The following is a 54,804-nucleotide window of genomic DNA, read 5'->3' as shown; positions in this document are numbered from 1 at the left end:
AGGTTCTCGGCGGGATCTGCGCGGCCGCAAGCGCGCTGGCGGCGACCGGCGTTCTCAATGATGTCGCGCATACCGGCAACTCGCTCGCTTCGCACAAGAAGCATCCCGCCTATCGCGGCGAAGCGCGCTATGTCGACCAGCCGCAAGCGATGCGCGATGGCACAATCGTGACGGCCGCCGGCACTGCGCCGGATACGTTTACCGTCGAGGTGTTGAAAGCGCTTGGTCTTTACGGACCCGAAGCGGAAGCAGAGCTGGCAGCCTTTGCCGCCGAGCACCGCCGCTGAATGAGTCCCTTGAGGTCAATGGCGAACGGGCGGGTTTTCCGACCACTTCTGCAGCGTCGTCTTGATCAGAATGAGAGCCGCCTGCTGCGCGTGATCGCGCTCGCGGGGATCGACGATCGCTGAAAGACGCTTTTCGAAGGCGCGAACCGTCTCGTCCACCCAGCGATGCAAGGCCGGATCGGGATAGTTGTCGAGCAGGGATCGGAGCGCATACTCCATCCGCCGTCGTTCGATGCTCATATCCCCTCCGCAGTCAGTTCGACGACGGAAAGATGACAGGCAAGGCTTGCGCGATGCTGAACAGGCCTGACGCCCGTTATTGCACCGCCGGAATGGCCTTCAGGTAGGCGGCAATGGCCTCACGATCGGCAGCAGTCAGTTCTGCCATGTTCTTCTGCACTTCGACCATGGAGCCGCCGACGCTGTCGTAGTCGGGTGTGAAGCCGGTCTCCAGATAGTTGACGATGTCGCCCTCGCTCCAGGAGCCCATGCTTCTGGAACCCGGGGTAATATTGGGAATCGATCCCTCGCCTTCAGGGTTCGGACCGCCCGCGAGCCACTGGCCTGCCAGGAAACCGCCAAGCGCGTTGCGTGGTGTGTGGCATTCGCCGCAATGGCCGGGACCTTCGACGAGATATTGCCCGCGCTTCACCATGTCGGAGGCGTCAGCCAGTTCGACCCGAGGCGCATCGCTATAGTAGAGGAACTTCCAGCCGCCCAGCACGATACGCTGGTTGAAGGGGAAGCCCAGCTCATGCGCAGGTGCTACGGCATCACTCGCCGGCAGCGTCTTCATGAAACCGTAGAGGTCGTTGATATCCTTGGGCGTCATGCGCGCATAGGAGCCATAGGGGAAGGACGGGTAGAGGTGTTCGCCGTCGCGACCGACCCCACGGGTCATGGCATCGCCGAATTCTGCGAGTGTCCAGGCGCCGATCCCGGCTTCCGGGTCGCTGGAGATGTTTGGCGCATGGAAGGTGCCGAAATCACTCTTGAGCGGCGCGCCGCCTGACAGCACCAGCCGGGCATCCCCCGTGGCGCCTGCCGGTGCATGGCAACTGGCGCAGCCGCCGGCAAAGAAGACCTCACGACCATGGGCAAGATCCGGTTCGCCGAGATTGGCCCAGACCGCAGGGTCCTGGCGCTGAGGCGCGGTGATGAAAAGGAACGCGCCGAAGCCGGCTGCACCGAGCACGGCCAGCGTGCCGAGCCCCTTGATCCAAGTCGACGCCATCTAGGCCTCCAATGTCTGATAGTGCCCTGCGGGCAACTGTTCGGCGGGCGATCCGGCAATCCGGAAGGACGCCCGCCGGGAAGGCCTTATTTCTTCAGACGGTAGGTCTGGTGGCAATCGCCGCAGGTGGCGCCGACGGCCTGCATGGCGGCGGCAACGCCCGCCTGATCGGCCGGCAGGGTAGCAAGTTGCGCTTCTGCAGCGGAAGCGAGCTTTGCGGACTTGGCCTTGAAGTCGTCCATGTTCTGCCAGATCGCGGGGGCGGCTTCTGAATCCATGCCGGTTTCGCTGCCTGCCGGGAAGTGATCGGGGAAGGTCTTGCCAACTTCGGCAAGCGTGGTCAGCGCAGCCGTCACCGCTTCCGCGTCGTAGGGCTTCTCGCCCTTGGCGATTGCGCCGAGTGCGCCCATGGCGCCGCCGACCTTCTTCATCTCTTCCTGACGGACGACCTGCGGTTCGCCCGCAGCGATCGCTGCGGACACGCCAAGACAGATCGCCGCCGCGGCGGACAGAACGACTTTCAACTTCATCAGCTTTTCTCCAAAGGGTTCGGCCGGACATGCCGGCGATCGTTAGCGAGCGAGACATGTTTGCAGCCTCGCAACAGACGATTGAAGTCACAAAGGAGTGATAAGCATCGCGCCCGGCAAGTTTCAGATATTTATGACGAAATGACGTCAGCCGCCTGTCAGCATTTTGTCAGAAAGGGGAGCTGCATGGCTCCTTTTTGGACGAAGTTCAAGGCTGCGGTCAGGCTCGCGACCATGTCCCGCGATCTCGATCCGGTCGTCGAAGACGGAAAGGATCGCGAAGGCGTTCTGATGCTCCGTATCGACCATGCCGCGGAAGTTGACGAAGTGAACGCCGTTCTTCTCGCCATAATTGCCGGTGTGCTGATGGCCGCAGAGATAGGCCAGGGCCGCGGGGGAATCGGCGATGAGAGCGGAGAGAGCCTCGGCACTCCACAGCGCATGATCGGATGGCGGATAGATGGGGTAGTGTCCGAGAAGAATGACGTCTTCGCCGCTTTCCTCCGCGGCCGCCAGCTGATCGGCAATCCAGGTCATCTGGCGATCGGAGATGCCGGCATTCCACCTGTTTGCATTTGTTGCGCCCTTTGCCCGCATTGCTGCAAGACGCTGCTCGGCTTCTATCCGCCGAGGGTCGCCCTCCGGCGGCGCGAAAAGCGAGATCTCATTGCCATCGGTGACAAGTAGGCGAAGACCCTTGATCTGCACCGCATGGTAGGGAGCCGGCATGCCGAGCCTCGCGTAAACCTCTGGTAGATGCACCGGGTCGACCATGAAGTCGTGATTGCCCGGCAACAGGATGCGCGGCGCCTGCAGCGTCTCGAGGAGATCGAGAACAGGTGGAAAATTGTCCCAGCCGCGATCGATCAGGTCACCCAGCACCACCACGGCATCGAGGTTCTGGGCGTTGAAATGCTCCACGGCTTCCCCGAGCTTGTCGAGCGAGCGGCGGAAGTAGCGCCCTCGCTCGTGATCCGGATCGAGATCGGCATATTGGGGATCGGCAATGATGCCGAGCCGCAGGCGAGCGAGATTGTCAGTCATGGATGCACCGTTTGTCATTTTCGGCGGTGCATAGGCTTTGGCCATGACGGCTGAATGACAGTCGCTCAGTCAGGAAGGTTCGGCTGGATCCGGGTCGGCGGCACGATGCCACCATAAATCGTGATGCAGATCAGCGTCAGCGGGACCGCCAGCATGGCCCCCACCGCTCCCCATAGCCAGGTCCAGAAGACGATGGCGACGAACAGCATGAAAGCGTTCATTTGCAGGCGTTTGCCCATCACGGCGGGGATCAGCAGATTTTCCAGCAGGCCGTTGAGCATGAAAAAGACGATCGCCGGCAGCAGGCCCAGCAATATGCCTTCATGTGCCAGCAAACCGCCAAAGGCCATGGCAAGGGTTACGGTGGCGATGCCGATAAACGGAATGAAGCTCAGGAGGAAGGTCGCCACGCCCCACAGCGCTGGGGTTCCCAGACCACCGAACCAGGCCACCATGGCGGCAACAACTCCGAAGAGGCCATAAACGACGACGGCCGTGGCAAAATAGTAGCCCAGCGCTTCCTCGACCTCGTTGAACAGACGGATGGCCTTCAGCCGACGGGCACGGTCTGAAAAGGTGCGGATCAGTTCCCGACGCAGCGCCAGCCGGCAGGAGAGGAAAAGCAAGAGGCCGGCAATGAAGATGAACACCTGGATCAAGGCTGGCGTTACGCCGGCTGCAATAGTCGACAGAATGGAGCCCGAATTCTCCAGCATCGCTTCCATGGAATCCGGCCCCCGAGACAGGATCGCCATCGGGCGTTCCAACCATGGAATGCTCTGCAGGTATTCGATGACCCGGTTGACCATGTCGGGGCCGTTCTCGATCAACATATTGATCGGTGTCCAGACGATGCTGGTCAGAACGATGAGCAGCACGAGGAAGAGCCCGGAGAGAATGATCGCCGTCACAGTTGGCGGAACGCCGAGATTGCCTAGGCGGTCGGCCGCGATTCCGAGGATGAGGCCGACCACGATCGCCATGGTGAGCGGGATGAGGACGAAGGAGGCCAAATGCAGCGCAACGAGCGCAAAGATCAGAAAAAGACCGATCACCGACCAGGACACGACATAGTCGAGCCCGGTCTTCTTGAAGCGGACCTTGCGAGAAGGGCTTTTGCGATGGTTGACCTGGACGTTCACCGGACGCTCCCGGACAGGTCATTCTCTCGGCGGATAGATGGCGACATGATATTGTTCCCTCGCGACGTCTCTCAACGTGCGGGAACAATATCCGTTCCACCGGAAAGAACGAGGTCAGAGTTTCGGATCCGTGGGATCAACCCTGAGGTGGAACAAGAGTGAGGCCGATGCCCCAGGGATCTGCGAGACTGAAGCCGCGCGCGGTCCGATCGACCTTGATTTCCAGGCTCTCCAGGTTGGCGAGCACGCCGGTCAGGACAGAGTGATCGTTGAAGGCGAGCTCGTAGTCCTGGAGCCCGGTCATAGCCCCTGTGCGGGACGGCGCCTTTCGGCTGTTCCAGATGTTAGCGGCCACGTGATGATGATAGTTGCCGGAGGCATAGAAGCTTGCGCCCGGATAGCTCGCCATCTTTTTCAGTCCAAGCACGCCTTCATAGAATCGGTCCGCCTCCGGCACATCGCCGACCTGCAGATGAATATGCCCAAGCGCTGCGTCCGGAGAGATCCCCGCCCACGGCGTCTTCGGAGCACTGTCGTAGAGAGATTGGAGGTCCAGTCGGCGCGTATCCATCTCGACCGTGCCATCAGTATGGTAGGTCCACTCCTCGGGCTTACGGTCCCGATAGACTTCGATGCCGTTGCCTTCGGGGTCAGAGAGGTAGATCGCCTCGCTCACCAGATGGTCGCTGGCACCATCGAACTGCAGCCCGAGATGAGCGGCATGAGCCAACCAGTGGGCAAGCTCGGCGCGATCGGGCATCAGAAAGGCGTTATGAAAGAGACCGGCTGCATTGCGGGGTGCAGCGGCGGCATCGCCGCGCGTCGTCAGAGCCAAAAGGACACGGTCACCGGCGCCAAGTTCGACACCACTCGGTCCATGCGCCAAGCGCTTCAGTCCGAGCGCCTTCTCATAAAAGCTGGCGATCATATCCAGATCACGCACGACAAGATGGGCGCGCCCGACATAGACGGGGCGGCTCAGGGCGAAGGATGCGGTTTCTGCATGGGCGGATGTCATAACGTTTCTCCTGCGGCCGACAGCGACCTCTGAAACCAAATATGGCGCAAAGCCACCGTTCACAAAAGACAACACCTTTTTCGAAACATCGTTCGACAATCTTTGACGATGGGACGCGCCTCAAAGTTGATCCTGATCAATGCAGCCAAGCACTACCGGACGCATTCTGCCGCCATAAAGAGGAAACACCCGGCGGGTGACAAAGGAGAACAAAATGTACAAGAAGATCATCGTTCCGGTTGATCCGGCAGCCATTGCGGTCGGCGAGAAGATCTTGGCCAGGGCCAAGTCCTTGCTCGATGCGGGCGGCGAGATCGTGCTCCTGACGATCATCGAGGACATCCCCGGCTATCTCGCGATCGACGTGCCGGTTGACCTGATCGAAGGTGCGATCACCGACGCCAAGGCCAAGCTCGTTGCGATCAAGGAAAAGGCCGAGGTGAAGGCGCATATCGAGATCCGCTCCGGTGCTCCGGCCCGTGAAATCCTGGCGACCGCCGAGGAGCACAAGGCAGACCTGATCATCGTCGGTTCGCATGTGCCCGATTTCTCGAACTACTTCATCGGCGCCACCGCTGACCGGGTGGTGCGCCATTCGAAGATCTCCGTGCTGGTCGATCGGTGAGGTCATGATGGAGAACCCCGTGCAAACCATGGACACCGCGCATTTCGAACGCATCCTGCTTGCCCGCAAGGACGAGATCGAGCGGCGCCTGAAAAAGATCGACGCCGATCTTGGTACCCTGAAGAGTGCCGACAGCAGCGAACGGGCGACCGAGTCGGAGAACGACGAAGTGCTGGAGGAATTCGGCCAGGTCGGCGAGGAGGAGCTGAGGGCGATCGACGCCGCTCTGGACCGAATTGCCAAGGGACGGTATGGTCAATGCATGAAATGCGGTGAGCCGATTTCGATCGAGCGGCTGAAAGTCGTACCGCACACGCCATTCTGCCAGGACTGCGCAGCCTCTCATTGAGAGGTACTTTTCGAGGGGCGATGGGCAGGCCGGAGTGATGAGCTCCGGCCTGTTTCTTTTTGTTATTTCTTGCGCATGGCCTCGGCCAAGGCGGCGCCCAAGCCGCCCATCGAGGACTGCTCGGGCTTCGGCGGACGTGCATTGGCGTTCTTCATGGCATTGGCATTGCCGCGAGCATCGCCGCGCATCGAGGGCTGTTGCGCCTCGCCGCCGTCCTTGCGCATGGTGAGCGCGATGCGCTTGCGCTTCACATCGACCTCGACGACGCGGACCTTCACGACATCGCCGGCCTTCACAACCTCATGCGGATCCTTGACGAAACGATCGGCGAGCTGCGAGACGTGGACCAGGCCATCCTGATGCACGCCGATATCGACGAAGGCGCCGAAGGCAGCGACATTGGTGACCGTGCCTTCCAGCGTCATGCCGATCTTCAGATCAGTGATTTCGTCGATCCCTTCGGCAAAGGTTGCGGTCTTGAAGCTTGGGCGCGGGTCACGGCCGGGCTTTTCCAGTTCGGCGAGGATGTCCTTGACGGTCGGCAGACCGAACTGCTCGTCGATGAAGCGCTTCGGGTCCAAGCTCTTCAAGGTCGCGCTATCGCCCATCAGCGAGCGCAGATCACGGCCGCAGGCAGCGACGATCTTCTTCGCCACGCCATAGGCTTCCGGGTGGACCGAGGAGGCGTCGAGCGGCTCCTTGCCATTGGGGATGCGCAGGAAGCCGGCGCATTGCTCGAACGTGCGGGCGCCGAGGCGCGGCACTTTCAGGAGATCCTTTCGACTGGCGAAAGGTCCGGTTTCATCGCGATGGGCGACAATGGCTTCCGCCGTCGTCTTGCCGAGACCCGACACGCGGGCGAGCAGCGGGGCGGACGCCGTATTCACGTCGACGCCAACGGCATTCACCGCATCTTCGACGACGGCATCGAGCGAGCGGCCGAGGCGGCCCTGGTCGACGTCGTGCTGGTACTGGCCGACGCCGATCGACTTCGGCTCGATCTTGACGAGTTCGGCGAGCGGGTCCTGCAGGCGCCGGGCAATCGAGACGGCGCCACGCAGAGAGACGTCGAGATTGGGGAATTCCTTGGCCGCCGTTTCCGAGGCTGAATAGACGGAGGCGCCGGCTTCCGAGACGATGACCTTGGTGGGCTTCGGCGCGGTGGACGGGAATTGGGCGAGCATGTCGGCCACCAGCTTTTCCGTCTCGCGGCTGCCCGTGCCGTTACCGATCGAGATCAGCTCGACCTTGTGCTTGCGGATCAGCGAGGCGAGTTCGGCCTGGGTGCCGCGAATGTCGTTCTTCGGCGGGAAGGGATAGACGGTCGTCGTTTCCACCACCTTGCCGGTGCCATCGACGACGGCGACCTTGACGCCGGTGCGGATGCCCGGGTCGAGCCCCATGGTCGGACGGGAGCCTGCGGGCGCTGCGAGCAGCAGATCTTTCAGATTACGCGCAAAGACGTGGATGGCTTCTTCCTCGGCCCGCTCACGCAATTCACGCATCAGATCGAGCGAAAGGGAAACAGAGAGCTTGACGCGCCAGGTCCAGCCAGCAACGTCCATCAGCCACTGGTCGGCAGGGCCTTTGCCGGCGACCTGATAGGCAGCCGCGATCATGCGCTGGCTGGTTTTGACAGGGGACGTGTCGTCGCGGTCGACTTCGATCGACAGTGACAGAAATTCCTCGTTCCAGCCGCGCAGCATCGCAAGCGCACGGTGGCCGGGGACCGTTGCCCAGCGTTCGGAATGGTCGAAATAGTCGGCGAACTTGGCGCCGGCCTCGGCCTTGCCGTCGACGAGCTTGGAATAGAGGATCGCGCGATCCTTCATGTCATTGCGCAGACGGCCAATCAGATCGGCATTTTCCGAGATCTGCTCGGCGATGATGTCGCGAGCACCTTCGAGCGCTGCCTTCACGTCGAGGACTTCCGCGGTGATATAGGCTTCCGCCAGCTTCTGCGGATCGCTCGTGCGGTCGGCCATGATCGCGTCGGCAAGCGGCTGCAGACCCTTTTCGCGGGCGATCTCGGCGCGGGTGCGGCGCTTGGGCTTATAGGGCAGATAGAGGTCTTCGAGTTCGGCCTTCGTCGTGACCTGGGCGATCTTTCGGGCGAGCTCATCGGTCATCTTGCCCTGGCCATTGATGCTCTCGAAGATCGATTTGCGGCGGGCGGCAAGCTCGCGCAGATAGATCAGCCGTTCGGCGAGATTGCGCAGCTGGGTATCATCGAGACCGCCGGTCACCTCCTTGCGGTAACGGGCGATGAAGGGGACCGTGGCTCCCTCGTCCAGCAGGCCGACAGCCGCCGTGACCTGGTCGGGACGGGCGTTGATTTCGGTAGCGATGAGGGCGGCAATGCTCTTGATGTCGTCGGCCATGGGTCTTCCGTCTTGTCGTTTGGCTCGGGACCATAGCGAGCGAATGCGGCAAGGCAACGGGCCTGCGGCCCACTTCACAGGAAAGCAGGGCCATCCGAGGTCAATTCGGCTTGACCTTTTGCCTCCCTCCCCTTAACCGCCGGGCATTCCCTTATGGCACTGGAGGCTGGCGATGAAGGTTCTTTTGATCGGTTCGGGTGGACGCGAACATGCTCTGGCCTGGAAGATCGCCCAGTCGCCGCTTCTGACCAAGCTCTACGCCGCGCCCGGCAATCCCGGCATCGCGGAAGAGGCCGAGCTTGTTGCCCTCGACACGGATGATCATGCTGCTGTCGTCGCCTTCTGCAAGGACAAGGCGATCGACTTCGTCGTCGTTGGGCCGGAAGCACCGCTGGTCGCCGGCATTGCCGACAGGCTGCGCGAGTCCGGCATCGCGGTTTTCGGACCGTCGGCCGCCGCAGCACAGCTCGAGGGCTCCAAGGGCTTTACCAAGGACGTCTGCGCCCGCTTCAACATTCCGACCGGCGCCTATCAGCGCTTCAACAATGCACCAAAGGCCAAGGCCTATGTGCGCGAACAGGGCGCGCCGATCGTCATCAAGGCCGATGGGCTTGCCGCCGGCAAGGGTGTCACCGTTGCGATGACGCTGGATGAGGCACTGGCCGCCATCGACGACTGCTTTGAGGGCGCTTTTGGCGCGGCCGGTGCGGAAGTCGTGGTCGAAGCCTTCCTCGATGGCGAGGAAGCGAGCTTCTTCTGCCTGTCCGACGGCAAGTCGCTGCTGCCGCTTGCGACCGCCCAGGACCACAAGCGCGTCGGCGACGGCGATACCGGCCCCAATACCGGTGGCATGGGCGCCTATTCACCGGCACCGGTCATGACACCTGACATGGTCGAGCGGACGATGAAGGAGATCATCGAGCCGACCATGCGCGGCATGGCGGAGATGGGGCATCCCTTCCAGGGCGTGTTCTTCGCCGGGCTGATGATCACGCAGAAGGGTCCGGAACTCATCGAATACAATGTGCGCTTCGGCGATCCCGAATGCCAGGTGCTGATGATGCGACTGAAGAGCGATCTTTTGCCGATCCTCTACGCCTCTGCCACCGGCACGCTGGATCAGGTGACGGCCGAGTGGAGCGAGGACCCGGCGCTGACCGTGGTGCTGGCATCCAAGGGCTATCCGGGGGCCTATGACAAGGCGACCCCGATCGCCTCGCTTCCTGAGGCTGGGGACGGCGCGAAGGTCTTCCATGCAGGCACGGCGATGAAAGACGGGCAGCTGGTTGCCACCGGCGGGCGCGTGCTCAACGCCACGGCCCGCGGCACGAGCGTAGCGGAGGCTCAGGCTGCAGCCTATGGCCTGGTGGATGCCGTAAAATGGGAGAACGGCTTCTGCCGTCGCGATATCGGCTGGCGGGCGATTGAGCGCGAGAAGGCCTGAGACACAGGCGGTCTCGCACCACCTGAAGCACGAAATCGATCATTCGTTCAAATTTTACCAAAGCTCCTGACCGGATCGAAAGAAACACTCGCTAATGTTCATCCCAACAATCGGGGAATAACGTGATGCGTCTCATCGTTTCGACATTCATGATCCTTGCCGTCTCGGCGCTTGCCATGCCGGCTCAGGCCGGTTCGATCTCGACCGTGACGGGACTTTCCGCAAGCCAGCCGAGCATTCTGACGATCGATTGCGCCCACTGCCCGCCGCCGGCCGCACGGGTCGGACGGACGGCTTACCAGGTCCCCACGGTTCCAAGCGGCAGCCAGACCGCGGAAGTGGTCGATGTCGATGGCGAAAAGAAGCTAAAGCGGGTGGAAAGCTGGCTCGGCGGGTCGCCCGTCGTGGTCTACACCTCCGCAGCAGGGTGGGCCACTGACGGCTCCACCATCGTTGCGGGCGGGCTGCCCGCTGTCAACGAAATCGACCATGGCGCAACAACTGCTGCCGTCGATGCGCCTGTCGGTGCCGACAAGGCCCCCGCAATGGCAGGCTTCGACCTGCGCCTCAACTGATCCCCCATCCGCCCGCCTAACGATCCGGGCGCGGCGGTCTCTCGTGGTCGACACGGACATAACGCCCGGCCCAGTCCCGGGCGTTATGCCGTCAGGCACCCCTAAATATCACCAGTATATTCTCATAGCGCCATATGCGTGGCTGCTTAAAATCATTTCAATCTTTGAAAGCGAGACTGTCTGCACATCTTCGGGACATGACGTGCCGATCCGTTCGACTGATCCATCTCCCCCGGCGCCCGAACCGCACGACAGACGAAAGCTCCCTCGCCCATGAAAAACCTTCGGATTTCCTTCCAACTGATCTTGCTGATCGGTGGCCTGATGGCGGCCTTTGCCGCCGCCACCTACCTGCAGGTCCGCTCCTCCACCGAGACCATCTACCAGCAGCGCTATGAACTCCTGAGGACCCAGGTGGAATCGGCGCTCTCGGTCATGAAGGACTACAACGACCGCGCCGCAGCTGGCGAGTTCTCCGTCGAAGAGGCCCAGAAGCTCGCTTACGGGCAAGTCGGCAAGATGCGCTTCGAGCCGGACGGTTACTTCTTCGCCTATGACTACGACGTCGTGATGGTCTTCCATCCCAATGCCAAGCTGATCGGAAATCCTGGCAAGGGCAAGGGCGACACCAACGGCTTCCTCTACCGCGACGAACTCGTCAAGCTTGGTCGCGCTGGCGGCGGCTTTGTGGAGTTCATCGGTCCGAAACCCGGCGAAGATCCGAACGATTACAGCTTCCCGAAGGCCGCATACGGCAAGGCGTTCGAGCCTTGGAACCTCGTCGTCGTTACCGGCCTCTATACCGACGACCTGAAGGCCGAGATCCGCTCCAGCATCATCAAGACCGTCGGCATGTCCGCCGGCATCTTCGTGCTTGCGCTGATCGCCGCCTATTTCGTCATCCGCAATATCACCAAGCCGCTCAAGGCCATCCATGACGCGCTGGAGGCCGTGGCCGACGAGAATGTCGACATCGCGATCCCGCATACCGACCTCAGCAACGAGATCGGCATGATGGCAACGGCAACGAAGAGCCTGCAGGACAAGGTGCGCGAGCGCCATGCGCTTGCCGCCCGCCAGGAAGAGCAGCAGCGCGAACTTGACGGCGAGCGCAGCCAGAACGCCGAAGCCCAGCTCGCAGAAGCCCGCCAGCAGGCCCATGTCGTCTCGACCATTGGCCAGTCTCTGGAACAGCTCGCCCATGGCGATCTGACGGTGCGTTGCGCCGATCTCGGACCGAAATATGCGGCACTGCGCGACAACTTCAACGACGCTCTGGCACGCCTCGAAGAAGCCATGGCCCGCGTCAACCTGAAGGGCAACGACATTGCGGTCTCGAAGGAAGAGATCCGTCGCGCCTCGGGTGAACTTGCCACCCGGACAGAACGTCAGGCTGCCAATCTCGAAGAGACGTCTGCTGCCCTCGACGAACTCACCGTCGCGGTCCGCCAGACAGCGGATGGCGCCCGCGAAGCCGCCAATCGCGTCGGCACGGTCAGCGATGAGGCCCGTCAGAGCGACGAGATCGTCACCAAGGCGATCAACGCGATGAGCGGCATCGAGCAGTCTTCCGCCGAGATCACCAAGATCATCGGCGTGATCGATGAAATCGCCTTCCAGACCAACCTCCTTGCACTGAACGCCGGTGTCGAGGCGGCGCGTGCGGGCGAAAGCGGCAAGGGCTTTGCCGTCGTTGCACAGGAAGTTCGCGAGCTTGCCCAGCGTTCGGCGGCGGCTGCCAAGGAGATCAAGGATCAGATCGCCCGCTCGTCGGCTCAGGTCGAACAGGGCGTGCAGCTGGTCGGCCAGACCGGCGAAGCGCTGAAACGCATCTCCGACCAGATCGCCAGCGCCAACGACATTGTTTCGAAGATCTCGCACAGCGCCCAGGAACAAGACACGACGCTCCGGTCGATCTCGTCCGCGGTCAACCAGCTCGATACGGCAACCCAGCAGAATGCGGCGATGGCCGAGGAAACCACGGCGTCCGCCGAGGTTCTCGCCAATGACACCGGCGACCTGCTCGAGCTGATCCGCAGCTTCAAGACCAGCCAGGCCGGTGCCGGCCGAGAGCAGTACCGCCTGGCGAGCTGAGCGAACACCGCTTCCATGAACACAAGGCCGCCGGAGCAATCGGGCGGCCTTTCTCGTTTCAGCGGATGCTTTTGATGTGTGCTTCGAGCTTGTCGAGTTCCAGGTCGGAGAAGACTTCGATGCCGGCCTGACGCATCAGGGCTGCGGTGACGCCGAAACCGGGATGGCGCGTGCCGGAAAACGAGCCGTCATAGATGAAGCTGGAACCGCAGGAGGGGCTGCCGTCGATGAGGAGCGCAATCTCGCAGCCCTGCTCCTGGGCAAAGGCGACGGCCTTGCGGCCACCGGCGAGGAATTCCTCTGTCACGTCACCACCGGTGACTTCCAGCACGCGGGCCCGACCGGCAAGCACATCGTCACCGTTTCTGCCGCCTTCGATTTCCGCGGGTGGACGTGGCGTCGGCAGGCCGCCGGCCTGTTCGGGGCAGTAACCGACAAGGCGACCCTCGGCCTTCCAACGCTCGATCAGGGGATCAGCGAGCGGCTTGCCCTTGCCGTCGTAACGGACGGGGCGGCCGAGCAGGCAGGCGCTGATGAGGATTTTGGGGGGCATCAGAGATCGCCGAGGTGCCGCAGGAAGTCGCTCTTTTCGTGCAGAATTCGCACGACTTCGATCTCGTCGAGCTCCACTTTCCGATAAAAGATCAAGTGGTGATTGACACGCAGGCGCCGGTAGCCGCTCGCGACCATATAGGCCTGCGGCCCTAACTCCGGTGTCTGGACCAGGCGTTCAAATGCATCGAAGAGATCGTCGATATACCGATCCGCCCGCGCTGGGGATCGCGTGCGGCACGTATAATCCCAGATCGCATCCATGTCCTCCTCGGCAGAGGGACGCAAACGGTAGCCGCTCATCGCATGTATTTCTCGCGCATGCGGGCTTTGAATTCCTCGCGATCAACCGGACGCGCCGGCCCGCTGTTTTCACCCTCGATCAACGCATTGCGCAGCCATTCGATCCGCGCCTGCTCTTCCTTCAAAAGCTTGAGGCCGGCCTCGACCACGTCTTCGGCAGACTTGAACGCACCGCTTTCGAGCTGGGACTCGACGAAGCTGTCATAGGGCTCGGCAATGGTGACCTGAACGGGCTTGTTCATGGGGTGGCTTCCTCTGGACTGCTCGTTCAGTCTAGCACAGGATGCCAACTTCGGAAAACTCGCTGTGTGAAACGAAAGACCCCGCCGAAGCGGGGTCCCAAAGCGTCAGCCGGTGATCTTGGAGAAGTCGGCGACCGTAGCCGTCGCCTCGCGGATCGCCTTCAAGAGCGCCAGGCGGTTGGCGCGGATGGCGGCGTCCTCGTCGTTGACCAGAACGTCCTCGAAGAACGTGTCGACCGGGCCGCGCAGCGTCGAGAGTGCCTGCATGGCGGAGCGGAAGTCTTCGGCAGCGACCGCTTCGGCCGCTGACTTCGAGGCGGACTGGATGGCGGCGAACAGCGCTTTTTCGGCATCGAGTTTGAGCAGCGCTTCCGAGACGCCATCGGCGACGACGGTGCCCTTCTTTTCTTCTGCGGCCAGCAGCTGCGTGGCGCGCTTGGTGCCGGCGAGCAGGTTCAGGCCGTCTTCCGAGGTGATGAAGGCGGTCAAGGCTTCGGCCTTGCGGGCGACCATCAGGAGATCGTCGGCCTCGGGCGTCAGCACGGCATCGATGATGTCGTGGCGGGCGCCCTGGTCGCGCAGGTAGACTTTTAGGCGGTCGTGGAAGAAGGAGAGGAGGTCGGGCGCCTGACTTTTGAATTGAACATAGGCTGCCTCACGCCGCGCAGGGTCATTTAGCCGCTCTTTCAGTTCGGGCAGCAGTTCGTCTGCTAACCGGCTGAATCCGAGGTCACCCAGTTTCTTTGAAACATGAACCGTGTCCTTGATGAGCTCAAGCATGCCTAGTGTTGCCTGCGAGAAACCGAACGCTCGTGCGATAACGTTCTTCAATGGCAGGCTTAACTTCTTCTCCAACAAAATCCTTACGATACCCAGCGCTGAACGGCGCAAAGCGTAGGGATCCTTCGATCCTGTTGGCTTTTCATCAATGAGCCAGAAACCAACGAGGGTGTCGAGTTTGTCGGCAAGGGCAACGGTCAGGCCGACCTTGTCTTCCGGCAGACGATCCGAGGGGCCGTTCGGTTTCCAGTGATCCTCGATCGCGGCGGCCACGGAGGCGTCTTCGCCCTGCAGAACTGCGTATTTGCGGCCCATGGCGCCCTGGAGTTCGGGAAATTCGCCGACGGCTTCGGTGCGCAGGTCGGCCTTGGCCAGTACCACGGCGCGGTCGACGAGGGCGCCATCAGCGCCAACGATCGGCGCCAGCACCTTGGCCAGTTCGCGGATGCGGGCGACGCGCTCACCCTGCGTGCCGAGCTTGGCGTGGAAGGTGACGTTCAGCGCATCGAGCTTGGCCATGCGCTGGTCGAGCGGCTTCCTCAAGTCCAGATCGAACTTAGCAGCGGAGGCCTTGAGCGTGTCGAGGTCGGGCAGGTCGCCCTGGTCGCGCTTCCAGAAATGCAGGGCATCGGAGAGGCGGGCGCGCACAACCTTGCCATTGCCATGCATGATCTCACGGCCGCCATCGGTGGCCTGGATGTTGGAGATCAGGATGAAATGGTTGGAGAGCTTGTCGCTCTCGCCCTGCGGGCGCACGACGAAGCACTTCTGGTTGGTCTTGATCGTCAGGCGGATGATCTCGGCCGGGATCGAGAGGTAATCCTCTTCAAACGTGCCAAGCAGAACCTGCGGCCATTCGACGAGGCCGGAGACTTCCTCCAGCAGCCCGTCGTCCTCGACGAGTTCCAGGCCATTGGCAAAGGCGATGTCGCGGGCATCGTGCAGGATCATGTCCTTGCGGCGCTCGGCGTCGAGGATGACCTTGGCGCGCTCCAGGCTCGTCACGTAGTCGTCGAAGCGGCGGACGGTGATGGCGTCAGGCGCGTGGAATCGGTGACCATAGGTGATATTGGATGCGACGATGCCATCGATCTCGAAGGGGATGACCTGGACTTCGTCATGCTCGGGGCCGAAGGTGCAGACGATGGACTGCAGCGGGCGCACCCAGCGCAGGCTTTCCATGCCCTTGCCCTCAATGCCGCCATAGCCCGAGCCCTTGGGCATGGAGGCGAAACCGGAGCGCATCGATTTCGGCCAAGGGAATGTGCGGATGATGCCGGGCATGACATCGGCGATGATCTCTTCGGCCGCACGGCCGGGCTTTTCCATATAGGCGACGTAGAAATCGCCCTTCTTCGGATCGGTCTTGACGATGGCCTGGTCGATGGAGGTCAAGCCTGCGCCACGCAGGAAGCCGTCGATGGCTCCTTGAGGCGCCGAGACGCTCGGGCCCTTCTTCTCTTCCTTGATATCGGCCGAGCGGGCTGTGAGGCCACGGATGTCCAGTGTCAGACGTCGCGGCGTCCAGTATTCGCGCGCGCCTTCATAGGTCAGACCGGCATCGACAAGCGCATCGGTGACCATCTTCTTCAGATCGCCAGCCGCCTTGCGCTGCATACGGGCCGGGATTTCTTCGGAGCGGAGTTCGAGCAGGAGATCGGGCATAGGGACTGACTTTTTGAACTGTTGCGAAAGGCTGCGCGGGACTTAGCAAGCCGCGCGGCAAAAGTCATCCATGGATCGGCGTAATTTGGCGGGGGTTCAGGCTGCGGACAATGGATCATCAACATTCAGCCAGTGGTCGCCCCCACCCGCCGCTTTGCGGCGACCTCCCCCCTCAAGGGGGAGGTGGATGGCGCGGCGCCGGCGTCTCAACCACCCTCCCCTTGAGGGGGAGGGTCGGAGCGAAGCTCCGGGGTGGGGTGATCCGGCGCAGACTTTTTAACACCGTTGGACGCGTCAAACGATGGAGGACGATCCGCTCTGCCTGGGGACCCGACATTTGGGTGCAATTCAAGGAATATCTCGCGCTCACGGACCGCCGCGAAAACAGTATCGAGGACCGCATCGAGTTCTGTCAGGACCTCGGCGTTCCAGAAGCGGATCACTTTGTATCCCTGCGCTTCCAGAAAGGCGGTTCGCTCCTGGTCTCGTTCAAGCCCTTCATCCGTCACATGCTGGGAGCCGTCCAACTCAATGATCAGGCCGATCTGATGACACGCGAAGTCGGCGAAGTAGGGACCGATCGGGACCTGGCGGCGGAAGTGGCTGCCGTTGATTGGAATGCGCCAGAGATGGCGCCAGAGTTTTCGTTCGGCGTCCGTGCTGGTCGACCGCAGACGTCTGGCATTGGCGCGGCGAAAGCGATCCATGGAGGTGGGAGGTTTCGGCATGTTCTGCGTCCCAATCCGAACTTGTGCATGAGACGTCGAATTTCAACGGGTTTCAACTCCGGGGATTGAGGGGAAATGCGAGAGCTTGGCCAGGATCACCCCCACCCGCGCGTTCCGCGCGACCTCCCCCCTCAAGGGGGAGGTGGGTGGTTACCACCCTCCCCCGCCGCCGCCGCCACCGCCGCCGCCGGAAGAGCCGCCGGAGAAGCCTGACGACGACGAGGAGCTGGATGGAGGGGGTGTCGGGATGGTGGAGGCGATCGTCGAGGCCATGGAGGAGGAGAAGCCGCCGATCCGGTCGCCGAGATTGCCGCGATTGCTGCCGTGGTACCAGGCCGGATTGTAAGCTGTCACGGCTGCGGCTCCGGCAGCGGCTGTCGCGAGCCAGGTTTCGAAGGTACGCGACCATGGCTTTTCGACGCCGAGCGCCACGGCATAGGGCAGGAGCTTTTCGAAATGGCTGGGCGACATGGTCGGCGCGCCGGCCATGTTCATCCGGTCTTTCTCGGCGAGTGTCAGATAGATGCGCAGGCCCTCGATGCCGTCCATCAGCTTGCGCCCGAGCGGCGTCGGCGCGCCCATCAGGAAGAAAAAGAGGAGGTTGACCAGAAGGACGCCGCCGAAGGCGATGAGCACTGGGAACTGGTGGGTGGCTTCGAGATCAATCCACATGGAGATCAGCATCAGGCCCATGGTGGAGAGCGCGACAAAGCCGATCAGGGCCAGCGCCAGGATGGCGATGATCTTGCTGAACAGAGAGCGGCCCCGCCTGAACGAGTTGACCAACCCGATCGTGAAAGTACCGAAGAAGACCGAGAAGAAGGTGGGCACGAAGATCAGCGCATAGACATCCTCGTCGAGGTCGCCGAAGATGAAGAGCGAGGCGACGACGGCGATCGAGAGGCCGATGCCGAGCGACGTGTAGCCGGCATTGCCCTTGTAATACTTGTTGCGGTGTTCTTTTTCGATCGCCTGGCGAAAGCGATTGCCGACCGATTGCACCTTCTTGCCATTGGCCTTGTCGATGATGAGCGCGTCGCCGGCAGACGGGATTTCCGCAATCAGTGCGGCCTCACCGGACTGCAGCTTGCCGGTGACGGCCTTCTTCGTGCGGCGGATGGTAATGCTGTTGTCGAGATCATCGAGTTCGACATAGCCAGCCACGGCGAGATTGAGTGCCGCGGCCGAAAGTGCGGTCCAGCCGGCTCCGGAGAAACCCCTGTTGTCGATATAGTTGACGAGCGCCGGTGAAATTCCCTCCGGCGGATCCCAGCGCGGGACCACGACGCCCTTCGGCGGGTCGCGGCCGACGGCTGCCCAGGAACGCAGGTAGTAGAGGAAAATGACGGCCAGGCCGCCGAAGCCGATGATGGTGTTGAGGTTGTCGCGGATGAACCACCAGGTGCTGTCTTCCGACGAGGGTGCTGCGACCACGCCCTTGTCGAAGGCGAGCACGATGGTCAGTCCCTCGTTCGGGCCGAGCGGTCGTGTGGTCTCAAATTCGAGGCCATTCGATCCCGGAATTTCACGAGCATTCTGGGCGGTGGACCCCGAGGGACCGGTGTAGACGGTGGTCCTCGTCGGAAGCGCGCCTTCTGGCAGCGTGACGGTCGCGCCGGCGCGATCGATCGGGAAGAGCCAGCCATTGCCGGTCACGTTCCAGTAGAGTTCGTCATGATCGTCGAAATAGCGGATCTGACGGCCGGTGCGGTAGGCGATGGTGTAGGTGTATTCGCCCGGCTGGAGGAAGACGTCGGCCGAGCCAGTATAGATGCGGATGCCGCCGGAGACGGTTTCGGTGCGACTGGCTTCCGGCCGGCCATCTCGCGCCACCGAGATCAGTTCGAAATCGACTTTTTGGCGTAAGCCCCGCGCGTCCCGCCCATAAAGCGGGAAGTCGCGGAAGATGCCGCGCCTGATCTCGTTGCCCTCGGCATTGACGGTGATCGTCTCGGTCACCTCGATCGTGGCATCGGGCAGGACCGTGACATCCGCGTGGTAGTCGCGGATGACCTCTTCAGCCTGCGCGCCGCATGCCATCCAGAGCGTGAGAAGGAAAGCGGAGCAGAGGCGAAGAAGCGTAGTCATTCCGGGTCGTTCCTGACGAGATCGACGCCGAGCGAAGCGAGCGCATCCCAGTAGCCGGGGTAGGTCTTGGCGACGCAGCCGGGGTCGAGAATGGTGATGTCGCGGATCTTCAGGCCCGCGAGCGCAAAGCTCATGGCGATGCGGTGATCGGCAAAGGTGTCGATGTCAGCCGGCAGCGACTGGCCTGCGAGCGAGGGGTCAGAGAAGACGAGGAGATCGTCGCCCTCTTCCTTGGCCAGGCCCTCGCGGATGTTGTTCAGCCCCGTCGAGACGGCGCGGATGCGGTCGCATTCCTTGACGCGCAGGTTCTCGATGCCGACGAAGCGCACCGGCGTCTCGTTGAAGGCGGCGAGCACGGCAATCGTCGGGATCGCGTCCTGCATCTGGCTACCGTCAATCACGGCAGGCATGTTGGGGAACTGGGCGATTACGTCATAGGCCTTGGCGTCCGGCTGGGTGAAAGCGTCAGACGGCGTGCCGATGTCGATCTTGCCCTTGGTCAGAACTTCCGCGCCCCAGAGATAGGTGGCGGCAGAGGCATCGGGCTCGATGTGGAAATCGGTCGCGGTATAACCGGTCGGCTGGATGACCCAGGATGATGGCGTCGGCTGCTCGACCTTGGCGCCAAAGGCACGCATGGCCGACAACGTCAGATCGATGTAACCGCGGGCGCCGATATCGGCACCGGCAAGCTCGATGGTGAACGGCTCGGAACCGCAGGCAGCTGCCATCTGCAGGGCCGAGACATACTGGCTCGACAGGCCGGCATCGATGATGACGTGGTTTTTCTTGAAGGCGCCATTGGCGTCGATCGCGACCGGCGGGCAACCCGAGGGCGCGGCGATGGCAACGCCGAGTGATTGCAGCGCCTCGACCAGCGGCTTGATCGGGCGCTTGCGCATGTGTTCATCGCCGTCGACGACGTAGCGGCCCTTGCCCAAAGCGAGGGCCGCGGTGAGGAAGCGGGTGGCGGTGCCGGCATTGCCAAGAAAAAGCGCTTCGGCTGGCGACTTCAACTCGCCCGTGCTGGTGACGACGAAGGTGGTGGCGTCAGGCTCCTCGACGGTGACGCCCATCTGGCGGAGCGCTTCGGCCATGTAGCGGGTGTCGTCGCTCTTCAGCGCGCCGGTCAGGCGGCTGGTGCCCTTGGCGAGGCCTGCCAAGAGAAGCGCACGGTTGGTGATGGATTTCGAACCCGGTGGGCTCACCTTGCCGGTCAGGGCATGGGCGGGCGGGAGGATGGTCACGCTGTCAGTCGTCATGGATCCCAGTCTCAATGCATCGTCCTAAGCAGCCTTCAAAAGAAGCTTGCTTGGTTTATTGTTGTCTCGCGGGTTCTTGTCGGGAAACCGAGGAACACTTTTCCGGAACCCGCTGGAACGGACGTCAGAACTTGACCGTCGGTACCGCACGGTCGGCCTCGTTGGCAATCTCGAAATAGGGTTTCTTCGAGAAGCCGAACTGGCCGGCGACGAGGTTGTTGGGGAAGCTCTCGACCTTGACGTTCAGATCGCGGGCCGCGCCATTGTAATAGCGGCGCGACATCTGGAGCTCGCCTTCGACGGTTTCGAGCGAACGCTGCAGTTCAAGGAAGTTCTCGTTGGCCTTCAGATCCGGATAGGCTTCGGCCAGCGCGATGATCCGGCCCAGCGCTGCCCCGAGCAGACCTTCGGCCTGGGCGCGACCGGCGACATCGCCCGCCGGCACGGCCTGCGCCTTGTTGCGCAGTTCGACGACGTTCTCCAGCGTCTCCTTCTCATGGCCGGCATAACCCTTCACCGTCTCGATCAGGTTGGGGATGAGATCCGCGCGACGCTTCAGCTGCACGTCGATGCCCGACCAGGCTTCCTCGGCCATCTGCCGGGCCTTCACCAGGCCGTTGTAGATGAAGACGAGATAGGCGCCGATGGCGGCAAGAATGGCAAGTGTCGTGAACATAATGCGAGGGCTCCCCAGCTGAATTGGCCGCACGTTAGCGGGTCACCGAAAGAAAGTCATGACCGAAGTTCCGGGGATCCCGAGGTGCTTGACTGGAAAATGCCGGAGGAAATTGCATCAAATTCGACGCATGCGAAAACCGTTCCGTTAATCCGCGTCTTCTAATGTAACATTCCGAAAGGTTTTGCAGCGGAGCCACGCATGCAGACAATAAGCTGGAATTCTCTGCCCCCGTGGGCCCTGCTCGCCAGCCGCGATATCCTGAAAGCGGCGCTTCCGGAGCGACGGCTCAGCGATACGCTGAAGGATGTTCTTTCGATCATCACTGCGCTGCCGCAACTCGATCTTTCGGAGATGGCGGCGATCTATATCCGCGACGCAGGACAGGACCGGCAACGGCTGCTGCACCACAACACGGCGGACCAGTTGGAACTGCCGATTGACCTGCCGCTGGGCGCACGGATGCCCGAATGCATTGCGGATCGAGAAGACCTCCATCCCTACTGGATACCCATCAGTCTGCCCGGCAATCCGGATTTCGGCACCGGCGTCTTCTTCAGCCGCAGCGACAGACCGATCAACCTGGAGAGCCTGTCTGCACTGCGGCTGCTCACTCAGGACATCGGACCGATCATCCAGCAGCGCAATGGCTGCACGTCGTCCCTTCTCGACATGGTCGAGCTCTCGACCGACGAGATCTATATCTTCGAGCCGCAGCGCTTCACGATCAGCCGGACGAATGCGACGGCGAGTGTCCGGACGGGCTATGCGCGCGAAGCCCTGAACGGCATGACGCCCGCATCGCTCAAGGTGGGCATCTCCGAACTCGATTATCGCGCCAAGCTCATGCCGCTCGTCGAGGGCAGCACCCAGAGCGTGACCTTTGACGCGACCCAGCGGCGGCGAAACGGGACCGTCTATCCGGTCAAGGTGCATGTCTGGCGGATCCGCGGCCCCTCTTCCGACCTGTTTGCCGAGGTTGCAATCGCAACCGCCGACCAGCGCAAGGCCTTTGGGCTGCTGGAGCAGGTTTTCGATGCCATTCCCGGTGGGATCGGCGTCTTCGACAATCGCTCGCGGCTCTTGATGGCAAACCGGCGGCTCTATGACCTGATGAACATTCCGCCGGAGATGTTTCCACCTGGTTCCAAGTTCGAAGACATCCTCCGCTACAATGCCAGCCGCGGAGAATGGGGCGATGGCGACCCTGAAGCCATGGTCCGCGAGCGGGTGGATCAGGCAGCTCTCGGACTGCCCTACAGCTTCGAGCGAGAGCGCAAGAGCGGCAAGGTGCTCGCCGTGCGCTCGGAGCCGCTTTCGAATGGCGGCTATGTGTTGAGTTACTCCGACATCACGCTGCGCAAGCGGGCCGAAAAGGATCTCATCCGCCACCGTGACGCGCTCGAAAGAACGGTCCATCAGCGCACCGCCGAAATCGCCGCCCAGGCAGCAGCGCTGGAAGAGGCGTTACAGCAGGAGAAGAACATCAACGCGATGCAGCGGCAGTTCGTGGCGATGACCAGCCACGAATTCCGCACGCCGCTCGCGATCATCGACGGCGCTGCGCAGCGCATCCAGCGCAAGAAGGGCGAGATGGAAGCGCGCTTTCTCCCGGACAAGACGCAGCAGATCCGATCGGCCGTTGCCCGCATGGTGGTGCTGATGGAGAGCTTTCTGTCTGCAGGCCGCATGGACACCGGCAAGATCGAGCTGACACTGGTCGATTGCTCTTTGCACAAGTTGATCGAGCAGGCCATCAAGCGGCAGAAGCTCTCATCCCAGCATCACCGGTTCGACGCCGAGATCGAGGCACTGCCGCCGGTGATCCGCTGCGATGCGCTGGGGATTTCCCAGGTGCTGACCAACCTCCTGTCGAACGCCGTCAAATATGCGCCGCGCGCGCCTGACATCACCATTCGCGGCTGGGAGGAAGATGGCTTTGTGTTTCTCTCAGTCAAGGACGAAGGCGTCGGTATCGACGCAGAGGATGTGCCGAAACTCTTCCAGCCCTATTTCCGCGCCCGCACCTCGACCGGCATTGCCGGTACCGGGATCGGCCTGTCGCTCGTAAAGCAGATCGTCGTGCTGCATGACGGCGACATCTTCGTCGAGAGCGAGCGCGGCAAGGGCACCTGCTTTACCCTGGTTCTGCCGATCCTGGGGCCGACGATTCCAGAGAGCGCTCAACCTGCGCCATAGGTGAGCGCCGCCTGATCCTGCAATCTACAACGGGAGACTGACATGATCACAGTGCTTTGCGTCGAAGACGAAAGAGACGTCCGGGAGCTCATTGTCGAGGAGCTTGAAGATGCCGGGATCCGTGTGTTGCAAGCCGAGAACGGCAAGGAGGGGCTCGAGAAGATCCTGAGCCAGCGGCCGGATATCGTCATCTCCGACATCACCATGCCGGAGATGGACGGGATCTCGATGCTCGGCGAATTGCAGATCAACCACCCGCAATTTGCCAATATGCCCTTCCTTTTCTTGACCGCACTCGCCGACCGGGAAAAGATGATCGAGGGACTGGGCGCGGGCGCCGAAAGCTACCTCACCAAACCGATCGACTTCGATGTGCTGATGGCCAAGATCCACGGACTGGTGGTCCGGATCGAAAACCGGGTAGCGGCGGGGCTGGAGTTTTAGCCCTTACGCAGCCCGGCCGAAGTTCACCCCACCTGCATCGGTCAGCAGGAACGCCTCGCCGCAGCTTTTCGCCAGCGCGCGGACGCGGCCGATATAGGCCTGGCGTTCGGTGACCGAAATGACGCCGCGGGCATCGAGCAGGTTGAAGATGTGGGAGGCCTTTATGCACTGGTCATAGGCCGGGAAGACGCATTTGTGCAGGCGCTGGTTTTCCGAATCCGAGGGCGCGCCGGCGGCGAGCAGGGCCTGACATTCCTTCTCGGCATCGATGAAATGGCGATGCAGCATCTCGGTATTGGCGAATTCGAAGTTGTGGCGGGAATATTCCTGCTCGGCCTGCAGGAAGACGTCGCCATAGGAGATCTTCTCTTCGCCTTCGCGCCCGTTGTAATTGATGTCGTAGATGCTGTCGACGCCCTGAACATACATGGCGAGGCGCTCGAGACCATAGGTCAGTTCGCCCGCGACCGGCGAGCAGTCGATGCCGCAGACGGCCTGAAAATAGGTGAACTGCGAGACTTCCATGCCGTCACACCAGCATTCCCAGCCGAGACCCCAGGCGCCGAGCGTCGGGCTTTCCCAGTCGTCTTCAACGAAGCGGATATCATGCAGCAGTGGATCAAGGCCGATCGCCTTCAGCGAGCCGAGGTAAAGCTCCTGCAGGTTGGACGGGTTCGGCTTCAGGATCACCTGGTACTGGTAATAATGCTGCAACCGGTTCGGGTTTTCGCCGTAGCGGCCGTCGGACGGACGGCGCGAAGGCTGGACGTAAGCGGCGCGCCAGGGCTTCGGACCGAGTGCCCTGAGCGTGGTCGCAGGATGGAAGGTGCCGGCGCCGACTTCCATGTCGTAGGGCTGCAACACCGCGCAACCCTTATCCGCCCAATAGGCGTGCAACGTCAGGATCAGCGCCTGAAAGGAGCGCTTGGGGTCCATGTGCGGGGCAAGGGGCGTGGTCATCGGGCTATCCATCGGGTTGCTCAGGTTGCGGCCCGTCTGGTGCCATGAGCGGGCGGAAGGGTCAAGCGTCTCGGCAGGCGGACGGCGGTGACAAAAAGCGGCTCAGTGCTCAAGGTCGTCGGCGTTGTGCAGCTTGCCGACCAGAGAGAAGGTCACACCTTCCGGATCGAATCGGATCGCTGCCTGGCCCTGGAAGAGATCGGAGACGACACGTTCCGTCAGTCTCGATCCGAAGCCGCGTCGCGAGGGCTCTATTACGGGAGGTCCGCCGCTTTCGCGCCAGTCGAAGGTGAAGCCGTTCTCGGGCTGCTGGCCCCAGGCCATCACCACGCGGCCTTCCGGTCGGGAAAGTGCGCCGTATTTGGTAGCGTTGGTTGCAAGTTCGTGGATCGCCAGGGAGAGACCGAGCGCCTGCTGGGCAGACAGGTAGACCTGCGGGCCGGTGATCGTGATGCGGTCGTCGCCATCGACATGGGGCGCAACGGCCGTTTTCGCGATCGCGGTGATTTCGGCGGCCGTCACGCTCATGCCGGTCAGCACATCCTGTGCCTTGGCAAGCGTCTGAATCCTCGCACCAATCGTGGCCGCGGCATCCGAGATCGACGCTGCGCCCCGCAGGCTCTGGCTGACGATCGACTGGACCATGGCCAGCGTGTTCTTCATGCGATGGGCAAGCTCGCGGTTGAGAAGCTTCAGCTCCTCTTCATGCTGCTTCCTCTCATCCAAATGCCTCTGCGCCTCAAGGTAGGCCTCCTCCAAGGCCTTTCGGCCGACCATAGAGGCGGTGGTCTCCGTGACCACGTTCAAGAGACCGGCTATCTGCGCGTTGTCGTCGTAAAGGGGGCTGTAGGAAAAGGTCCAATAGCTTTCCGTCGGCGCACCATTGCGATGGACCTGCAGCGGCAGGTTCTCGATCCAGGTGCCTTCGCCGGCCTGCGCCCGCTTCACGAAGGGCTCCACACCTTCCCAGACATCGGCCCAATACTCCCGGAACGGCTGGCCCAGCGGGTTTGTGTCACGTCCACCTAGGATTGGCAGATAGCTGTCGTTGTGAAAGTGAAGAAGCTCTTCACCCCACCAGAAGCACATCGGCTGGCGCGTCGCGAGGACAAGTCGCAGGGTCGTCAGCAACGACAGGGGCCAGCCTGAAATAGGCCCAAGGGATGTCTTGCTCCAATCAAAAGAGCGGATCTCATCTGCCATCTGGCCAGTCACGCCGTCTAGCTGCGTCGTGTAGCTCATGGGTCTCCAACTTCGACTGCCCGCGAAAACAATATTGCGATAGCGCAATGACTTAGGCGATCTCACCCGCGGTTACAATGAAAACTGCTGAACCGTCGGCAGCTTGCATGGCCTGATCAATCATCATCCTCGCGACGGGGGCGGTATTCTCCGGTTTCGGGATCTTGAATGAGCGTCCCGATTGCCTGGTTCTCGCGCTCTTTTTCCTCGGCACGCGATTTCGCCACCAGTTTCTCCGCATCCGCAACGAAACGGCGATAGAGCAACCAGGCGCCACCCACCAGGATCGTCAGAAATATCAGCTGCGCCATGTCCCCTCGCCGTAAAGCCCTTCCTCGTCGCGCCGGTCAAAGACCGTAGCGACCCCATAGTGCCTTTTCTTCGAGCGTCTCGGCAAGTCCGGCAACTGCCTGTGCGGCGATCTGATCCGTCGACCCGAATGCGCCGATGCCTGGGGCGCGGCGGCCGAACAGGCCCTTCTGGGCACCGATCAGTTCGAGGCGGGCATCCTTGCCGTAGCGCGTCTTGATCTCCTCGCGCATCCCGCCGAGGCGATCAACGAGACCGAGTTCCAGGCCCTTGCGGCCCGTCCAGAACAGACCGGAGAACAGCGTCGGATCGTCTGCAAGCACCGTGCTGCGCCGCGCCTTGACCATGTCGATAAAGATTTCGTGGATCTCGAGCTGCAGTGTCTTCAGGTATTCGATGTCGCTTTCCTTTTCCGGCTGGAAAGGATCGAGGATCACCTTGTTCTCGCCCGCTGTATAGACACGGCGTTCGACGCCGATCTTCTTCAGGAGTTCGGGGAAGCCGAAACCGCCAGAGACGACGCCGATCGAGCCGACAATCGAGGTCGCATCGGCAATAATCTCATCGCCTGCGATCGCAATCATGTAGCCGCCGGAGGCTGCGACATCCTCAACGAAAACGAGGACACGCTTATTCTTCTCCTCGGCCAGCGCGCGGATACGGTCGTAGATCATCCGCGACTGGACGGGAGAACCGCCCGGCGAGTTGATCGACAGCGCCACGGCGGGGCTGTCCTTCATGCCGAATGCCTTTTCCAGCTGGCCGGCAATCGAGGAGAGATTGAGCGCGGGGCGGAAGCGCGAGCCGCCGCTCATGATCGGTCCGTGCAGCCTGACGACCGGAATGACGACGCCCTTTTTCTGGAAGCGCTTGGGAACCAGCCGTTTCAGAAAGTCTGCCATGGTCGCGTTTCAACTCCTCACGATCTTCACTCTGAGCGGAGATGTAAGACGCGCCGACGCAAACACAATGGTTTGCTCAAAAAATCAGTGTTTTCAACGCAGCCGCGGATAGCCGGCGCGGCCGTTGCTCAGATTGTCGACAAAGGTCGCGAAGGCGTGACTGTCGGGCTTGTCGTGCATCAGGAGCGGCGCGCGCAGCTGTAGCTTCGCCCGCGAGCCTTTGATCGCGGTGACCAGGATACGGGTGGCATTTTCGCTCTCGCGTGGATGGATCGCCGTGATCTCCAGGCCGCCGAACCGCCGGCCGCAGGCGGCGATGATCTCGCCAATCGACTGTGGTCTGGCGATAAGCGACAGCTGTCCGCCGGGAGTCGTGATGGCGCCGGCGGTTCGGATCCAGCGGTCGAACAGATTCTCCGTCATCGCATGGGCCTCGGCCTTCAGGACATCTGGCGTCTTGCGGTCGCCGGGATCGTTGAAAGGCGGGTTCATGATCACGTGGTGGAAGCTGTCGTCGGGGAGGCCGGCTGCGAAGCGCGCCTTGCCGGTCAAAGTGACATCGGCCTCGATCACCTCGGCGCGCTGCGCGAACTTCGCGTTTTCCGGCAGTGCGAGGCTCTTGCGGGCAAAGGTGGCCATATCGCTCGAGCGCTCGACCATGACGACAGACGCCTTGGGCAGACGCGAAGCTACGGCCAACGCTGCTGCCCCGGCTCCTGCGCCAAGATCGGCCACCCGGATCGCACGATCGTCCACAACGAGAGAGGCGAGCAGCATGGCATCCATGCCGGCGCGATGGCCGCGTCCAACCGGCTGCACGAGATGAAAGCGGCCACGATGAAAGGCGTCGACCGTCTCGGCCAAGGGCTTGTCTACAAGGGGCTCTAGTCTCGTGACCATCGCGCCCTCACGCTTCGCGGTCGCGCAGTTCTGCCCCAAGGCCGGCATCGGTCAGGATTCGGCGGGCCTGGTCGACACAGTCGGAATCGACCAGCAGGCGGCGCTGCAGCATGCCGAGCGACCCTTCAAGGATGCTCATGGACTGGTCTGCGATCATCGAGGCGATCCCGGCGTCGCGCATCAGGCTTTCGGCAAAGGAGAGCAGGACGACGTCGTTGCTGCGAATGATCTCATGCATCGATTTCAGAACTCACTGTTAACAGCTAAACCGGCTTTCAGGCCCGGACCGAGGCAATTCGCCCCTTGCCGTGGCCTTCCGGGCTTTTTATGGTCGGCAACCAAACTGAACAGGAGTCCGGTGCGTTGGGCGTAGTCATACCGCTTGAGGAAAGCAAAAACAAACAGGCGTCCGTCAAGCCTCTGGTGGACCTGACCAAAAGCGGCATGGAGCGCGTCAATCAGCTGATCCTGTCGAAGGCAGGCTCGGACGTTCAGATGATCCCGGAGGTGGCAAACCACCTGATCTCATCCGGCGGCAAGCGGCTTCGCCCGATGCTGACGCTCGCGACAGCCGCCATGTTCGGCTACGAGGGCGATCATCACATCAAGCTCGCGACCTCTGTCGAGTTCATGCACACGGCGACGCTGTTGCATGACGACGTGGTCGACGAGAGCGATCTTCGCCGTGGCAAGAACACCGCCCGTACGATCTGGGGCAACCAGGCGAGCGTGCTCGTCGGCGACTTCCTGCTCGGGCAGGCTTTCCGGATGATGGTCGAAGTCGGCTCGCTCGAGGCGCTCGACGTCCTCTCGACCGCAGCCTGCGTGATCGCCGAGGGTGAGGTGCTGCAACTCTCCGTCGCCAAGAACATGGAAACGACGGAGGACGACTATCTCGCCGTCATCCGCGCCAAGACCGCGGCGCTCTTTGCAGCGGCCGCCGAAGTCGGCCCGATCGTGGCTGGCACCGACAAGGCAACCCGCAGCGCGATGAAATCCTATGGCATGAATCTCGGCCTTGCCTTCCAACTGGTCGACGACGTGCTGGACTACGGCGGCAAGGCTGCCGAGACCGGCAAGAATGTCGGCGACGATTTCCGCGAGGGCAAGATCACGCTTCCGGTCATCCTCTCCTATCGCCGTGGCACGGCTGCCGAGCGGGATTTCTGGAAGGAATCCATCGAAGGTGGACAGAACGACGATGGAAGGCTCGAAAAGGCGCTCGGCCTGATCGGCAAATATGGCGCGCTCAACGACACGATCCAGCGGGCGCAGCATTACGGCACCATTGCACGCGATGCCTTGGCGCCCTTGCCCGAAACGCCGTGGAAAAGCGCCCTCAACGACGTGATCGACTTCTGCATCGCGCGCGTGAATTGACGCAGATCCAGCGATTGCCTTGCGAGGCTGCTTCAAAAAAGCCATTCTGTCCGTGAATCATCGCCAATCGCCCGCGCGCGGGCGACCCGCGCTTGCTCTCGGTTCTTGAAAGGCTCGTTCATGCGGCAAAGCTTTGCCCTTCGCACTCTCGCCGGCACCGCGGTTGCGCTGCTGCTCAGCGTCTCCCAGGCGCCGCAGGCACTGGCTGCTGCCAATACCCAGCCCACCGAGGCCGAGAGTTTCGATATCGGTAGCGTCGATTCCTTCGCGGGCGCCTTCCTGGCCGCCCGGACAGCGGAAGCGGATCGCGATTATCCGAGTGCTGTGAAGTTCTACAAGAAGGCCCTGGAATTCACGCCGAACGAGCTTGAGCTTCAGCAGCGGCTGATGATTGCGCTCATCATGAACGGCGAGTTCGACGAGGGCGTGGATCTCGCCAAGGTTCTGGAGAAAGATCCGGCCGTGGAGCGAGTCACCTCCGTGGCGCTCGGCTTTCGCGCCATCCGAGACGGCGACTACGCGCAAGCGCTCAAGCACTTCAAGTATCAGGGACCGAACGATCTCGACCGGCTGATGAACCAGCTGCTGATCGCCTGGACCAAGGTCGGCGAAGGCAAGGGCAAGGAAGCGCTGAAGCTCGTGCAGGATCTCGATGGTCCGAGCTGGTACGGGATTTTCCGCAACTACAATGTCGGCGTCATGGCCGCGATGATCGGCGATGTCGATGCCGCCCGAAAGGCACTCACCGATACGGTGACAGACCGCAATGGGGGGGCAACCGCGCCTGATACCTTCGCCCGTTCGGTGATCGCGCTTGCAACCCTGGAGGCCCAGGCCGGCAACAAGCAAAAGGCTCTCGACGCCCTCTCGGCCGGTGACGAACTGATCACCAACTTCGCCCCCTTCAAGGCGCTTCGCACCGAAATCGAGGCCGGCGGCCAGCCGAAGCCGGTCGTCGCAACGGCAGCACAGGGTGCGGCCGGCGTGCTCTTCTCGATCGGTGGCGCGCTGAACCGTGAAGGTGCCGAGGACACGGTGATGCTCTATCTCCAACTGTCCCATGCGCTGGACAAGGATGCCGCCGACACACTGATCCTGCTCGGCGGGATCGCCGAGAATGCAAAGCAGCCGGAAAAGGCGATCGCATTCTACCGTCAGGTGCCCGAGACTTCGCCGATGCGGCGCATCTCCGAGCTGCAGCTTGGTCTGACGCTTGCCGAGACCGGCAAGGTTCAGGAAGCGCGCGAACATCTGCTCGCCCTGATCGCCTCCGATCCGCAGGATATCAGAAGCTATCTCGCCTATGGCAGCGTGCTGTCCGATGCCAAGGACTATGCGGCCATGGCGGACAATTACGACAAGGCGATCGAGATCATCGGTCAGAACCCGGCGCGGAACCACTGGTCGGTCTTCTTCCAGCGCGGCATCGCCTATGAGCGGCTGAAGAAGTGGGACAAGGCGGAGCCCAACTTCCACAAGGCGCTGGAACTCAACCCCGATCAGCCGCAGGTGCTGAACTATCTCGGCTATTCCTGGGTCGACATGAATCGCAACCTCCAGGAAGGCCTGGAGATGATCAAGAAGGCTGTCGAGCTGCGGCCGGATGATGGATACATCGTCGATTCGCTCGGCTGGGCCTATTACCGCCTCGGCCGCTTCGAGGAAGCGGTGGTCGAGCTCGAACGGGCCGTCGAGCTGCGCGCCGGGGACGCGACGATCAACGACCATCTGGGCGATGCCTACTGGCGCGTCGGTCGCAAACTCGAAGCCAAGTATCAGTGGAAGCGGGCGCTCGCCTCCGAGCCGGAAGAGGCCGAGGTTCCGAAGATCCAGGCGAAGATCGAAAAGGGCTTGCCGGCGATCGAGGCGGATGCTGCCAAGGTCGAGACCAAGCCGGTCGAAGAGCCCAAGAAAGACGACAAGAAGACCTGAGCCGCATGACAGACACTGCAGAGCGCCGGCCGGAGCGGATCGTCGAGACGGCTCCGGCCAAGATCAATCTTGCTTTGCACGTCACAGGTCGGCGGGACGATGGCTATCATCTTCTCGACAGTCTCGTGACCTTTGCCGAGGACGGCGATGAACTCGCCTTCGAGACGGCTGACAGCGACAGCTTCCGTGTCGTCGGGCGTTTTGGGGCCGAGCTTTCAGCCGAGGACAATCTGGTTCTGAAGGCGCGCGATCTGCTTCGGGCCGCCCTCGACGAATGCAGCCAGCCACACGGCGCCGTTTCCATTCTCCTCGACAAGAGCCTGCCGATCGCGTCGGGGATTGGCGGTGGCTCGGCAGATGCGGCAGCGACACTGCGGGGGCTGCTCAGGCTCTGGAAGGCGGAACTGCCGGCCGAGACGTTGCAGCAGATCGCAATGAAGCTCGGCGCCGATGTGCCGATGTGCCTTGCCTCGACGCCGCTGCGCGCGCGCGGGATCGGTGAGGCAATCGAGAAGGTAGATATGCCATCCGTTCCGCTGGTGCTCGTCAATCCACTGAAGCCCGTGTCCACGCCGGAGATCTTTCGCAGCCTTCAGCGCCGCGACAATGAGCCGATCGGCGAGCTAGGCTTGCTCACCAACGCGGCTGACTGGATGCAATCGCTTTCCGCCCTGCGCAACGACCTGCAGCCGCCGGCGGAAGCGCTGGTGCCTGAGATTGCCGAGGCCTGCGAACTGCTGGGACAGAGCTTGGCAGGCTTCGTGCGGATGTCGGGGTCGGGTGCCACCTGTTTCGGGCTCTACGAGACGGAGGCTGCTGCGATGAAGGCGGCCTTGGCGCTATCAGCCTATAGGCCGAACTGGTATGTGCTCCTGACACGCACCGTTCCGGGAGAGAGCCCATGAGCCGCATCGACGAAAGCCGCCCCTTCATTCCCGTTGGCATTGCGGTGCTCACCGTTTCCGACACCCGCAGCCTTTCCGACGACAAATCCGGCGACACGCTGGTCGCGCGCATCGAAGAGGCCGGGCACCGGCTTGTTGCCCGGGCGATCGTGAGGGACGACAAGGCGGCGATCCGGGAACAGGTGGGAACCTGGACGAAGGATCCCAACATCGACGTGGTGATCACCACCGGTGGCACGGGCTTTACCGGGCGGGACGTGACGCCAGAGGCGCTGGAGCCGCTGTTCGAAAAGCGCATGGACGGTTTTTCGGAAGTCTTCCACCGCATCTCCTATGACAAGATCGGCACATCGACGATCCAGTCCCGCGCGACCGGTGGCGTCGCCAACGCAACCTTCATCTTCGTGCTGCCGGGCTCTCCCGGCGCCTGCAAGGATGCCTGGGACGGGATCATCAAGCTCCAGCTCGACTATCGCCACATGCCCTGCAATTTCGTAGAAATCATGCCCCGGCTCGACGAGCATCTGAGACGCAGCCAGGGCTGATTAGCGGCGCGCTTCGCGGGCCACCCAAGAGGGAATGATCTCGGAGGCAAGGCGGCGCAGCTTGTGGCCGCGGGCCAGCTGAAGCAGTTCCCTGCCCTCGCCTGCGAGCCCCTGTGCCTGACGCTTCGGGATCAGCAGGCCATTCTCAAGCAGCGGCGTCGAGCGCGTGAGCCGCCGATAGAAGGGCAGCCGGTATAACCGCGATTCGGAGAAACGGGCCGGCGCCTTGTTGAGCGCGACATACTCCGCAACCTCGTCCACCCAGCCCTGCCCCAGCCGCGCGCCCGGTTCGATCAGCAGCAGCCATTCGCCCCGCGCCGCCGCCAGCACATGCTTCATGTCCCATTGCTGATAAAAGCGGCATCCCGCAGCGTCGGCAACCACGGACGAGCCATCGGTCGAGCCGTGGTCAAGCACGATGACATCGCTGACCAGACCCTCGACAGCGCCGGCCACCAGCACGGACAAGGTCTGTGCGAGCTCGGGTTCCTGGTCGTGGCATTCCATGATCACTGTCAGCATTGCCTATATCTATCGCATTGCACAAAGTTTTGCCACAGACAGTTTTTTGAAGTTTGTTCTTGCATTGTTCCCTTTTTGGCGCTAGGAATAAAGTCATTGAGCGAGGCTGCAACGCCCGCGAGGAGCCAAACATGACCGAGCTGTCTCTTGTGAGCCAGGCTGCATTTCAGCCCGGCAATACGGCAGATATTGCCGATGCGCTGATGAACGCGTCCGGCATGCGGATCGAGATCGATCGGCGGCGCGGGCGTGCGGCCGGGATCAATCCGGCCGGCCGATTCGAGAGCCAGGAACGCGTCGCCTTCGATGACGGCTGGCATACACTTGAGGACATGCCGCCCTTCAGGACCGAAGTGCAGGTCGAGAAGCCGCGCACGGTCATCACGCGCAACGATTCACCCGACATTCCCTTCGACCGGTCGATCAACCCCTATCGGGGCTGCGAGCATGGCTGCATCTATTGCTTCGCCCGGCCGACGCACAGCTATATGGGCCTGTCGGCAGGCGTCGACTTCGAGGCGAAGCTGTTTGCCAAGCCGGATGCGCCGCGCCTACTGGAACGAGAACTGTCGAAGCCGGGCTACAAGGTAAAGCCGATCGCAATCGGCACCAATACCGATCCCTATCAGCCGATCGAACGGGAATGGCGCATCATGCGACAGATCCTCGAAGTGCTGGACAAGGCGAACCACCCCGTGGTGATCGTGACGAAGTCGGCGCTCATCCTGCGCGATATCGACATCCTGAAGGCGATGGCCGAGCGGGGGCTGGTCAAGGTCGGGATTTCCGTGACCACATTGGATCGCAAGCTCGCACGCACGATGGAGCCCCGCGCCTCGACGCCGGCCAAGCGGCTGGAGGCGATCAAGACCCTGTCGGAGGCCAGGATCCCCGTGGCCGTGATGGTGGCGCCGGTGATTCCTGCCCTGAACGACCACGAGATCGAACGGATCCTCGACAGCGGCAAGGCCGCAGGGGCGACGGAGGCGAGTTATGTGCTGTTGCGCCTGCCGCTCGAAGTGAGCCCGCTGTTTCGCGACTGGCTGCTGCAGAACTATCCGGACCGCTATCGCCACGTGATGTCGCTGGTGCGTTCGATGCGCGACGGCAAGGATTACGATGCCGAATTCGGCAAGCGGATGAAGGGGGCGGGTCCCTATGCCTGGCAGATCAGTCGTCGCTTCGAGATGGCGACCAAGCGGCTCGGCCTGATGCGCCGCAGCCTGCATCTCAGGGAAGACCTGTTCATCTCGCCCGACAGCGACGGAGTGCAGCTGTCGCTGCTCTGACTTGGGTTTGTTTTCGTATTCCGGTGCTGTTGTCCGCCGCCTCGCACCGGATGTAGTCCCTGGTAAGCCGCCCCCTTCGCCATGATCGCGATCGGGACCGGGGACTTGCAGGAGGTCGGGTGCGCGTGCGATTTCTGCCGCATGAAACGTCGCACGCCACCCGATTCTCCTGGCCTCTTTCCAGACATGCCGCTTGTCCCGGATTTCTCGCTGGAGAGCCGCGCCAAGCGTCAAGGCCTTTGGCCGGTGGCCGGGACGGACGAGGCCGGCCGCGGTCCTCTGGCGGGCCCTGTGGTCGCCGCAGCCGTGATCCTCGATCCGAAGCGGATCCCTGATGGGCTGAACGATTCCAAGAAGCTCTCCGCCGCCCAGCGCGACGTGCTCTATGAGCATATCTTGGCCGAGGCGACAGTTTCGATTGCGTCCTCTTCGCCTAAGCGCATCGATCTCATCGATATCCGCAAGGCGAGCCTCGATGCCATGCGCCGGGCCGTCGCCGGTCTCGACCACGAGGCCCGGCATGTGCTGGCCGATGGCCGAGATGTTCCCCCCGGCCTGGTTTGCGCCGGCGAGGCCGTCGTGAAGGGCGATGCGCGATCGGTCTCTATCGCCGCCGCCTCTATCATCGCCAAGGTGATGCGGGACCGCATGATGGTGAGGGCAGGTCTCGTCTATCCCGGCTATGGTTTCGAGGTCCATGCCGGATACGGCACGGATCGCCACCGCAGCGCCATCGTGACGCACGGCCCCTGCCCCTTGCATCGGATGAGCTTCCGGCCGTTGAAAATCGCAGCGCCAGCGGACGAAAATCTCTAAAATCCTTGTCCGCGCTTAGCCACGGTCTTGCCCGCGCATGTGCGTCGGCGAGGCACAGCCGATCAAAGGTCACGCTGCTTCAACTCGACGGCCCTCAGCCGAACAAGAAAACGCCCCGAGCGGAGACCGATCGGGGCGTCAGAATGAAGATGATGTCGGCAGTCGGCCGGCCTTAATTCAGGCGCGACTTCACTTCACCGACGGAGGCCTTGAACAGCGTCTGCTGTACGGCTTCGTCAGACTTCCTAGCCAGAACCTTCTCGGCAGCGGCAATCGCCAGGTCGACGGCTGCGGCGCGAACGGCGTTCACGGCTTCAGTCTCGGCCTGCTTGATCTTCTGCTCGGAAAGCGCGTTGCGGCGTGCAACGAACTCTTCGGTCTTCTGCTTGGCTTCCGCGGTCAGGGCAGCGGCTTCGCGCTCAGCGGCAGCCACAATGGCTGCAGCCTCGGCTTCGGCTTCCTTGCGCTTGCGCTGGTATTCGGCCAGCAGGTGCTGGGCCTCTTCGCGCAGACGCTTGGCCTCGGCCAGTTCGTCACGGATCTTGTCGGCGCGCTCGTCGAGAGCCTTGCCCATCATGCCCGGTACCTTCAGGTAGGCGAGCAGGACGAAGAAGAGAACGAGGGCAACGAGTGCGAAAAATGAAGCGTCCATGATGCTTACGCTCCCTGCTTGGCGACGCCGGAGACGGCGGCCTTGATGTCGGCTGCGGTCGACTTGGCGCCGATCAGTTCTTCAACGATCGTGCCAACGGTGTCGATGGCGATCGTGTCGACTTCCGCGAAAGCGCGCGCCTTGATATCGGCAATGCGGCTTTCGGCAGCGGCGATCTTGGCGGAGAGTTCCGTCTCGATCGCAGCACGCTCCGCATCGGCCTTGGCCTTGGAAGCGTCACGAGCGGCAGAAGCGATCTGGCCGGCTTTCGCCTTGGCCGCGGTCAGCTCGCGCTCGTAGGTTTCGATGGCGGCATCGGCTTCGGACTTCAGACGAGCTGCTTCGTCCAGATCCTGCGCGATGCGGTCATGACGGTTCTCGAGAATGCCGCCAAGGCGCGGAACGATAACCTTCTGCATGAGCATGTAGAACACGCTGAACGTGATCACCAGCCACAGAAGCTGCGACGGATAGGTCGAAAAATCGAACGGCGGGAACACGCCGCCGCCATGAGCCTCGTCGTGGGCCACGCCGGTCTCTGTGTGAAGCTGGCCTTCTGCCGGGGTTTCCTGGGCAAAGGCGGGGGTCACAAACATGCTCACCTCCAGGTGTATGCTCAAATGCGCGAGATCACGGCTGCCTTGTCGGCGCGCCGTGATCTCAAACTCCAGCCGTTATTAGACGGCGAACAGGAGAAGGAGAGCGATGAGCAGCGAGAAGATGCCCAGAGCTTCCGTAACGGCGAAGCCGAATACCAGACGGCCGAACTGGCTGTCAGCAGCAGACGGGTTGCGCAGTGCGCCGGTCAGGTAGTCACCGAAGATACGGCCGAGAGCGAGGGACGTACCAGCCATGCCGAGGCATGCGAGACCCGCGCCGATGTACTTTGCTGCTTCCGCTTCCATATGGATACTCCTTCGAATGGGTTGTTGCGGCTGTTTTTGACACCCGGGACACCGGGGCCAGCGACTTTATTCTCAGTGACCACCGTGCACGGCGTCGTTCAGGTACATGCAAGTCAGTACCGCGAAGACGTAAGCCTGCAGGAAGGCAACGAGAAATTCGAGAGCGGTCATGGCGACCGTCATGATGAGAGGCAGGATGGAGCCTGCGACGCCGACGGCACCGGCAGCACTCATCGACACGACGAAGCCTGCGAAGACCTTCAGCGTGATGTGACCGGCCAGCATGTTGGCGAAAAGACGGACGGAAAGGCTGATCGGACGCGACAGGAAGGACACGACCTCGATTGCAGACACCAGCGGCAACAGGGCCACCGGCACGCCAGACGGCGCGAAGATCGAGAGGAAGTGCAGTCCGTGCTTGTAGAAGCCGTAGATCAGGACCGTCAGGATCACAAACAGGGCCAGCGCGAAGGTCACGATGATCTGGCTGGTGATCGTGAAGAAGTAGGGGAACATGCCGAGCAGGTTTGCCGTCAGGACGAACATGAACAGCGAGAACACCATCGGGAAGAAGTGCATGCCCTTGGCGCCAGCACCTTCGCGCAGCATGGAGGCAATGAACTCATAGGCCATTTCGGCGACCGACTGCATGCGCGTCGGGATCAGGCCGCGATTGGCTGTCGAGAAGTAGAGGAAGCCCGACGCAGCGGCAACGGTTGCCACCATGAACAGGGATGCGTTGGTGAACGAAAAATCAATCCCGCCGATTTCGATCGGTACAATCGGCTTCACAAGGAACTGGGAAGTGGGATCGTTTGCCACGTTCTGCTCTTTCGCTTTCGCCGCCGAAGCGGTCATTCTCGTTTCCGGGCCGGCGCGTCAGCGACCGTTGCCCTTGTCGTCCAAGTCCAGTCTGCGATCCGCAGGATGTGGCGATGCCACGACCCCGACGACGCGCATGACGTTCAACACGCCGGCGCAGAAACCGATCATAAGCATGACGATCATGCCCCACGGCCCCGTGCCCACAAAGTAGTCGAAAAGATAACCCAGGAGGGCACCGACAATGATGGCGGAGATGAATTCGCTCGAGATCTTCATTGCCATACCATATCCCTTACGGGTCTGGTCGGCATTGATCTCGGCTCGCTCGTCGTCCTTGACCTTGGCGTCCCGCTCAGCGAGTTCCGTGGTCAGCCGTCTGCGGCGCTCTTCCAGATCTTCTTCCCGGTGGTCCGTCATGGCTTTCTCCGACCGTCGCCTGTCTCAAGCGCCGTTTATGCGCCCGAATTGAATGCAGAAACGGCGAGATAGAAACCCTTCTGGCCCGCTTTGAAGTCGGGCGCACCATAATTTTGAGCCCCTGCATAGTCAAGGCGTGACAGCACCAAGTTTCACCACAAATTAACCCCGAAAAATCATAGACTTAAGTCCAAGACGCAGAATCGTCGCAGATGACGGACGACAAATCCGGTCAATCCGTCGCAACCATGGACCAGAATCTGCCACATTCACGGAGACGTGTGGGTCGGTTGATTGCAGGCTCAGGGCGGGCATGCGTGACGATTGCGGAACTGGGACGGACATGGGAGGCTCCTGGGAGACGTCCTGCCCGGGGGAAGAGATGACGCGCTTTCTAGTCCGCATCCTGATCAGTGTCATCCTAGGCTGGATGATCGGCGTGCAGGCGGCATTCGCCTTTGGCCCCAAGGGCAATCTGACGCCGATGCTTTACATTTTCGTCACGGTGCCACTCACCTATGCCTTGTCATTCCTGGTCGTGCCGCTGCTGTCGAACTGGCTCGACAGGCAGCGCTGAAGGGTTTTCAGCTCCACCCGCCGCCATAGGTGCGATAGAAGATGTGCTTGCCGATCTTGTCCACGCGCTTCATCGTCGGGCCCCAGGCGGGCTTCACATAGGTCGCGTGGTAGTGGGTGGCGGAGCCGACATCCTTGAACCAGATCTTGCCGGCGGTGACGGCCATGGCAATCTCCTTGGCAATCTTCCAGTGGCGCGGAGACGTGACGATGTCGGGGATACGATCGCAGGCGAAGGAGAACTGGCAGCGGTTGCGCCAATTTTCGTTCTGATAGACCACTCCGCAGATCGTGTCGGGATAATGCGGATTGCGCACCCGGTTGAGGATGACCTGGGCGACGGCCGCCTGGCCCTTCACCGATTCGCCACGGGCTTCAAAATAGATGCCTTCCGCCAGGCACTTCTGTTCCTTGTCGGAAAAGACGGCTGCCGGCAGCGGGGTCGCGGCCCAGGCGTGATCCTCCGGATCGATATCGGGGATGAAACGGCCCTGCTCTTGCTGCTTGTCGGTCAGGATGCTGTCGAAGGGCGAAACGCTCGCATAGTCCGGGGCGGGCGGCGCATAGGCAGTCGCCAGCACATCAGGCACGGAATTGGTCACGAGATCTGCAATCATCGGCGACAGTGAGGGATCGGCGACCGGCTTTTCGCGCTTGAAATAGAAGCTTGCGAGTTCGACGGGCTTGGACTTGTCTTCCTCCCGGGCAAAGACGGACGGTGTCTTGAGCTCCGGCTCCATAAGCGAGCTCGTCCGCTGCAAGATAGATCCGGCCGAGAAGGCGCGCGGCGGCAGCATGGGCTCGACGGCCATGACCCGGCCCTTCTTCTGGTCGCGGGTGACACGCATTTCGTCCGGCAAGGAATCAGGATCGGCCTTGCCGCCATCGAAAGCGATGCGGCGACCGTCGGGCAGGATCAAGCCAGCACCACCGGACAGCGCCTCGGACGCCTCCCCTTCCGAGAAGGCGAGACTGGCTTCGTGGATCGAGCCGGCCGGCGTCGACGTCATCACCATGCGCCAATTGCTGGCACCGCGGTCGAGACCGGTCAGAAGGCCCGCCATATCGGCCTGAGCGGCGACGGTGGGGAAGATCAGCCACGACGCAAGGCCGAAGACCAGGGGAGAGGTCCAGTTCTCCAGTCGGGAGAGGACCTTCTTCGAAGGACGAAACTTGGGACGCAAGGCCACACTCCAACACACGCTGACACGGGTCCGACGCTTCGAACCCAAACAGGATTACATTAGAGGAATATCTCTCGTTAACCTTGATGCTTGGTTAATGCGCGATCACAGCTTTGGGAGCAGCAGGGCAAAAAATGGCTGGACCGCCGGGCATGCCGACGGTCCTGAAGCTCATCGAGGTATGTTGGGCCGGTCAGATGATGACGTGTGATCCGAGTTCGATCACGCGGTTTGCCGGCAGGCGGAAATAGTCGGACGGGTCGGCCGCTGCCTCCGCAAGCGCGATGTAAAGCCGGTCCTGCCAGTGGGGCATGCCCATGCCCTGGCCGGCGACCAGCTTGCGACGGCCGAGATAGAAGGAGGTCGACATGATGTCGAACTTCAACCCGCCACGGCGGAGGCTCGCCAGCGTCTTGGAGACGTTCTGCGTTTCCATGAAACCGAAGCGGATCTCGACCCGCGAGAAACGTTCGGACAATTCCTCGACCGCAAACCGATCCACCTCGGCGATCCGGGGGCGTCCAAGTGTGCGGATCGTCAGGATGATGTTGCGCTCGTGGATGACATGGTTGTGCTTCAGATTGTGCATCAAGGCGGCCGGCGCACAGGTCGGGTCGCTGGTCAGGAAGATGGCCGTGCCGGCGACGCAGGTCGGGCCGTGTTCGCCCTTCTTCTCGATCATGGCGATGAAGGCTTCAAGCGGGACATCGTCGCGGCGGGTCTTCTGGAAGAGGATCGCCGTGCCGCGGCGCCAGGTCCACATGACCACGGTGAAGGCTGCGGCGAAGAGGACCGGTATGTAGCCGCCATCATGGATCTTCAGAAGGTTCGCGCCGAGGAAGACCAATTCGAGAAGGAGTAACGGGGTCAGCACCGCGGCTGCGAGCACCAGGCTCCAGTTCCATCTCTTGCGGACGAATTCGAAAGCCATGACGGTCGTCACCACCATGGCACCGGTCACCGAGATGCCGTAGGCGGTCGCGAGCGCCTCCGAGCTTTCGAAGAGCAGAACCAGCGAGAGCACGCCGACGAGCAGAAGCGTGTTGACCGAGGGCAGATAGATCTGGCCGCTCTGTGTTTCGGAGGTGAAGAGGATCTGCATGCGCGGCAGGAAGCCGAGGTGGATCGCCTGGCGGACCAGCGAGAACGCGCCGGTGATCACGGCCTGGCTGGCGATGATGGTTGCGAAGGTTGCCAGAATCACGATCGGCAGGAGCGCCCAGGACGGAAACATCAGGAAGAAAGGATCCGAGGCCGTGGAGGGATCGCTGAGGACCAGAGCCCCCTGCCCAAGATAGTTCAGGACGAGCGCCGGAAAGACCAGCGCGAACCAGGCGAGCTGGATCGGCTTGCGGCCGAAATGGCCGAGGTCGGCATAGAGCGCTTCCGCACCCGTGACCGTCAAGAAGACCGCGCCAAGCACGATGATGCCGAGGAAGCCCTCGCGCAGCAGGAAGCTCACCGCATACCAGGGATTGAAGGCTGAGAAGATACCGATGTCATCAAAGATATGCATGATGCCGCCGGCTGCCATGACGATGAACCAGACCGCCGTGATCGGCCCGAAGAAGCGCGCGACGGCTCCCGTTCCGCGTGACTGGACCGCAAAGAGGCCGATCAGGATCGCAAGCGAGATCGGCACGATGTAATCGGACATATCGGGCGCGACGAGCTTCAAGCCTTCGACGGCCGACAAGACCGAGAGCGCCGGCGTGATCATGGAATCGCCGAGGAAGAGTGCGGCGCCAATCAGGCCCAGCACCATCAGAACCGGGCCGTGACCGTTTGCCGACTTAGAGAGCAGCGCCAGAAGCGAGAGGGTGCCGCCTTCGCCGTCATTGTCAGCACGCAGCAGAAAGAGGACATATTTGAGCGTGACGATGATCGTCAGCGACCAGATCATCAGCGAGATAAGGCCGATGATTTCGACGCGGGTGATGCCGTCGACACCGATCGGCTTCAGGGCCTCACGGAAGGCATAGAGCGGGCTCGTGCCGATGTCGCCATAAACGACACCGACAGATCCGAGCGCGAGAAGAAAAAGACTGCGTGCATCCTTCGGACCAGCCGCGGGCTGGTGATCGAGTTGTGGCATGGGATACCAGGCTCGTCAGAGCCAGCCTTTCCAACGGAAAAACAAGAAGGGGATGATGGCGGAGAGCAGCATGGCAAAAAGCGCCATGGGGTATCCGAAGTTCCATGCGAGTTCGGGCATGACTTCAAAATTCATGCCGTAGATCGACGCGACAAGGGTCGGCGGCAGGAAGACCACCGAGGCGATCGAGAAGATCTTGATGATGGCATTCTGCTCGACATTGATGAGGCCGAGCGAGGCATCAAGCATGAAGGTGATGTTGTTGGCGACAAAAGCCGCGTGCTCGCCAAGGGATTGAAGGTCGCGGACAACCAGGCCGCAGAGTTCGGCGGCATCTTCCTCCCGGCGCACCGCCGGCTGCGACTGCAGGAATAGAACCAGGCGAGACAAGGAGACGAGGCTATCACGCACCTTGCCTACAAGCTGATGATGGCTGGCGATATCGAGCAGCTTGTCTTCCAGGAAGCGCGGCGGACGGCGCTTGGCGGCCTTGCGATTGACGAAGACCGTGATCGAGAGCGCATCGAGGCGTGAAGCCAGCGTTTCCAGGATCTCGGCGGTCCGGTCGACAATCGTCTCCAAGAGATGGCCGAGCAGTTTCGCGCCGGTGTCGCACTGTCCGTTCAGGCGCAGGAGGCTCGCACTGAAGAGTTCGAAGGCCTTGGGCTCGGCATAGCGGATGGTGATCAGGCGTCCGCGATGGAGGATGAAGGCGACGTCGGTGAGCAGCGGATAGCTGGAATCGGCTCTGTAGAGCAGCGAGGCCGTCATGTAGATCGCATCGTGCTCGACATACAGCCGGCTGGACGGTTCGATGTCCTTCAGCTCATCCGGTGTCGGCAGCGGAATGCCGATCCGGCTCTCGACGAAGTGCTCCTCGTCGCGGCTCGGCTTGATCAGGTCGATCCAGATGATGTCATCGGGGAAATTGCTGGCTTGAGGCTCGGCGCCGATGATTTCGGCACTTCCGTCTCGTCGATAGGCCCGTATCAAGGACTGGTCACCTTCATGGCACGCCGCGCGGTTTGGATCCGGAACCAATCATAGTCCCGGATGGAATGCCAAAGCAATTGTTGCAGCACTGCAATGCAGCCGGCGCACGCCTCAAGAAGGCGCGATGCCGGCCGAAGCCCCCTTCAAGCGGCGATCATTCGAAGACGATCGCCGGCGCTGCGCGACCCGATCGAGCCTTGACCTGTTCCCAGGCCTTGGTCGCGATGTCGCGATAGATCTTCGCCTGCGGCCCGTCCGGCTCGCTGACCACGACAGGCGTTCCGGCATCCGAGGTCTCGCGGATCGAGATGGTGAGCGGCACTTCGCCGAGGAAGGGCACGCCGATCTTCTCGGCCTCGGCCCTCGCGCCACCATGACCGAAGATGTCGTAGCGATTGCCCGTATCCGGCGCGATGAAGTAGCTCATGTTCTCGACGATGCCGAGCACGGGCACTTCGACCTTGTTGAACATGTTCAGGCCCTTGCGCGCATCGATAAGGGCAAGGTCCTGCGGGGTGGAGACAATGACCGCCCCCGACAGCGGTACCTGCTGGGCCATGGTCAGCTGCGCATCACCGGTGCCCGGCGGCATGTCGACGACCAGCACGTCGAGATCGCCCCAGGCGACTTCGCGCAGCATCTGCATCAGGGCCGACTGGACCATCGGGCCGCGCCAGATCATCGCGGTCCCTTCATCGACGAGGAAGCCCATCGACATGACCTTGATGCCGTAATTCTCCATCGGCACGATGATGCGGTTCTCGATCTGCTGCGGGCGCCCGGTAATGCCGAGAAGGCGCGGCATGGAAGGACCGTAGACATCGGCGTCAAGAATGCCGACGCGCAGACCGTTTGCCTTCATCGCCAGCGCCAGATTGACCGCCGTGGTCGACTTGCCGACGCCACCCTTGCCGGAGGCGACCGCGATGATGGCTTCGATGCCAGGGACTCCAGCCTTCGTGCGCTGTGGTCCGCTCTGCGCCGGGCCATGACTGTGGGCGTGGTTGTGGGCGGGGGCTGCAGGCTGCGGGCGCGGCGGCGGGGTGGCGCCCTGTTTGCGCTCGGCTGTCAGGCTGACCACCGCACCGCTCACACCGGGCAGAGCCTTCACTGTTCGCTCGGCAGCCTGGCGCAGTGGCTCCAGTTCCTGGGCGCGCTCGGCAGGCACATTAATGGAGAAGTAGACCTTGCCGTCGGAGATGAAGACATCCGATACCATACCAAGGTCGACAATGTTGCCATCGAGATCCGGTCCGCGGATCCCCTTCAGCGCCTCAATCACCCGATCACGCGACAGTTCGGCCATTTCAATCTTCTTTCCGCTTACGTCTTTCACGTCTGCGAAATCAGATAATGGAGCAGGAGACATTCGCCAACAGCAAATACGGATCGTGGCTGCGACCATTGCGGCCAAAACAGACAAGCCGCCTGCGGAGAGCACCCCCCGCGGCGGCTTGTCAGGCTGCACCCGTTAACGGGTGTCGTGCAACGTCCCCTCTGGACTGGCACTAGCAATGCAGAAAGCGTGCCAGTTTTCAAAGGGCGGGAAATGTGGCTGCAAAGGCGTTATGTGCCTCACCAGATCGGAATTGTGCCGGGAAACTAGGCTGACGTGGTGGGTGGCGCACAAAAATGCACCAGCGTTTACTCTTACTTGATCAAGCCGAGCCGGAGGGCCTTGGCGACGGCCTGGGTGCGATTGACCGCGTCCAGCTTCTTCGTCGCGCGGTTCAGGTAGTGGTTGATCGTGTGCTCCGAGAGCGTCAAGATTTCCGCGATCTCAACGCTGGTCTTTCCGGCCGCCGTCCAATTGAGGCAGTCGAGTTCCCGTTCGGTCAGCATGTCACTGTTGCGGCTGTCCATCTCGCGGATTTCAGCGAGGCGATTGAAGACATGCGTCGCGATATAGGCGAGTTCCATCATCTCGAGCGTGTTGAAGGGGTCGCGGTCGCCGATGAAGGAGACGGCCCCTCGGGCACCCGTTGCATCATGGACGGGGAAATAGGATCCGCGGTTCATGCGGAAGCGGGTAAACAGCGCCTTCGAGACCTCGCCGGATCGAGGATCACGCTGCAGTGCCACGTCATCGATGTCGAAACGCAGGGGGACCGACGAGCGGCGCAGATGGGCCAGCACAGGACTGCCCGACAACAGGGAAATCTGATCGAACTCAGTCAGGAGATCGGACGGCCAGTTGGTGATGATCGAACTGCTGCCGAGTTCCTGCGCTGTGGCACCCGGCATATTCAGCACCATAAAGGCACGGGCGCCGTAAAGCTCCGTCACACGCTTCATAAAACGGAAGACGTCGAACTGGGTCTTGAAACCTTTGACGTCGGTGATCAGACCCTCGACGCGCTCGGCGGCTGCCATGTCCTGGTTCGTCATCACACACCCGTCCATACCGGGTCACCGGTCGTGATTATCGAGGAGATTGTCCAAGACGTATACGTCAACTGCTAAAACACCTGCCATTGGCTGCGGATCGAAGGCGTGGCGAAACCTGGCTTCAGCCGATCCTTTGATCTCGCGTGCTCCCGTGTCAGAGACCTTGCGATAAGAATGCTTGAAGGACCCCCAAAGGCGATACCAAAACCGAATCTGTTCCCTTAGGTTGCCGGAGCATAGACTTGTAAAGTGCCAGGGGTCCAGATACCCCATAAATTTTACCGTAAACCCCTGTTTGCGACCTTGGTCGTACGGCAGAGATAGACGAAATCGACAAGGAGGACGCGCGTGATCGCGACAGAGAGCTTCACTGGCAGGACGCTGACCGAAGAGCGCATGGAACTGGGAGAGGGTCCGACCTACGACCCGACGACAGGCGCGCTTTTCTGGTTCGACATCCTCGGCAAGACGCTGTGCGAACTCGATGTTGCCGGCGGCCGTCTGACCAGACATGCCCTGCCCTTCCTCGGCAGCGTGCTCGCTATCGTCGATGAGACGCGGCAGCTTATCGCTTCCGACCAGGGGCTCTTCCTGCGCGACACGATGAGCGGCACCCTCTCCCTTTATGGAAATATCGAGGACAAGCCGCAGAACCGCTCGAATGACGGCCGCGTCCATCCGAGCGGCGCCCTGTGGATCGGCACGATGAGCCGTACGGCGGAGACCGGTGCCGGCGCCATCTATCATGTGGCCGGGACAACCGTGACCAAGCTCTTTGACGCCGTCAGCATTCCGAACGGCATCTGCTTCTCGCCGGATGGCAGCGTCGGCTATTTCAACGATTCGAAGATCAATCACATGATGCGGGTCGAGCTCGATTCGGCGACCGGTCTGCCCACTGCCGCTCCGACTGTCTTCATCGATCAGTCTCAGCGCGAGGGCGTCATTGACGGATCGGTCGTCGATCTCGAAGGCACGATCTGGAATGCCAACTGGGACGGCGGCGCGGTGGATCGCTACGCGCCTGACGGTCGCCATATCGCTCGCTACGCAGCCCCGATGCGCCGGCCGACCTGCCCGGCATTCTATGGCGTCAATCTCGATCGCCTCGCCGTGACCTCCTGCTGGGAGGGACTCACAGATGCGGAACGGTCCAAAGACCCGCTCGCAGGCGTCACCTTCGATCTCGGCGTGAGCGTCAAGGGCAAGACCGAGCCGCGGTTCAAACTCTGAGTATCTGGCTCTGAGGGGCGGGGCCTGAAGCGGCCCCGCAAACTGCGATCGGCGTAATTTGTTCCCGCAACCCCCTCAAAATATTCAGGACTTCGCCAGCGGAACGATCTAGGCCGCCGGACATTTTCCTCTCGAACCGACGCCGCCCAGCACTTCAGCAAGGGCAGTGTCAGTCGCAGACCATCTCAGAGGAAAGGTAGGTCCACCATGAACAAGTCTCTCAAGACCCTCGCCGCAGCCATGCTGCTCGGTTCCACCGCAATGGCCCCGTTTGCCGTCGCTCAGGACGCAACTCCGGGTGCAACGACGACGCCGCCGGCCACTATGGACGGCACCACCACGACGCCTGCTCCGGTCACCCCGGGCGCTTCGACGGACGGCACGATGGGCACCACTGCCCAGGCTCCCGCTGACGCTGCCGGCTCGGCCACTTATCTGACGGAACAGGCTGAAAACCAGATCTCGGTCAACGATTTCATGGGCCAGCCGATCTACACCTCCGACAACCAGTCGATCGGTGACATCAACGACCTGCTCGTGCAGGAAGACGGTGGCATCGTCGCCGCAGTCGTCGGCGTAGGTGGCTTCCTCGGCATTGGCCAGAAGAACGTCGCCATCCCGTTCGACAAGATCACCATCAGCCGCGAAATGGATGATGCGACCATGACCGGCACGGGCGATGCAGCCACGACGACGACCACCACCGAGGCTGTCGCTGACGCAGAAGTTCGCCTGACCACCACGGAAACGGCTGACAGCCTGCGCAACGCTCCGGAGTTCCGTACTCTGTCAGATCAGGCTGCCGACGCTGGTAACACGGGCACAATGGCTCCGACCGACGGCACCACCACCTCGTCGACGGACAACTAATCCCGGAACGTGGGACGTGTTAAGGTCCTAAGGGGCGGCGCTTCAGCGCCGCCTTTTGCTATGCGCTACAGCAGGCTGCAAAAGCGAAGTGCATCGTAGACGGCGGCGTGGATGTTGCGGCTTTCAACCGCATCCCCGATGCGTACCAAGTCGAAGCTGGCGGCGTCATCCTTGAGCGGCAAGGGCTCGCGCCGGGCGATCAGCGCGGCATAGTCGACGGCGCCGCGATTGCGTGAAAGCGGCTTCAGTTCAAGATAGAGATCCGCATTGGCCATGGTGCCATGCTCCACGACCACCTGGGCGACGCGTCGCTCCACGCGCACCTCAGAAAAGTCCGAGCCGAGTGTCGCGAGCAAAGCATTACCGTCTCGTCGGACGCTCACCAGCTTGGTGTTGATCGTGACCCGGACATCCTTTTCGGCGAAGGTCTTGGCGTAGGGCACATGGTTCATGCCGCCCATCTCCGGCGCGAAGAAGCGCTCCGGGGAGACCACTTCGAGTTCGACGCCAGCATTGGCAATGACTTCTGCGGCACTCATGCCGGGATGCCCGCCATTGTCGTCGCAGAGCAGAACCGGCCCCTCGGGCTTCACGCTCCCGGCGAGGATGTCCCAGCTCGAGGTGACGAGATCATCGCCTGCCTCGAGTTCCGGCGACTGAGCGATGCCGCCGGTCGCGATGACAACCAGATCGGGATCGAAGCCAAGCACGTCGTCGACGCCGGCATAGGTGTCGTAGTGGATGCTCACACCCAGACGATCGAGCTCTGCCAGACGCCAGTCGACGATGCCGATCATTTCCTTGCGGCGCGGATTGCGTATCAGCAGATTGACCTGGCCACCGGCCTTGCCCGAGGCTTCGAGGACATCGACGGCGTGTCCGCGCTCGGCGAGCACCCTCGCGGCTTCGAGGCCTGCCGGCCCTGCGCCGACCACGACCGCCTTGCGAGGCTTGTCAGCCTTGCGCAGGTCATGGGGGATCAGTGCCTCGCGGCTTGTCGCAGCATTGTGGATGCAGAGCGCCTCGCCGCCTTCATAGATGCGGTCCAGACAATAGGTGGCGCCGATGCAGGGGCGGATCTGGTGCTCGCGGCCCTCGATGATCTTTCTGACGATATGCGGATCAGCGATATGGGGGCGGGTCATGCCGACCATGTCGAGCTTGCCCTCTGCAATCGCATGGCGGGCTGTCGCGACATCGGCGATGCGGGCGGCATGGAAGACCGGGAATTTGGTCGCCGCCCTGATATCACCGGCGAAATCGAGATGCGGCGAGGCCGCCATGCCCTGGATCGGGATGACGTTGTTGAGTGCCGCGTCGTGTTCGATATGCCCCCTGATGATGTTGAGAAAGTCGATCTTGCCGGAGCTTGCGAAGCGCTTCGCGATCTCCATACCTTCATCGCGGCTCAGGCCCTTGTCCCAGTCCTCGTCGGCGACCATGCGGATGCCGACGATGAAATCCGGGCCGACAGCCTTTCTGACGGCTGATATCACCAGGTTGGAAAAGCGCATGCGGTTGTCGAGGGAGCCGCCGAATTCATCCTCGCGGCGGTTGGTGGCCGGCGACCAGAAGCTGTCCATCAGATGGCCGTAAGCCTCGAACTCGATGCCATCGAGACCGGCTTCCTGCATGCGGGCGGCGGCTGTCGCATAATCCTCAACGATGCGCTCGATATCCCAGTCCTCGATTTCCTTAGGGAAATGCCGATGCGCCGGCTCGCGGATCGGCGAAGGCGCCAGCACCGGCAGCCAGTCACCCTTGTTCCAATTGGTACGACGGCCGAGATGGGTGAGCTGGATCATCACGGCGCAGCCATGCTCGTGACAGTCATCGGTCAGACGCTTCAGATGCGGGACGATCTCGTCCTTCCAGGCCAAGAGATTGCCAAAGGCCGGCGGGCTGTCGCGACTCACACTGGCCGAGCCCGCCGTCATGGTGAGCGCGATGCCGCCTTTCGCCTTTTCGACATGATAGAGCCGGTAGCGCTCTGTCGGCATGCCCGCTTCCGAATAGGCCGGTTCATGCGCCGTCGACATGATGCGGTTCTTCAGCGTCAGGTGCTTCAGCTGGAAAGGCTGGAGAAGGGGATCACGGTTCCCGGTCATTCGTCATGCATTCCGTTCAATACCAGGCGTCCGGCTTGGCGCGCTTCGTGCGACCCACATAGTCTAGAAGCGCCTCGTCGATGGCGACATCCAAAGGCGGCGCTTCGTATTCGGCAAGCGTCTTTTTCCAGCGGGCATTGGCGCGCGTCGCCATGTCGGTCGAGCCGGCTTCCGACCACTTTTCGAAGGGCTCGTTATCCGATAGGGCCGAATCCCAGAAAGCGGTCTGGTAGTTGCGCATGGTGTGGGCCGAGCCCAAGAAGTGGCTGCCGGGGCCGACCTCTTCGAAGGCATCCATGGCGAGAGTGTTGTCATCGACCACGACGCCGGCGAGGTAAGAATGCAGGGCGCCGCAGAAATCGGTGTCCATGACGAACTTTTCGTAGGACATGGCCAGCAGGCCATCGACGAAACCGGCCGAATGCAGGATGAAGTTCGCGCCGCAATGCACGGCTGATAGCATCGACATGACGCCCTCCTGCATGGCCTGGGCATCCGGCAGTTTGGAATTGGAGAAGTTTCCGGCACAGCGGAGCGGCAGCTTCAGCCGCCGGGCGAGCTGGCCGATGACCATGGAGCCGATCGCAGGTTCCGGCGTGCCGAAGGTCGGCGAGCCCGAACGCAGGGACATTGAGGAGAGGAAGTTGCCGAAGATGACCGGCGCACCCTTACGTTCCAGCTGGGTCAGGGCACAGCCGGCCATGGTCTCAGCCAGCGACTGGGCGATTGCCCCGGCATTGGTGACCGGGCCCATGGCACCGCCGAGGATGAAGGGGACGATGACGGCTGCCTGGTTGGCCCGGGCATAGGCACGCAGCGCCTTGGTCATGGTGCTGTCCCAGACGAGCGGCGAGTTGACGTTGACATTGCCGAGGATGACGCAGTTCCGGTCGACGAAATCGGCTCCGAACAGGATGCGGGCCATTTCGATCGATTCTTCGGCACGGTCCTCTGCCGTCACCGAGCCCATGAAAGGGCGGTCGGAATATTTCATGTGGCTGTAGACCATGTCGAGGTGGCGCTTGTTGACGGGCACGTCGACAGGTTCGCAGATCGTGCCGCCGGAATGGTGCAGCCAGGGCGAGGACTGGGCAAGCTTTATCAGGTTGCGGAAGTCCTCGATCGTGCCATAGCGGCGGCCCTTATCGAGGTCCATGACGAAGGGCGAGCCATAGGCCGGCGAGAAGACGACGGCATTGCCGCCGATTTCGACATTGTTGGCCGGATTGCGGGCGTGCTGGGTAAAGACTGCCGGGGCCGAGGCAAGGATCTCGCGCAGCATTCCCTTGGGGAACCGCACGCGAAGTCCATCCATCTCGGCGCCCGCCTTGCGCCAGAGCTCCAGCGCTGCCGGGTCGTCGCGAAACTCGATGCCGATTTCGGCGAGGATGCGATCGGCAACCGCTTCGATACGTTCGAGATTTTCCTCCGACAGGATGTCGTAGGTCGGGATGTTGCGTCGGATGTACGGCACTACGAGCGGCGAAACGATCGCCCCACCCCTGCGAGCCGATCGCTGCCTGCGCGTGCCCGGGTTTTCCGCAAGTGCCTGATCCATGACGCTTCCCCTCGTTTTCTCAGAGGCTAGTTCAGGCCAAAGCTGCTGTGACGCTGGAAAATTGCTGGAGATGCGATAAGCTCAACTTATGACTACATTTCGCAGCCTCATCCCCTCGGCCAATGCGCTGGTGATCTTCGAAGCCGCGGGTCGACACGAGAACTTCACTCGGGCGGCCGAAGAGCTCGGCATGTCGCAGGTGGCGGTCTCCTATGCCATCCGTGGGCTCGAACAACAGCTCGGCACGCAGCTCTTCGAGCGGCAGCACCGGGCAGCGCGGCTGACGGAGGTTGGCGAGCGGTTTCATGCCGATGTCTCGGCCGGGCTATCGCGGATCGGCCGGGCGGCAGAAGAGATCAGGATGAAGGGGCGCGAGGTGAACGTGACGCTGGCGGCCTCCACTGCCTTTGCTTCAATGTGGATGCTGCCGCGACTTTCCGCCCTCAGGGACGACCTGCCCGATATCGACCTCCGGATCCAGACCAGCGTGCGGGATCTCGATCTCGACGAGGAAGACATTCCGCTCGGGGTGCGCGGTGGTAATCCGCAAGACTGGCCGCATTATCATTCGGCGGAGCTGGCGCCGGAGATCGTGACGGCCGTCGCGAGCCCCGCCTTCGTCGAGGCGAACGGCTTGCCGGACAGTCCCGAAGCGATCGCCCGGCACCGGCTGATCTGGCTGGAAGAACCGGTGCGCCAGGCCTGCAGCTGGCCGGAATGGTTTGCCTCGGCCGGGATAGACTATCGGCCAACGGGGCGACGACTGGCGATCAACGACTATGTTCTGGTGATCCAGGCGGTGCTCGCCGGCCAAGGCATTTCGCTCGGCTGGAAGCATCTGGTCGAGCGGTTGATCGACCAGGGGCAACTCGTGGAAGTCGGCGGCCATGCGCTTAGAACCGGTCAGGCCTTCCATGTCGTCTGGCCGCGGTCGCGCGAACTTAGCGCGGCTGCCACACGGGTGCGCGACTGGCTGCTGAAACAGACCTGAGGGACAAGAGGATCAGGCGGAGGCGCGATCGACGAGCGCGAAGTCGTGGTGGTTCTCGGCGAGGTAACGCAAGGTGGCGGCAGCATCGACCGGCTTGCCGAAATAATAGCCCTGCCCCATGCCGCAGCCGAGTTCGCGCAGCTTCTGGGCTTCTGCATCTGTCTCGATGCCTTCGGCAACAACCTCGAGATCGAGGCCTTCGCACATGCTGACGATCGCCTTGATGATGTGTTCCGAGGTGCGGTCGGTGGTGATGGCCGAGACGAAGGCGCGGTCGATCTTCACCTTGTCAAAGGTGAATTCGCGCAGACGGCCAAGGCTCGACTGGCCAGTGCCGAAATCGTCGAGCGAAATGCGGATGCCGGCGTCCTTCAATTCCTTGATGATACGCCGTGCAGTATCGGCCGAGGACATGACTGCCGTCTCGGTGATTTCGAGTTCGAGGCGGCGCGGGTCGAAGCCGACGCTGTTGAGGATCGACAGCGTGTTGAACGAGGTCCGGAGATCCATCAGCTGGACCGAGGAGAGATTGAAGGACAGGAAGAGATCGCGCGGCCAGGCGAGGGTCGCTTCGGCTGCCTTGCGCAAAAGCGTCTCGGAGAGCGTGTCGATAAAGCCGCGCTCTTCGGCGAGCGGCACGAAGACGGCCGGCGAGACGAAGCCGAGATCCGGATCGATCCAGCGGGCGAGCGCTTCGAAGCCGACGATGCGGTTGTCGCGCAGCCGGACGATCGGCTGGAAATGCACATCGACCGTGTCGTTGATGATGGCATTGCGCAGCGCCTGTTCGAGCTGTGTTGCCTGCTTCATCTCCTGGGCGATCTCGCGGGAGTAGACCGTGATCTGGCCACGGCCTCGGCGCTTGGAGCGGTAGAGTGCCGTCTCGGCACTCTTCATCAGTTCCTCGAAATCTTCGCCGGCAAATGGATAGACGGCAAAACCGAGGGAGGCGGAGAGGCGCACATTGCGGTCGCCCAGATCATAGGGGGCCGAGAGAACGTCCTTGATCAGCTGGCCGGCGCGCTCGGCGCCGAGGCGCTCGAAAACGAGCGGAAGGATGATGGCGAACTCATCACCGTCGTGTCGCGTGACAGTTGCGCCATCCGGTACACAGGCCTTCAGCCGATGGGCGACCTGGCAGAGGATTTCGTCGCCAGCGGCCTGACCGAAGAGGTCGTTGATCGGCTTGAAGCCGTCGAGATTGACGATACCGACGGTGAAAGGGGCAGGATCAGACGCGCGGTCGGCGGCAAGCTGGCGCACCTTGTCGCCCAGCCGATGGCGGTTGCCAAGGCCGGTCAAGCGATCGGTGTAGCCTGTCGTCTTCTGGTCGCTCTGGCGGTGCTGCTCAGGGCCTAGTCCGGCGGGACCCATTCATGCTTCCTGGTACGGTTCTCTCACACGTGCCAGAATGGGTCTAAAACATTAAAATTATCATATCGATGCATGGAAAGCGGCGACCATGGGCACCCCAAAAATCGGGGTTCGGATCAGGCCGTGGACGCCAGTCTTGCGATATCGGGAACGAGGCGGCGAATGGCCTGATCGACGACATCAGGGCTCAGCGGCTTCAGGATCACGTCGTTCATGCCCGATGCGAAGCAGGCTTCGCGGTCCCTGTCGAAGGCCTGGGCGAGAACACCGATGATCGGCGTCGAGAGCCGGGCGTCCTCCGGTGACTGGCGGATGCGACGGGCCGCCTCGAAACCGTTCAGACCCGGCAGCGTTACATCCATCAGCACGATTGCCGGCTTCAGCTCGGCGCAGAGGCTTGCCGCCGTCTCGCCATCGGCGCAGATGCGATAGGCATAGCCCAGGCCTTCGAGGATCTGCGAAAAGACGATCTGGTTGATCTCATTGTCTTCGGCGACAAGAACCAGAGAGGGTTGGCGTGGCGGTGCTGAATTGACCGGGACTGCTGCGGCTTGCTCCGCCGGCCGCATGGTCACGGCGGGCTCCGGTGCTGCCGGAAGGTCCTCGGTGGTGATTTCCCAGTCGTCCGCCGGAGATGGCCGCGCCTGCAGCGCGGTCATGCGGTCGAGCACGGTGAAGGCGAGATCCGTGGCGATCTCGTTTTCCGCCAGCGTCAGATAATCGATATCGACGGCCTGAAGCAGCTCCAGGCACTGCATGTCGAGGTCGACATCGACGATGGCAAGGTCGATCACCACACCCACCGAGCGGGCGACGGACAGGAATGCGTCGAGTTCGTCGTCGTTGCGGACGCAGCAGCTGTCGAGACCCAGGAGCTGCAGGATCTCCAGCGCTCTCGCCTCGAACTCGCGATCGCCGGTGATGAGCAATGCCTTGCGGCCGATCAACCGTCCGTCGACTGCCGCATATCCACCGCCCTCGTCCTGCCTCGTCTCAGGTGTGTCTACCGGAGGTGACTGCAGGTCGGCGCCACTGCCGACTTCGCCGAGGCTCGCGACGATCAGGTAGCGGCCAGGCGTTCCGACCCGCTGGACATGCGCGAGGATCGGTCGCGGCGGGTCTCCGTAGAGACGCATGGGAAGGGTCAAGGAGGATGTGACACCGGTTTCCAGCACCTGGCGCGACACCGTCGTGAGCCGCTGGGCGACCTCTGCCTCGAACAAGGGGGCGATCGTCCCGCCCAGTGCGTTGTCCGCACCAACGGAAATTGC

The 54,804-nt window shown here is 62.0% G+C and carries 54 protein-coding genes (2 of these 54 only partly in view); 18 read left to right on the top strand and 36 right to left on the bottom strand.

Translation table 11 applies throughout. From position 1 onward, the window contains the following. Positions 1–287, top strand: the 3' portion of a protein-coding gene (locus ACQKP1_RS04600) for a DJ-1/PfpI family protein (RefSeq protein WP_427274364.1). It extends 283 nt beyond the left edge of the window; only the last 287 of its 570 coding nucleotides appear in the window; its start codon lies off the left edge, out of view; the stop codon is at positions 285–287. A gap of 15 nt (positions 288–302) precedes the next feature. On the opposite strand, the gene ACQKP1_RS04595 is transcribed toward ACQKP1_RS04600, so the two are convergent. The 6 genes from ACQKP1_RS04595 to ACQKP1_RS04570 form a co-directional block, all read right to left on the bottom strand. Further along, on the bottom strand, positions 303–527 hold the full coding sequence (locus ACQKP1_RS04595) for a hypothetical protein (protein ID WP_040300136.1): 225 nt from the start codon (positions 525–527) through the stop codon (positions 303–305). A 76-nt stretch (positions 528–603) separates the two neighbouring features. Continuing rightward, the gene (locus ACQKP1_RS04590) at positions 604–1,521 is read right to left on the bottom strand and encodes a c-type cytochrome (RefSeq protein ID WP_427274363.1); all 918 of its coding nucleotides are present in this window, start codon (positions 1,519–1,521) and stop codon (positions 604–606) included. 86 nt (positions 1,522–1,607) lie between these two features. Further along, on the bottom strand, positions 1,608–2,051 hold the full coding sequence (locus ACQKP1_RS04585; RefSeq protein WP_006726671.1) for a c-type cytochrome: 444 nt from the start codon (positions 2,049–2,051) through the stop codon (positions 1,608–1,610). A 147-nt stretch (positions 2,052–2,198) separates the two neighbouring features. Then, entirely contained in the window at positions 2,199–3,095 is an 897-nt protein-coding gene (locus tag ACQKP1_RS04580) for a metallophosphoesterase (RefSeq protein WP_427274362.1), read from the bottom strand. A gap of 65 nt (positions 3,096–3,160) precedes the next feature. Then, positions 3,161–4,237, bottom strand: coding sequence for an AI-2E family transporter (locus tag ACQKP1_RS04575; RefSeq protein ID WP_427274361.1), 1,077 nt, complete (start codon positions 4,235–4,237; stop codon positions 3,161–3,163). Between the two features lie 136 nt (positions 4,238–4,373). Further along, a complete protein-coding gene (locus ACQKP1_RS04570) occupies positions 4,374–5,255 on the bottom strand; it encodes a VOC family protein (protein ID WP_427274360.1) in 882 nt (293 codons plus the stop codon). A gap of 214 nt (positions 5,256–5,469) precedes the next feature. Here ACQKP1_RS04570 and ACQKP1_RS04565 point away from each other — a divergent pair, with 214 nt between their 5' ends. Beyond that, on the top strand, positions 5,470–5,880 hold the full coding sequence (locus ACQKP1_RS04565; protein ID WP_427274359.1) for a universal stress protein: 411 nt from the start codon (positions 5,470–5,472) through the stop codon (positions 5,878–5,880). A gap of 28 nt (positions 5,881–5,908) precedes the next feature. Next, positions 5,909–6,229, top strand: coding sequence for a TraR/DksA family transcriptional regulator (locus ACQKP1_RS04560; RefSeq protein WP_427276398.1), 321 nt, complete (start codon positions 5,909–5,911; stop codon positions 6,227–6,229). A gap of 62 nt (positions 6,230–6,291) precedes the next feature. Here ACQKP1_RS04560 and ACQKP1_RS04555 read toward each other — a convergent pair whose 3' ends face one another. Further along, positions 6,292–8,610 (bottom strand): Tex family protein, encoded by a 2,319-nt coding sequence (locus tag ACQKP1_RS04555; protein WP_427274358.1) that lies wholly within the window; start codon positions 8,608–8,610, stop codon positions 6,292–6,294. Positions 8,611–8,782: 172 nt separating this feature from the next. On the opposite strand from ACQKP1_RS04555, the gene purD reads away from it, so the two are divergent. The 3 genes from purD to ACQKP1_RS04540 all read left to right on the top strand — a co-directional run bounded on the left by purD (position 8,783) and on the right by ACQKP1_RS04540 (position 12,723). Then, complete coding sequence (gene purD, locus ACQKP1_RS04550) at positions 8,783–10,054, top strand: phosphoribosylamine--glycine ligase (protein WP_427274357.1); 1,272 nt, start codon at positions 8,783–8,785, stop codon at positions 10,052–10,054. A 125-nt stretch (positions 10,055–10,179) separates the two neighbouring features. Then, on the top strand, positions 10,180–10,629 hold the full coding sequence (locus ACQKP1_RS04545; protein ID WP_427274356.1) for a plant virulence effector HPE1-like domain-containing protein: 450 nt from the start codon (positions 10,180–10,182) through the stop codon (positions 10,627–10,629). Between the two features lie 273 nt (positions 10,630–10,902). Further along, entirely contained in the window at positions 10,903–12,723 is a 1,821-nt protein-coding gene (locus ACQKP1_RS04540; protein WP_427274355.1) for a methyl-accepting chemotaxis protein, read from the top strand. A 58-nt stretch (positions 12,724–12,781) separates the two neighbouring features. Here ACQKP1_RS04540 and ACQKP1_RS04535 read toward each other — a convergent pair whose 3' ends face one another. From ACQKP1_RS04535 to ACQKP1_RS04500, 8 genes are all read right to left on the bottom strand, one after another. Further along, positions 12,782–13,276, bottom strand: a complete 495-nt coding sequence (locus tag ACQKP1_RS04535; RefSeq protein ID WP_427274354.1) for a DUF523 domain-containing protein — start codon at positions 13,274–13,276, stop codon at positions 12,782–12,784. Then, the gene (locus tag ACQKP1_RS04530) at positions 13,276–13,578 is read right to left on the bottom strand and encodes a type II toxin-antitoxin system RelE/ParE family toxin (protein ID WP_203013296.1); all 303 of its coding nucleotides are present in this window, start codon (positions 13,576–13,578) and stop codon (positions 13,276–13,278) included. Before ACQKP1_RS04530 ends, ACQKP1_RS04535 begins: the two co-directional genes overlap by 1 nt. After that, positions 13,575–13,820 (bottom strand): type II toxin-antitoxin system ParD family antitoxin, encoded by a 246-nt coding sequence (locus ACQKP1_RS04525; RefSeq protein ID WP_203013294.1) that lies wholly within the window; start codon positions 13,818–13,820, stop codon positions 13,575–13,577. Before ACQKP1_RS04525 ends, ACQKP1_RS04530 begins: the two co-directional genes overlap by 4 nt. Positions 13,821–13,925: 105 nt before the next feature. Continuing rightward, entirely contained in the window at positions 13,926–16,265 is a 2,340-nt protein-coding gene (glyS, locus tag ACQKP1_RS04520; RefSeq protein WP_427274353.1) for a glycine--tRNA ligase subunit beta, read from the bottom strand. Positions 16,266–16,471: 206 nt separating this feature from the next. Then, entirely contained in the window at positions 16,472–16,972 is a 501-nt protein-coding gene (locus tag ACQKP1_RS04515) for an endonuclease domain-containing protein (RefSeq protein WP_427274352.1), read from the bottom strand. A 171-nt stretch (positions 16,973–17,143) separates the two neighbouring features. Further along, entirely contained in the window at positions 17,144–19,081 is a 1,938-nt protein-coding gene (locus ACQKP1_RS04510; RefSeq protein WP_427274351.1) for a DUF2207 domain-containing protein, read from the bottom strand. Continuing rightward, the gene (locus ACQKP1_RS04505; RefSeq protein WP_427274350.1) at positions 19,078–20,343 is read right to left on the bottom strand and encodes a 3-phosphoshikimate 1-carboxyvinyltransferase; all 1,266 of its coding nucleotides are present in this window, start codon (positions 20,341–20,343) and stop codon (positions 19,078–19,080) included. Before ACQKP1_RS04505 ends, ACQKP1_RS04510 begins: the two co-directional genes overlap by 4 nt. A gap of 124 nt (positions 20,344–20,467) precedes the next feature. Next, entirely contained in the window at positions 20,468–21,019 is a 552-nt protein-coding gene (locus tag ACQKP1_RS04500) for a LemA family protein (protein ID WP_427274349.1), read from the bottom strand. A gap of 201 nt (positions 21,020–21,220) precedes the next feature. Here ACQKP1_RS04500 and ACQKP1_RS04495 point away from each other — a divergent pair, with 201 nt between their 5' ends. After that, complete coding sequence (locus ACQKP1_RS04495; RefSeq protein WP_427274348.1) at positions 21,221–23,218, top strand: PAS-domain containing protein; 1,998 nt, start codon at positions 21,221–21,223, stop codon at positions 23,216–23,218. Between the two features lie 42 nt (positions 23,219–23,260). Continuing rightward, positions 23,261–23,662: a response regulator gene (locus ACQKP1_RS04490; RefSeq protein ID WP_427274347.1), complete on the top strand. Its 402-nt coding sequence runs from the start codon at positions 23,261–23,263 to the stop codon at positions 23,660–23,662. Between the two features lie 3 nt (positions 23,663–23,665). Here ACQKP1_RS04490 and ACQKP1_RS04485 read toward each other — a convergent pair whose 3' ends face one another. From ACQKP1_RS04485 to ACQKP1_RS04460, 6 genes are all read right to left on the bottom strand, one after another. After that, positions 23,666–24,598: a glycine--tRNA ligase subunit alpha gene (locus tag ACQKP1_RS04485; protein WP_203019928.1), complete on the bottom strand. Its 933-nt coding sequence runs from the start codon at positions 24,596–24,598 to the stop codon at positions 23,666–23,668. 126 nt (positions 24,599–24,724) lie between these two features. After that, positions 24,725–25,864, bottom strand: a complete 1,140-nt coding sequence (locus tag ACQKP1_RS04480; protein WP_427274346.1) for a sensor histidine kinase — start codon at positions 25,862–25,864, stop codon at positions 24,725–24,727. 116 nt (positions 25,865–25,980) lie between these two features. Then, positions 25,981–26,175: a hypothetical protein gene (locus ACQKP1_RS04475; protein ID WP_054148848.1), complete on the bottom strand. Its 195-nt coding sequence runs from the start codon at positions 26,173–26,175 to the stop codon at positions 25,981–25,983. A 36-nt stretch (positions 26,176–26,211) separates the two neighbouring features. Then, complete coding sequence (locus ACQKP1_RS04470) at positions 26,212–27,075, bottom strand: S49 family peptidase (protein WP_427274345.1); 864 nt, start codon at positions 27,073–27,075, stop codon at positions 26,212–26,214. Positions 27,076–27,168: 93 nt separating this feature from the next. Next, positions 27,169–27,975, bottom strand: coding sequence for a tRNA1(Val) (adenine(37)-N6)-methyltransferase (locus tag ACQKP1_RS04465; protein ID WP_427274344.1), 807 nt, complete (start codon positions 27,973–27,975; stop codon positions 27,169–27,171). A gap of 7 nt (positions 27,976–27,982) precedes the next feature. After that, positions 27,983–28,213 carry a DUF2007 domain-containing protein gene (locus ACQKP1_RS04460; RefSeq protein ID WP_054148845.1) on the bottom strand — a complete coding sequence of 77 codons (231 nt, stop codon included), beginning with the start codon at positions 28,211–28,213 and terminating at the stop codon, positions 27,983–27,985. A 125-nt stretch (positions 28,214–28,338) separates the two neighbouring features. On the opposite strand from ACQKP1_RS04460, the gene ACQKP1_RS04455 reads away from it, so the two are divergent. From ACQKP1_RS04455 to moaB, 4 genes are all read left to right on the top strand, one after another. After that, positions 28,339–29,355 carry a polyprenyl synthetase family protein gene (locus tag ACQKP1_RS04455; protein WP_427274343.1) on the top strand — a complete coding sequence of 339 codons (1,017 nt, stop codon included), beginning with the start codon at positions 28,339–28,341 and terminating at the stop codon, positions 29,353–29,355. Between the two features lie 120 nt (positions 29,356–29,475). Beyond that, positions 29,476–31,287: a tetratricopeptide repeat protein gene (locus ACQKP1_RS04450; RefSeq protein WP_427274342.1), complete on the top strand. Its 1,812-nt coding sequence runs from the start codon at positions 29,476–29,478 to the stop codon at positions 31,285–31,287. 5 nt (positions 31,288–31,292) lie between these two features. Further along, entirely contained in the window at positions 31,293–32,192 is a 900-nt protein-coding gene (locus ACQKP1_RS04445) for a 4-(cytidine 5'-diphospho)-2-C-methyl-D-erythritol kinase (RefSeq protein ID WP_427274341.1), read from the top strand. Next, on the top strand, positions 32,189–32,737 hold the full coding sequence (gene moaB, locus ACQKP1_RS04440) for a molybdenum cofactor biosynthesis protein B (protein WP_427274340.1): 549 nt from the start codon (positions 32,189–32,191) through the stop codon (positions 32,735–32,737). Before ACQKP1_RS04445 ends, moaB begins: the two co-directional genes overlap by 4 nt. On the opposite strand, the gene ACQKP1_RS04435 is transcribed toward moaB, so the two are convergent. After that, the gene (locus tag ACQKP1_RS04435; protein ID WP_427274339.1) at positions 32,738–33,259 is read right to left on the bottom strand and encodes a glycosyl transferase; all 522 of its coding nucleotides are present in this window, start codon (positions 33,257–33,259) and stop codon (positions 32,738–32,740) included. A 131-nt stretch (positions 33,260–33,390) separates the two neighbouring features. On the opposite strand from ACQKP1_RS04435, the gene ACQKP1_RS04430 reads away from it, so the two are divergent. Next, positions 33,391–34,548, top strand: a complete 1,158-nt coding sequence (locus ACQKP1_RS04430) for a PA0069 family radical SAM protein (RefSeq protein WP_427274338.1) — start codon at positions 33,391–33,393, stop codon at positions 34,546–34,548. Between the two features lie 141 nt (positions 34,549–34,689). Next, positions 34,690–35,364: a ribonuclease HII gene (locus ACQKP1_RS04425; RefSeq protein ID WP_427274337.1), complete on the top strand. Its 675-nt coding sequence runs from the start codon at positions 34,690–34,692 to the stop codon at positions 35,362–35,364. 172 nt (positions 35,365–35,536) lie between these two features. Here the strand turns inward: ACQKP1_RS04425 and ACQKP1_RS04420 are convergent, their stop codons facing one another. The 5 genes from ACQKP1_RS04420 to ACQKP1_RS04400 form a co-directional block, all read right to left on the bottom strand. Continuing rightward, complete coding sequence (locus tag ACQKP1_RS04420; RefSeq protein ID WP_427274336.1) at positions 35,537–36,016, bottom strand: F0F1 ATP synthase subunit B; 480 nt, start codon at positions 36,014–36,016, stop codon at positions 35,537–35,539. Positions 36,017–36,021: 5 nt separating this feature from the next. Then, entirely contained in the window at positions 36,022–36,612 is a 591-nt protein-coding gene (locus tag ACQKP1_RS04415) for a F0F1 ATP synthase subunit B (protein WP_203013247.1), read from the bottom strand. 81 nt (positions 36,613–36,693) lie between these two features. Beyond that, positions 36,694–36,921, bottom strand: coding sequence for a F0F1 ATP synthase subunit C (locus ACQKP1_RS04410; protein WP_006726635.1), 228 nt, complete (start codon positions 36,919–36,921; stop codon positions 36,694–36,696). 72 nt (positions 36,922–36,993) lie between these two features. Continuing rightward, on the bottom strand, positions 36,994–37,743 hold the full coding sequence (locus ACQKP1_RS04405; RefSeq protein ID WP_203019927.1) for a F0F1 ATP synthase subunit A: 750 nt from the start codon (positions 37,741–37,743) through the stop codon (positions 36,994–36,996). Between the two features lie 57 nt (positions 37,744–37,800). Beyond that, positions 37,801–38,163: an AtpZ/AtpI family protein gene (locus ACQKP1_RS04400; RefSeq protein ID WP_006726633.1), complete on the bottom strand. Its 363-nt coding sequence runs from the start codon at positions 38,161–38,163 to the stop codon at positions 37,801–37,803. A 382-nt stretch (positions 38,164–38,545) separates the two neighbouring features. On the opposite strand from ACQKP1_RS04400, the gene ACQKP1_RS04395 reads away from it, so the two are divergent. Further along, entirely contained in the window at positions 38,546–38,740 is a 195-nt protein-coding gene (locus ACQKP1_RS04395) for a hypothetical protein (RefSeq protein WP_427274335.1), read from the top strand. Positions 38,741–38,747: 7 nt separating this feature from the next. Here ACQKP1_RS04395 and ACQKP1_RS04390 read toward each other — a convergent pair whose 3' ends face one another. The 5 genes from ACQKP1_RS04390 to ACQKP1_RS04370 all read right to left on the bottom strand — a co-directional run bounded on the left by ACQKP1_RS04390 (position 38,748) and on the right by ACQKP1_RS04370 (position 45,399). After that, a complete protein-coding gene (locus ACQKP1_RS04390; RefSeq protein ID WP_427274334.1) occupies positions 38,748–39,923 on the bottom strand; it encodes a cell wall hydrolase in 1,176 nt (391 codons plus the stop codon). A gap of 193 nt (positions 39,924–40,116) precedes the next feature. Then, positions 40,117–42,018, bottom strand: a complete 1,902-nt coding sequence (locus ACQKP1_RS04385; protein ID WP_427274333.1) for a potassium transporter Kup — start codon at positions 42,016–42,018, stop codon at positions 40,117–40,119. Between the two features lie 15 nt (positions 42,019–42,033). Beyond that, positions 42,034–43,011 (bottom strand): magnesium transporter CorA family protein, encoded by a 978-nt coding sequence (locus ACQKP1_RS04380; protein WP_427274332.1) that lies wholly within the window; start codon positions 43,009–43,011, stop codon positions 42,034–42,036. Between the two features lie 154 nt (positions 43,012–43,165). After that, positions 43,166–44,317 (bottom strand): iron-sulfur cluster carrier protein ApbC, encoded by a 1,152-nt coding sequence (gene apbC, locus ACQKP1_RS04375; RefSeq protein ID WP_203013232.1) that lies wholly within the window; start codon positions 44,315–44,317, stop codon positions 43,166–43,168. Between the two features lie 344 nt (positions 44,318–44,661). Continuing rightward, entirely contained in the window at positions 44,662–45,399 is a 738-nt protein-coding gene (locus tag ACQKP1_RS04370) for a helix-turn-helix transcriptional regulator (RefSeq protein WP_203013230.1), read from the bottom strand. 396 nt (positions 45,400–45,795) lie between these two features. Here ACQKP1_RS04370 and ACQKP1_RS04365 point away from each other — a divergent pair, with 396 nt between their 5' ends. After that, a complete protein-coding gene (locus ACQKP1_RS04365) occupies positions 45,796–46,632 on the top strand; it encodes an SMP-30/gluconolactonase/LRE family protein (RefSeq protein WP_427276397.1) in 837 nt (278 codons plus the stop codon). A 207-nt stretch (positions 46,633–46,839) separates the two neighbouring features. Beyond that, a complete protein-coding gene (locus ACQKP1_RS04360) occupies positions 46,840–47,502 on the top strand; it encodes a PRC-barrel domain-containing protein (RefSeq protein WP_203013227.1) in 663 nt (220 codons plus the stop codon). A gap of 65 nt (positions 47,503–47,567) precedes the next feature. Here the strand turns inward: ACQKP1_RS04360 and ACQKP1_RS04355 are convergent, their stop codons facing one another. Together ACQKP1_RS04355 and ACQKP1_RS04350 are read right to left on the bottom strand one after the other, a co-directional pair. Next, positions 47,568–49,610: an NAD(P)-binding protein gene (locus ACQKP1_RS04355; protein WP_427274331.1), complete on the bottom strand. Its 2,043-nt coding sequence runs from the start codon at positions 49,608–49,610 to the stop codon at positions 47,568–47,570. Between the two features lie 16 nt (positions 49,611–49,626). Beyond that, complete coding sequence (locus ACQKP1_RS04350) at positions 49,627–51,168, bottom strand: trimethylamine methyltransferase family protein (protein WP_427274330.1); 1,542 nt, start codon at positions 51,166–51,168, stop codon at positions 49,627–49,629. An 88-nt stretch (positions 51,169–51,256) separates the two neighbouring features. Here ACQKP1_RS04350 and ACQKP1_RS04345 point away from each other — a divergent pair, with 88 nt between their 5' ends. Beyond that, positions 51,257–52,159, top strand: coding sequence for a LysR substrate-binding domain-containing protein (locus ACQKP1_RS04345; RefSeq protein WP_203013222.1), 903 nt, complete (start codon positions 51,257–51,259; stop codon positions 52,157–52,159). A 12-nt stretch (positions 52,160–52,171) separates the two neighbouring features. On the opposite strand, the gene ACQKP1_RS04340 is transcribed toward ACQKP1_RS04345, so the two are convergent. Further along, positions 52,172–53,533 carry a putative bifunctional diguanylate cyclase/phosphodiesterase gene (locus ACQKP1_RS04340; RefSeq protein ID WP_427274329.1) on the bottom strand — a complete coding sequence of 454 codons (1,362 nt, stop codon included), beginning with the start codon at positions 53,531–53,533 and terminating at the stop codon, positions 52,172–52,174. Positions 53,534–53,649: 116 nt separating this feature from the next. After that, positions 53,650–54,804 carry the 3' portion of a response regulator gene (locus ACQKP1_RS04335; protein WP_427274328.1) on the bottom strand. 591 nt of this gene lie beyond the right edge of the window, so the window shows 1,155 of its 1,746 coding nt (coding positions 592–1,746); its start codon lies beyond the right edge, outside the window; it ends in the stop codon at positions 53,650–53,652.

This window comes from Allorhizobium sp. NPDC080224 (assembly GCF_050281005.1).
Taxonomy (GTDB): Bacteria; Pseudomonadota; Alphaproteobacteria; order Rhizobiales; family Rhizobiaceae; genus Allorhizobium.
This window is presented reverse-complemented; position numbering and strand designations above follow the sequence as displayed.

What these genes read in the sequence shown, in the direction of transcription:
- ACQKP1_RS04565 (WP_427274359.1), top strand. Translation starts at nt 5,470, where the DNA reads ATGTACAAGAAGATCATCGTTCCGGTTGATCCGGCAGCCATTGCGGTC.
- ACQKP1_RS04415 (WP_203013247.1), bottom strand. Translation starts at nt 36,612, where the DNA reads ATGTTTGTGACCCCCGCCTTTGCCCAGGAAACCCCGGCAGAAGGCCAG.
- ACQKP1_RS04355 (WP_427274331.1), bottom strand. Translation starts at nt 49,610, where the DNA reads ATGACCGGGAACCGTGATCCCCTTCTCCAGCCTTTCCAGCTGAAGCAC.
- ACQKP1_RS04430 (WP_427274338.1), top strand. Translation starts at nt 33,391, where the DNA reads ATGACCGAGCTGTCTCTTGTGAGCCAGGCTGCATTTCAGCCCGGCAAT.
- ACQKP1_RS04525 (WP_203013294.1), bottom strand. Translation starts at nt 13,820, where the DNA reads ATGAACAAGCCCGTTCAGGTCACCATTGCCGAGCCCTATGACAGCTTC.
- ACQKP1_RS04480 (WP_427274346.1), bottom strand. Translation starts at nt 25,864, where the DNA reads ATGAGCTACACGACGCAGCTAGACGGCGTGACTGGCCAGATGGCAGAT.
- ACQKP1_RS04345 (WP_203013222.1), top strand. Translation starts at nt 51,257, where the DNA reads ATGACTACATTTCGCAGCCTCATCCCCTCGGCCAATGCGCTGGTGATC.
- ACQKP1_RS04395 (WP_427274335.1), top strand. Translation starts at nt 38,546, where the DNA reads ATGACGCGCTTTCTAGTCCGCATCCTGATCAGTGTCATCCTAGGCTGG.
- ACQKP1_RS04435 (WP_427274339.1), bottom strand. Translation starts at nt 33,259, where the DNA reads ATGCTGACAGTGATCATGGAATGCCACGACCAGGAACCCGAGCTCGCA.
- ACQKP1_RS04465 (WP_427274344.1), bottom strand. Translation starts at nt 27,975, where the DNA reads ATGGTCACGAGACTAGAGCCCCTTGTAGACAAGCCCTTGGCCGAGACG.
- ACQKP1_RS04495 (WP_427274348.1), top strand. Translation starts at nt 21,221, where the DNA reads ATGCAGACAATAAGCTGGAATTCTCTGCCCCCGTGGGCCCTGCTCGCC.
- ACQKP1_RS04340 (WP_427274329.1), bottom strand. Translation starts at nt 53,533, where the DNA reads ATGGGTCCCGCCGGACTAGGCCCTGAGCAGCACCGCCAGAGCGACCAG.
- ACQKP1_RS04420 (WP_427274336.1), bottom strand. Translation starts at nt 36,016, where the DNA reads ATGGACGCTTCATTTTTCGCACTCGTTGCCCTCGTTCTCTTCTTCGTC.
- ACQKP1_RS04555 (WP_427274358.1), bottom strand. Translation starts at nt 8,610, where the DNA reads ATGGCCGACGACATCAAGAGCATTGCCGCCCTCATCGCTACCGAAATC.
- ACQKP1_RS04580 (WP_427274362.1), bottom strand. Translation starts at nt 3,095, where the DNA reads ATGACTGACAATCTCGCTCGCCTGCGGCTCGGCATCATTGCCGATCCC.
- apbC (WP_203013232.1), bottom strand. Translation starts at nt 44,317, where the DNA reads ATGGCCGAACTGTCGCGTGATCGGGTGATTGAGGCGCTGAAGGGGATC.
- ACQKP1_RS04450 (WP_427274342.1), top strand. Translation starts at nt 29,476, where the DNA reads ATGCGGCAAAGCTTTGCCCTTCGCACTCTCGCCGGCACCGCGGTTGCG.
- ACQKP1_RS04365 (WP_427276397.1), top strand. Translation starts at nt 45,796, where the DNA reads ATGGAACTGGGAGAGGGTCCGACCTACGACCCGACGACAGGCGCGCTT.
- ACQKP1_RS04515 (WP_427274352.1), bottom strand. Translation starts at nt 16,972, where the DNA reads ATGGATCGCTTTCGCCGCGCCAATGCCAGACGTCTGCGGTCGACCAGC.
- ACQKP1_RS04530 (WP_203013296.1), bottom strand. Translation starts at nt 13,578, where the DNA reads ATGAGCGGCTACCGTTTGCGTCCCTCTGCCGAGGAGGACATGGATGCG.
- ACQKP1_RS04505 (WP_427274350.1), bottom strand. Translation starts at nt 20,343, where the DNA reads ATGACGACTGACAGCGTGACCATCCTCCCGCCCGCCCATGCCCTGACC.
- moaB (WP_427274340.1), top strand. Translation starts at nt 32,189, where the DNA reads ATGAGCCGCATCGACGAAAGCCGCCCCTTCATTCCCGTTGGCATTGCG.
- ACQKP1_RS04385 (WP_427274333.1), bottom strand. Translation starts at nt 42,018, where the DNA reads ATGCCACAACTCGATCACCAGCCCGCGGCTGGTCCGAAGGATGCACGC.
- ACQKP1_RS04350 (WP_427274330.1), bottom strand. Translation starts at nt 51,168, where the DNA reads ATGGATCAGGCACTTGCGGAAAACCCGGGCACGCGCAGGCAGCGATCG.
- purD (WP_427274357.1), top strand. Translation starts at nt 8,783, where the DNA reads ATGAAGGTTCTTTTGATCGGTTCGGGTGGACGCGAACATGCTCTGGCC.
- ACQKP1_RS04445 (WP_427274341.1), top strand. Translation starts at nt 31,293, where the DNA reads ATGACAGACACTGCAGAGCGCCGGCCGGAGCGGATCGTCGAGACGGCT.
- ACQKP1_RS04595 (WP_040300136.1), bottom strand. Translation starts at nt 527, where the DNA reads ATGAGCATCGAACGACGGCGGATGGAGTATGCGCTCCGATCCCTGCTC.
- ACQKP1_RS04500 (WP_427274349.1), bottom strand. Translation starts at nt 21,019, where the DNA reads ATGTTCACGACACTTGCCATTCTTGCCGCCATCGGCGCCTATCTCGTC.
- ACQKP1_RS04425 (WP_427274337.1), top strand. Translation starts at nt 34,690, where the DNA reads ATGAAACGTCGCACGCCACCCGATTCTCCTGGCCTCTTTCCAGACATG.
- ACQKP1_RS04510 (WP_427274351.1), bottom strand. Translation starts at nt 19,081, where the DNA reads ATGACTACGCTTCTTCGCCTCTGCTCCGCTTTCCTTCTCACGCTCTGG.
- ACQKP1_RS04545 (WP_427274356.1), top strand. Translation starts at nt 10,180, where the DNA reads ATGCGTCTCATCGTTTCGACATTCATGATCCTTGCCGTCTCGGCGCTT.
- ACQKP1_RS04400 (WP_006726633.1), bottom strand. Translation starts at nt 38,163, where the DNA reads ATGACGGACCACCGGGAAGAAGATCTGGAAGAGCGCCGCAGACGGCTG.
- ACQKP1_RS04460 (WP_054148845.1), bottom strand. Translation starts at nt 28,213, where the DNA reads ATGCATGAGATCATTCGCAGCAACGACGTCGTCCTGCTCTCCTTTGCC.
- ACQKP1_RS04585 (WP_006726671.1), bottom strand. Translation starts at nt 2,051, where the DNA reads ATGAAGTTGAAAGTCGTTCTGTCCGCCGCGGCGGCGATCTGTCTTGGC.
- ACQKP1_RS04570 (WP_427274360.1), bottom strand. Translation starts at nt 5,255, where the DNA reads ATGACATCCGCCCATGCAGAAACCGCATCCTTCGCCCTGAGCCGCCCC.
- ACQKP1_RS04410 (WP_006726635.1), bottom strand. Translation starts at nt 36,921, where the DNA reads ATGGAAGCGGAAGCAGCAAAGTACATCGGCGCGGGTCTCGCATGCCTC.
- glyS (WP_427274353.1), bottom strand. Translation starts at nt 16,265, where the DNA reads ATGCCCGATCTCCTGCTCGAACTCCGCTCCGAAGAAATCCCGGCCCGT.
- ACQKP1_RS04590 (WP_427274363.1), bottom strand. Translation starts at nt 1,521, where the DNA reads ATGGCGTCGACTTGGATCAAGGGGCTCGGCACGCTGGCCGTGCTCGGT.
- ACQKP1_RS04490 (WP_427274347.1), top strand. Translation starts at nt 23,261, where the DNA reads ATGATCACAGTGCTTTGCGTCGAAGACGAAAGAGACGTCCGGGAGCTC.
- ACQKP1_RS04485 (WP_203019928.1), bottom strand. Translation starts at nt 24,598, where the DNA reads ATGGACCCCAAGCGCTCCTTTCAGGCGCTGATCCTGACGTTGCACGCC.
- ACQKP1_RS04370 (WP_203013230.1), bottom strand. Translation starts at nt 45,399, where the DNA reads ATGACGAACCAGGACATGGCAGCCGCCGAGCGCGTCGAGGGTCTGATC.
- ACQKP1_RS04540 (WP_427274355.1), top strand. Translation starts at nt 10,903, where the DNA reads ATGAAAAACCTTCGGATTTCCTTCCAACTGATCTTGCTGATCGGTGGC.
- ACQKP1_RS04535 (WP_427274354.1), bottom strand. Translation starts at nt 13,276, where the DNA reads ATGCCCCCCAAAATCCTCATCAGCGCCTGCCTGCTCGGCCGCCCCGTC.
- ACQKP1_RS04360 (WP_203013227.1), top strand. Translation starts at nt 46,840, where the DNA reads ATGAACAAGTCTCTCAAGACCCTCGCCGCAGCCATGCTGCTCGGTTCC.
- ACQKP1_RS04475 (WP_054148848.1), bottom strand. Translation starts at nt 26,175, where the DNA reads ATGGCGCAGCTGATATTTCTGACGATCCTGGTGGGTGGCGCCTGGTTG.
- ACQKP1_RS04470 (WP_427274345.1), bottom strand. Translation starts at nt 27,075, where the DNA reads ATGGCAGACTTTCTGAAACGGCTGGTTCCCAAGCGCTTCCAGAAAAAG.
- ACQKP1_RS04560 (WP_427276398.1), top strand. Translation starts at nt 5,909, where the DNA reads ATGGACACCGCGCATTTCGAACGCATCCTGCTTGCCCGCAAGGACGAG.